Source organism: Halomonas sp. MMSF_3323 (assembly GCF_030733595.1).
Taxonomy (GTDB): Bacteria; Pseudomonadota; Gammaproteobacteria; order Pseudomonadales; family Halomonadaceae; genus Halomonas; species Halomonas litopenaei.
On sequence record NZ_JASHIT010000022.1, the window covers coordinates 1 to 56,688 of the forward strand.

At 61.0% G+C, this 56,688-nt stretch carries 50 protein-coding genes; 43 read left to right on the forward strand and 7 right to left on the reverse strand.

Features of this window, described 5'->3' with window-relative positions:
* The first annotated feature begins 477 nt into the window (after window positions 1-477).
* The 13 genes from RBB39_RS12300 (at window position 478) to RBB39_RS12360 (ending at window position 11,235) form a co-directional block, all read left to right on the forward strand.
* A complete protein-coding gene (locus tag RBB39_RS12300) occupies window positions 478-840 on the forward strand; it encodes a hypothetical protein (protein WP_306169119.1) in 363 nt (120 codons plus the stop codon).
* Entirely contained in the window at window positions 833-1,126 is a 294-nt protein-coding gene (locus RBB39_RS12305; RefSeq protein WP_162816346.1) for a hypothetical protein, read from the forward strand. Before RBB39_RS12300 ends, RBB39_RS12305 begins: the two co-directional genes overlap by 8 nt.
* Window positions 1,119-2,441, forward strand: coding sequence for a hypothetical protein (locus RBB39_RS12310; protein ID WP_306169120.1), 1,323 nt, complete (start codon window positions 1,119-1,121; stop codon window positions 2,439-2,441). Before RBB39_RS12305 ends, RBB39_RS12310 begins: the two co-directional genes overlap by 8 nt.
* The gene (locus RBB39_RS12315) at window positions 2,438-2,791 is read left to right on the forward strand and encodes a hypothetical protein (protein WP_306169121.1); all 354 of its coding nucleotides are present in this window, start codon (window positions 2,438-2,440) and stop codon (window positions 2,789-2,791) included. Before RBB39_RS12310 ends, RBB39_RS12315 begins: the two co-directional genes overlap by 4 nt.
* Window positions 2,792-2,795: 4 nt before the next feature.
* Window positions 2,796-3,167, forward strand: a complete 372-nt coding sequence (locus RBB39_RS12320; protein WP_108447633.1) for a hypothetical protein — start codon at window positions 2,796-2,798, stop codon at window positions 3,165-3,167.
* Window positions 3,168-3,177: 10 nt separating this feature from the next.
* Window positions 3,178-3,510 (forward strand): hypothetical protein, encoded by a 333-nt coding sequence (locus RBB39_RS12325; protein WP_306169122.1) that lies wholly within the window; start codon window positions 3,178-3,180, stop codon window positions 3,508-3,510.
* Window positions 3,511-3,537: 27 nt separating this feature from the next.
* On the forward strand, window positions 3,538-4,563 hold the full coding sequence (locus RBB39_RS12330) for a major capsid protein (RefSeq protein ID WP_108447635.1): 1,026 nt from the start codon (window positions 3,538-3,540) through the stop codon (window positions 4,561-4,563).
* Between the two features lie 64 nt (window positions 4,564-4,627).
* Window positions 4,628-6,154, forward strand: coding sequence for a terminase large subunit domain-containing protein (locus RBB39_RS12335; RefSeq protein WP_306169123.1), 1,527 nt, complete (start codon window positions 4,628-4,630; stop codon window positions 6,152-6,154).
* Window positions 6,155-6,164: 10 nt separating this feature from the next.
* On the forward strand, window positions 6,165-8,039 hold the full coding sequence (locus RBB39_RS12340) for a tape measure protein (protein ID WP_306169124.1): 1,875 nt from the start codon (window positions 6,165-6,167) through the stop codon (window positions 8,037-8,039).
* Between the two features lie 3 nt (window positions 8,040-8,042).
* On the forward strand, window positions 8,043-8,222 hold the full coding sequence (locus RBB39_RS12345; protein WP_306169125.1) for a hypothetical protein: 180 nt from the start codon (window positions 8,043-8,045) through the stop codon (window positions 8,220-8,222).
* A 559-nt stretch (window positions 8,223-8,781) separates the two neighbouring features.
* Entirely contained in the window at window positions 8,782-9,840 is a 1,059-nt protein-coding gene (locus RBB39_RS12350; protein WP_306169126.1) for a restriction endonuclease, read from the forward strand.
* A 629-nt stretch (window positions 9,841-10,469) separates the two neighbouring features.
* Window positions 10,470-10,772: a YcgL domain-containing protein gene (locus RBB39_RS12355; RefSeq protein WP_083970450.1), complete on the forward strand. Its 303-nt coding sequence runs from the start codon at window positions 10,470-10,472 to the stop codon at window positions 10,770-10,772.
* Between the two features lie 4 nt (window positions 10,773-10,776).
* The gene (locus tag RBB39_RS12360; protein ID WP_045993212.1) at window positions 10,777-11,235 is read left to right on the forward strand and encodes a YcgN family cysteine cluster protein; all 459 of its coding nucleotides are present in this window, start codon (window positions 10,777-10,779) and stop codon (window positions 11,233-11,235) included.
* A 95-nt stretch (window positions 11,236-11,330) separates the two neighbouring features.
* Here RBB39_RS12360 and RBB39_RS12365 read toward each other — a convergent pair whose 3' ends face one another.
* Window positions 11,331-12,239, reverse strand: a complete 909-nt coding sequence (locus RBB39_RS12365; protein WP_045993213.1) for a LysR substrate-binding domain-containing protein — start codon at window positions 12,237-12,239, stop codon at window positions 11,331-11,333.
* Window positions 12,240-12,371: 132 nt separating this feature from the next.
* Here RBB39_RS12365 and RBB39_RS12370 point away from each other — a divergent pair, with 132 nt between their 5' ends.
* From RBB39_RS12370 to RBB39_RS12395, 6 genes are all read left to right on the forward strand, one after another.
* Window positions 12,372-13,127: a 5-oxoprolinase subunit PxpA gene (locus tag RBB39_RS12370; RefSeq protein ID WP_045993214.1), complete on the forward strand. Its 756-nt coding sequence runs from the start codon at window positions 12,372-12,374 to the stop codon at window positions 13,125-13,127.
* Window positions 13,128-13,208: 81 nt separating this feature from the next.
* Complete coding sequence (locus tag RBB39_RS12375; RefSeq protein ID WP_045993215.1) at window positions 13,209-13,466, forward strand: acetyl-CoA carboxylase; 258 nt, start codon at window positions 13,209-13,211, stop codon at window positions 13,464-13,466.
* Window positions 13,463-14,851, forward strand: coding sequence for an acetyl-CoA carboxylase biotin carboxylase subunit (locus RBB39_RS12380; protein ID WP_045993216.1), 1,389 nt, complete (start codon window positions 13,463-13,465; stop codon window positions 14,849-14,851). The genes RBB39_RS12375 and RBB39_RS12380 overlap by 4 nt, the downstream gene beginning before the upstream one ends.
* Window positions 14,848-15,762 carry an allophanate hydrolase subunit 1 gene (locus RBB39_RS12385; protein ID WP_045993217.1) on the forward strand — a complete coding sequence of 305 codons (915 nt, stop codon included), beginning with the start codon at window positions 14,848-14,850 and terminating at the stop codon, window positions 15,760-15,762. Before RBB39_RS12380 ends, RBB39_RS12385 begins: the two co-directional genes overlap by 4 nt.
* Window positions 15,752-16,756, forward strand: coding sequence for a biotin-dependent carboxyltransferase family protein (locus tag RBB39_RS12390; protein WP_045993218.1), 1,005 nt, complete (start codon window positions 15,752-15,754; stop codon window positions 16,754-16,756). Before RBB39_RS12385 ends, RBB39_RS12390 begins: the two co-directional genes overlap by 11 nt.
* A 208-nt stretch (window positions 16,757-16,964) precedes the next feature.
* Window positions 16,965-18,299, forward strand: a complete 1,335-nt coding sequence (locus tag RBB39_RS12395) for a cytosine permease (protein WP_071211126.1) — start codon at window positions 16,965-16,967, stop codon at window positions 18,297-18,299.
* Window positions 18,300-18,386: 87 nt separating this feature from the next.
* Here RBB39_RS12395 and RBB39_RS12400 read toward each other — a convergent pair whose 3' ends face one another.
* On the reverse strand, window positions 18,387-19,265 hold the full coding sequence (locus RBB39_RS12400; protein ID WP_045993219.1) for a hypothetical protein: 879 nt from the start codon (window positions 19,263-19,265) through the stop codon (window positions 18,387-18,389).
* A gap of 57 nt (window positions 19,266-19,322) precedes the next feature.
* Window positions 19,323-21,506: a S9 family peptidase gene (locus RBB39_RS12405; protein ID WP_287164808.1), complete on the reverse strand. Its 2,184-nt coding sequence runs from the start codon at window positions 21,504-21,506 to the stop codon at window positions 19,323-19,325.
* 70 nt (window positions 21,507-21,576) lie between these two features.
* Between RBB39_RS12405 and RBB39_RS12410 the strand changes: the two genes are divergently transcribed.
* The 9 genes from RBB39_RS12410 (at window position 21,577) to RBB39_RS12450 (ending at window position 34,648) form a co-directional block, all read left to right on the forward strand.
* Window positions 21,577-22,029: a hypothetical protein gene (locus RBB39_RS12410; RefSeq protein ID WP_045993220.1), complete on the forward strand. Its 453-nt coding sequence runs from the start codon at window positions 21,577-21,579 to the stop codon at window positions 22,027-22,029.
* 141 nt (window positions 22,030-22,170) lie between these two features.
* Entirely contained in the window at window positions 22,171-24,024 is a 1,854-nt protein-coding gene (locus RBB39_RS12415) for a vWA domain-containing protein (RefSeq protein WP_083970445.1), read from the forward strand.
* Window positions 24,017-24,802 carry a class II glutamine amidotransferase gene (locus RBB39_RS12420; protein WP_045993222.1) on the forward strand — a complete coding sequence of 262 codons (786 nt, stop codon included), beginning with the start codon at window positions 24,017-24,019 and terminating at the stop codon, window positions 24,800-24,802. Before RBB39_RS12415 ends, RBB39_RS12420 begins: the two co-directional genes overlap by 8 nt.
* A gap of 125 nt (window positions 24,803-24,927) precedes the next feature.
* Complete coding sequence (locus RBB39_RS12425) at window positions 24,928-26,616, forward strand: AMP-binding protein (protein WP_045993223.1); 1,689 nt, start codon at window positions 24,928-24,930, stop codon at window positions 26,614-26,616.
* 156 nt (window positions 26,617-26,772) lie between these two features.
* Window positions 26,773-30,795 (forward strand): ATP-dependent RNA helicase HrpA, encoded by a 4,023-nt coding sequence (hrpA, locus tag RBB39_RS12430; protein ID WP_045993270.1) that lies wholly within the window; start codon window positions 26,773-26,775, stop codon window positions 30,793-30,795.
* A gap of 92 nt (window positions 30,796-30,887) precedes the next feature.
* Complete coding sequence (locus RBB39_RS12435) at window positions 30,888-32,015, forward strand: beta-ketoacyl-ACP synthase III (RefSeq protein ID WP_045993224.1); 1,128 nt, start codon at window positions 30,888-30,890, stop codon at window positions 32,013-32,015.
* Between the two features lie 160 nt (window positions 32,016-32,175).
* Window positions 32,176-32,946 carry a VacJ family lipoprotein gene (locus RBB39_RS12440; protein ID WP_045993225.1) on the forward strand — a complete coding sequence of 257 codons (771 nt, stop codon included), beginning with the start codon at window positions 32,176-32,178 and terminating at the stop codon, window positions 32,944-32,946.
* 12 nt (window positions 32,947-32,958) lie between these two features.
* A complete protein-coding gene (locus RBB39_RS12445; protein WP_045993226.1) occupies window positions 32,959-34,152 on the forward strand; it encodes a PP2C family protein-serine/threonine phosphatase in 1,194 nt (397 codons plus the stop codon).
* A complete protein-coding gene (locus RBB39_RS12450) occupies window positions 34,139-34,648 on the forward strand; it encodes an STAS domain-containing protein (protein WP_045993227.1) in 510 nt (169 codons plus the stop codon). Before RBB39_RS12445 ends, RBB39_RS12450 begins: the two co-directional genes overlap by 14 nt.
* Before the next feature lie 210 nt (window positions 34,649-34,858).
* Here RBB39_RS12450 and tal read toward each other — a convergent pair whose 3' ends face one another.
* A complete protein-coding gene (gene tal / locus RBB39_RS12455; RefSeq protein ID WP_045993228.1) occupies window positions 34,859-35,797 on the reverse strand; it encodes a transaldolase in 939 nt (312 codons plus the stop codon).
* A gap of 132 nt (window positions 35,798-35,929) precedes the next feature.
* Between tal and RBB39_RS12460 the strand changes: the two genes are divergently transcribed.
* From RBB39_RS12460 to pstB, 6 genes are all read left to right on the forward strand, one after another.
* Window positions 35,930-37,129 carry a Bcr/CflA family multidrug efflux MFS transporter gene (locus RBB39_RS12460; RefSeq protein WP_045993229.1) on the forward strand — a complete coding sequence of 400 codons (1,200 nt, stop codon included), beginning with the start codon at window positions 35,930-35,932 and terminating at the stop codon, window positions 37,127-37,129.
* Complete coding sequence (locus tag RBB39_RS12465; protein ID WP_308812435.1) at window positions 37,126-37,896, forward strand: sulfite exporter TauE/SafE family protein; 771 nt, start codon at window positions 37,126-37,128, stop codon at window positions 37,894-37,896. The genes RBB39_RS12460 and RBB39_RS12465 overlap by 4 nt, the downstream gene beginning before the upstream one ends.
* A 318-nt stretch (window positions 37,897-38,214) precedes the next feature.
* Window positions 38,215-39,228, forward strand: a complete 1,014-nt coding sequence (locus RBB39_RS12470; protein ID WP_108132630.1) for a substrate-binding domain-containing protein — start codon at window positions 38,215-38,217, stop codon at window positions 39,226-39,228.
* Between the two features lie 106 nt (window positions 39,229-39,334).
* The gene (gene pstC / locus RBB39_RS12475) at window positions 39,335-40,591 is read left to right on the forward strand and encodes a phosphate ABC transporter permease subunit PstC (RefSeq protein WP_045993231.1); all 1,257 of its coding nucleotides are present in this window, start codon (window positions 39,335-39,337) and stop codon (window positions 40,589-40,591) included.
* A gap of 18 nt (window positions 40,592-40,609) precedes the next feature.
* The gene (gene pstA, locus RBB39_RS12480) at window positions 40,610-41,776 is read left to right on the forward strand and encodes a phosphate ABC transporter permease PstA (RefSeq protein ID WP_108132632.1); all 1,167 of its coding nucleotides are present in this window, start codon (window positions 40,610-40,612) and stop codon (window positions 41,774-41,776) included.
* 33 nt (window positions 41,777-41,809) lie between these two features.
* Window positions 41,810-42,649, forward strand: a complete 840-nt coding sequence (gene pstB, locus RBB39_RS12485) for a phosphate ABC transporter ATP-binding protein PstB (RefSeq protein ID WP_108447959.1) — start codon at window positions 41,810-41,812, stop codon at window positions 42,647-42,649.
* A 176-nt stretch (window positions 42,650-42,825) separates the two neighbouring features.
* On the opposite strand, the gene RBB39_RS12490 is transcribed toward pstB, so the two are convergent.
* Together RBB39_RS12490 and RBB39_RS12495 are read right to left on the reverse strand one after the other, a co-directional pair.
* Complete coding sequence (locus tag RBB39_RS12490; protein ID WP_045993233.1) at window positions 42,826-44,016, reverse strand: nitrate/nitrite transporter; 1,191 nt, start codon at window positions 44,014-44,016, stop codon at window positions 42,826-42,828.
* A gap of 194 nt (window positions 44,017-44,210) precedes the next feature.
* Window positions 44,211-45,395: an acetyl-CoA C-acyltransferase gene (locus RBB39_RS12495; protein ID WP_045993234.1), complete on the reverse strand. Its 1,185-nt coding sequence runs from the start codon at window positions 45,393-45,395 to the stop codon at window positions 44,211-44,213.
* Between the two features lie 231 nt (window positions 45,396-45,626).
* On the opposite strand from RBB39_RS12495, the gene RBB39_RS12500 reads away from it, so the two are divergent.
* The 9 genes from RBB39_RS12500 (at window position 45,627) to RBB39_RS12540 (ending at window position 55,689) form a co-directional block, all read left to right on the forward strand.
* Complete coding sequence (locus RBB39_RS12500) at window positions 45,627-46,193, forward strand: TetR/AcrR family transcriptional regulator (RefSeq protein WP_045993235.1); 567 nt, start codon at window positions 45,627-45,629, stop codon at window positions 46,191-46,193.
* 380 nt (window positions 46,194-46,573) lie between these two features.
* Window positions 46,574-48,226, forward strand: coding sequence for an AMP-binding protein (locus RBB39_RS12505; RefSeq protein WP_045993236.1), 1,653 nt, complete (start codon window positions 46,574-46,576; stop codon window positions 48,224-48,226).
* Window positions 48,227-48,332: 106 nt separating this feature from the next.
* Complete coding sequence (locus tag RBB39_RS12510) at window positions 48,333-49,094, forward strand: SDR family NAD(P)-dependent oxidoreductase (protein WP_306169127.1); 762 nt, start codon at window positions 48,333-48,335, stop codon at window positions 49,092-49,094.
* Window positions 49,095-49,215: 121 nt separating this feature from the next.
* The gene (locus tag RBB39_RS12515) at window positions 49,216-51,027 is read left to right on the forward strand and encodes an acyl-CoA dehydrogenase C-terminal domain-containing protein (protein ID WP_306169128.1); all 1,812 of its coding nucleotides are present in this window, start codon (window positions 49,216-49,218) and stop codon (window positions 51,025-51,027) included.
* 259 nt (window positions 51,028-51,286) lie between these two features.
* Window positions 51,287-53,356: a biofilm regulation protein phosphatase SiaA gene (gene siaA / locus RBB39_RS12520; protein WP_306169129.1), complete on the forward strand. Its 2,070-nt coding sequence runs from the start codon at window positions 51,287-51,289 to the stop codon at window positions 53,354-53,356.
* Complete coding sequence (gene siaB, locus RBB39_RS12525) at window positions 53,344-53,874, forward strand: biofilm regulation protein kinase SiaB (protein WP_108132639.1); 531 nt, start codon at window positions 53,344-53,346, stop codon at window positions 53,872-53,874. The genes siaA and siaB overlap by 13 nt, the downstream gene beginning before the upstream one ends.
* A 15-nt stretch (window positions 53,875-53,889) precedes the next feature.
* Window positions 53,890-54,282, forward strand: a complete 393-nt coding sequence (siaC, locus tag RBB39_RS12530) for a biofilm regulation phosphoprotein SiaC (RefSeq protein WP_249742852.1) — start codon at window positions 53,890-53,892, stop codon at window positions 54,280-54,282.
* Window positions 54,283-54,416: 134 nt separating this feature from the next.
* Window positions 54,417-55,064 carry a diguanylate cyclase gene (locus RBB39_RS12535; protein WP_306169130.1) on the forward strand — a complete coding sequence of 216 codons (648 nt, stop codon included), beginning with the start codon at window positions 54,417-54,419 and terminating at the stop codon, window positions 55,062-55,064.
* 85 nt (window positions 55,065-55,149) lie between these two features.
* Window positions 55,150-55,689: a GNAT family N-acetyltransferase gene (locus RBB39_RS12540; protein ID WP_213228705.1), complete on the forward strand. Its 540-nt coding sequence runs from the start codon at window positions 55,150-55,152 to the stop codon at window positions 55,687-55,689.
* 11 nt (window positions 55,690-55,700) lie between these two features.
* Here the strand turns inward: RBB39_RS12540 and RBB39_RS12545 are convergent, their stop codons facing one another.
* Window positions 55,701-56,606, reverse strand: a complete 906-nt coding sequence (locus RBB39_RS12545) for a cation diffusion facilitator family transporter (RefSeq protein ID WP_213228704.1) — start codon at window positions 56,604-56,606, stop codon at window positions 55,701-55,703.
* Window positions 56,607-56,688: the final 82 nt, after the last annotated feature.

The window sequence follows — 56,688 nt, forward strand, 5'->3', positions numbered from 1 at the left end:
CAGATCCACGAACTCTTGCCGCAGCACTGGAAGCCGGCAGACTGATCACTGAAAGAGGGTGATGCCCGGGCGCTTACTCCTGTCCTATCAGGCTCTAAAGTCCTCCTGGCTTGGCTAGCTAGGGGGCATCCATTCGAGATTACCTAGATTGGTCATTTGCTGATTCAATCCTCCTGAGCACTTCTGGTGCATTTGGCAAGTCTCCCTATTTTATCCAGTGGTTGGATAGGGATGCTTGCCGCTTTTTAGTGAGTGCTAATCTAGGTGATCTTTAAAAGAAAGCCAATATAAATAATAATCCTACGGAGAAAAGCAAATGAACAAACAGAATATCTACATCTCACGTCAAGATGCCTTGCGACTTGGTTTTAAGTTCTATATCGGTGGTTATTGCAGGAACTGTCAGCAGAATAAGACAATCCGATATACCTGCAATAGCTGCTGCGTAAACTGCAATGGAAAGAAGAAGGGGGAAGAATGATGGATTACAACGCATTCGAAGGCATTCCAGATGCCATCATCTTTCTTTGTATGGTCTGTGATCAAAAGCCCCTTGAAGGTCTACCTGTAGGTGTTAAATGCCTTGGTAAGAAGCGCTATGCGCCTTTCTACGTCCTTCCTAGTGGTAAACACCATGTTGTTAAGAAGCCCCGTTGTAGGACTCCTGAAGAGGCTCATAAGTATTATCAGTGGCTCATCATCGATGCTGGGCAACGTTCGTTAGGTCAGTGGAAGGAAGAACCAACGTTCAATCTTCATCTCGCCAATTATATCTTGCACGGGATTCTTGAACCGCTTGCTAATGACTGGGAAGCGGGTAGGGAGACAGTATATGGCTAAGAGCGATTTTGAATTCACTCCCTGCGAAGAGTGCCCATATTCATCAGTTGAAGATATTGGTGCGCTAGTTTTTATGGATAAACATTTCTCAGTGCCTGCTACAAAGGGCACTTTTGATTTTCTATCGCATCTATTCAACCACCACCCCTACGATCTACATTTTTTGTATTTGAAATCTCAGGAATACTACATGATTGAGAATTCGCAAAAGCGTATGTCCTTTGAACGATACGTAGCAAAAGTTCGACGGGGTTTAGAACAATACCAAGAGGAGCATAATGGCTAATTTTAGAACACTATCAACAGAACAAACACGCGTAGCAGACCTTACCAATGAAGTTATTGAGCTATCGCGTAAAGAGCTATCTCTCGATAACGCTTTCAAGACATTCTTTGAGATGGAGCAGAGCGAGCCTGTTCTTAATGCAGCCTTGATGTACCTCAAGAGTCTGCTGAACCGTGACTTCGAACTTGTCCCACATAAAGATTCAACAAATTTTGAAAAGAAAGTGGTGCAGGAGATCAATGATAGCTTTGACAACCTAGAAAGCTATACCAAGCGAGAATTTGTCGGAAATATTTTATCGTTTCTATCATATGGATGTGCCTTGTTCGAGTGTACATACAAGCGAGAGGGTGGAATAACTTCAGTAAAGAATCTTACCCCTATTCGCGTACAGGACGTTGCTAAGTGGAGCTTCGACCAAGGTAAACTCGCCAAAGTAAAAGTAAACAATCCTTATGATGGTTCAGACATCATCGAATCTTTTAACTTTGAGCCCGTAGAAGTCAGAGGTGATAAGCTGGCATTCTTTAGGCTGTTCCCCTCTACAGACCGACCTTTGGGCTGCTCACTGCTCCAGTCTGCCTATGTTCCTTATAAGTCAAAGTCAGTGATTTCTCAGTATCAACTTATCGGAATTGCGAAATCATTCGGCAATACACTCTTGCTGAAGGCTCCTTCAGAGTATCTGAATAGTTATCTGACCAACGAAGGCGATGCAGATCAAGCCCAGTATATGCAATATCTGCTTGAGAGTATGGAGCTTCTTCATTCTGGTGCCCGTTCATACGCTGCTATGCCAAGTGACGTTAACCATGGTGGCCAATCAGAGTTTGATATTTCAACAATCTCAAAGATTCAAGCGAACGACTATACAGCAGACAGCACTATCGAGCGATTGAACAGCGAAATGTTGATGAGTTTGATGGCAAATATTCTAGAGCTTGGTAATGGTGCCTCAGGTAGTTATTCTCTAGCTGAAGAAAAATCAAATATCGTGGCGCTCTTCGTGAAAACAATTCAAGCAACAATCTCTGATCAGCTTCTTAAGGTGATTAAGAAGTGCTTTGAATTGAACAGTCTCGACTATAAGCATCTTCCAAAGATTAAGTTTGAGAATGTCGAAGACCCTGACTTTGAGACAGTTTCCAAGTACTTCAATCGTCTAGCCATGGCAGGTCTAATTACTCCTGATCAGAATATCGAATCTTATCTTCGTGAAGTCGGCAATGCTCCGATGGCAGATTATTCAAAGGCTCTCAATACAGAGAGTTCTGCTGATCCTGTTGAGCGGGCTGATGAGGAGAAGCAACTATGATTGATCCAACTTCAGACGTAGGGCGAATCAGACTTCTAACAGGTGATATTGACGAGCCTTACTACTTCGAGGATGACATTTACCTATATTACCTTAATGAGGGAATGTCAGAGCTTGAGGTTGCTATTGAGATAACCAATAACATCATTGCTTATCTAAGCCTTTCTCCAACACGCGAGAGAACGGGAAGTATTGAGGTATACCAACAGAACCTTACCTTCCTACAACAGCGTCTTAAGGACATGGAGAAAGATAACCAAGCGAAGAACAAAATCATTCCAGCGATTATCAACCCTGGACAAAAATCATGGTGTTGGCTTGATGAAATCTTTCAAAACAATAAGGAGTAAGGTTATGAGTATGATGGAATACATGCGTCAGTTTAGCGCATTCAAACAAGAGAAAGAACTTGAAGAAGCTACACAAGCTGCCGAAGAGGCAGATCGGGAGTTCCTACGAGACAAGCTTATCAAGTTCGTTTACAAAGATGAAATTGTCGATCAGGTACTTCCTGCTATGGAACTTCTTCATCAATATGAATTATCGGATTCAATTCTAGAGCTTCTTGCTTTCAAAGAATCTGAAATCCAGAAGCTTGTAGAACACAAAGAGTTCTTTGAGCAACAAACTTCCGAGGCTGACCATGAACTAGATGCGGAAGCTGAAGAAGAGCAGGATCTTGTTGATCTTGTTGACCAATATCTAAACGATAAATACAGCAATTGAGGTAATTAAAATGGCTAAAGTGGAAAGTAATATCGGTCGTAACGGTCCGAGTTTTATTATTGAAATGGGTGGTGAGCATGACGTAACTATGCGTCAGGTCGTCGTATCTGCTGACTTCAGTGAAGGCGACATTATCGAGAGCCCCAGTAGTGCTGTTTCTGCCACTTCAGACTCTGTTATGGGCATCGTCACCAAGGATTGTGTATCCGGCGACACCGTAGCTGTTCTCTCGAATGGACAGCCTACCACCGTGGATGGCTACAAGCTGGCGTATGGGGACGCCGATGAAGGCACCGTGAATGACCTCCTGCGAGCAATGCAGATTGTCGTCGTAAAGCTTTAATCACAAATATAAATAGGAATCAATATTATGAGTATTTTGAGTAACACTGAAGTAGTTGATCGCACAGCCAGCATCGCAAAGGTGAAATCTCTGCCCACCCTCATCGGTAGCTTGGGCGTCTTCGGCTCTACACAGCTTGTGGGTAGTGACAGTATTCAGTTTGACGTTCAACAGGACGGCTCTCTGTACGTACTCGAAGACCATCTAATGGGCGTGCAAGAGAAGAACAGCACCACTGATACCAAATACGACATCCATACTCTTCCACTGATGCATCAGAGCGTTTCCAAGGCGCTTACCCGTCAGATGCTGAGCGGTGTTCGTGCATTTGGACAGGAAGGTGAGGAACAGCTTTCACGGGCTATTGCTACCGAGCTTGAGAAGCAATCTAACCACCTGGACCTGACCAAAGAATATCTGATGGCTTCTGCCCTGATCAAGAATCAGGTCTCTTCAAACGTGCATGGGGTAGTGGACTTCTCTAGCGAGTTCTCCATCAGCCGTCCTACCGAAGACCTTACCGATGCAAACCTGCTTGGTGGTCTGCGTAGCGCTATGAAGAAGGCGCGCAGTGGCGTGAATGGTCGTGGCCTTGTGCAGGGCTATACGGCTCTGGTTTCTGAGCAGATGTGGGAGTTTCTAGTCACTTCTAACGCCCTTAGCGAGACCTATCAGAATGGTCAGGCGTTCCCGAATGGCAATCCTCTGCTGCTGAACATCCCCGAGCTTAACGGGCATAGCGTGTTCCGCTGGGGCAATATCGACTTCATCCTCTATGACCAGACCTTCCAAGATCGTGCTGGTAACGTCGATCAAGTCCTTGCCGATGATACTGGTGTGATGTTCCCGAAGGTCACTGGCGGCAGCTTGGGTAGTTTCTTCGCTGGTCCCTCTAGCCGTATCGACTTCCAGTCTGCACCTCTGGCAGAGCGCTATGCATACTCGCAGATGGGTGCCAAGCGTCAGCATGTAGATGTCGAAAGTGAGAGTAATTGGCTACCCCTGATCACTGCACCCGGAGCCGTGGTTGATCTGAGCTTTACTGCTGCTTGATCTTAAGCATCTAAAGAAAGGGGTGGGGCGCTTGCCTTGCCCCTTTTTTATTTGGAGGTATGTAATGGCTAATAACAAAAAGGAGCGTCCATATTCCCTAGCAATTGATCAGGACACTCTTTCAGATATTCCTTGTATTGCGCCACTAAGCGATAAACAAGAAAGATTTGTGAATTGCAAGAGTAATTTTGTCTTTTATGGTGGTGGACAGAACGCTGCAAAGACTTACTACAGTATAATGAATCTTCTAGTAGGCGCTGTTGACGATGAATATTTTACAGCAACGGTTATCCGTGATTCGTTGAGAAAGGTCAAGCAGAGTGGTGGTCTATGGGATATGTCTAAAAAGCTGTTCCCTAAGTTCTCTGCGACCTCTAATGGTATAGAGTATACGTTCAAATTCCCTATCGGTAGCTCTATTAAATATGGACATCTACAAGCCGGTAAAGCTGAAGAGCTACACCAGGGTTCTAACAATACAATGATTGTCGTTGATGAGATTTGTGATCCAGATATTACCGAAGATGACATCCTCTATCTGCTTAATCGTCTTCGTGGTTCATCTCGTCAAGCCAAGCAAATGAAGGCTACTGGGAATCCATCTTACCACTCATTTATGCGGGTATGGCTTGAGAAAGCTGGCTATGTTGACCCTGAGACAGGTTTTGAGATCCCCGAAAAGAACGGTAAGGAAGTCTTTTTTTCGGTAGTTAATGGTGAAGTGGTATTTGCTGATACCAAGAAAGAAATGAAAGAGCGCTTTGGCGAGGTCGCTGCTAAGAATGCGATGACCTTCACAGCGATACATGCTCGTATCTATGATAATCCTTTCGCTCTGAAATACGATCAGATGGCAGTCACTACTATGGAGAATTTCAAGCCCGATGAGCGCGACAGGCTTCTTCATGGCTGCTGGAAGAGTACTGATCATAAAGGCTACATCAAGAAAGAGATGTTTCACCTTATCGACCGTTCAGATGTACCTCTTACAGGTAACTTGGTAGAGGTTAGGGCTTGGGATTTCGCAGCCAGTCGTATTGGTGAGAATGGTGAAATGTCTCCTGATGCTACTGTGGGAATTAAAGGTAAGTACAGTCCTGACACTGGTGATATTTACATTACCGATATGGTTAGGATGTTCGAGTCTTTTGCAGTGGTTGAAGAAGTCATGCTTAGGACCGCTAGGGAAGATGGTAGACAGTGCGTTGTTAGTATTCCTGTAGATTCTGGTGCAGCAGGTAAACAGGTTGCGCTGCAAAGAAAAGCGAAGCTTCTCAAGTGCGGTAGCAAGACAGTACTCCAAAAGACAAGCAACTCTAAGATAAATCGTGCCATTCCCTTCATCCAAGCGGTACAGGAGGGCAGAGTACATGTTGTTCGTGGAGTCTTCGAAGATGACCAATGGCGAGAGCTTGAGTTATTCGATGGATCACGTTCAACAAGGTCAAGAAAAGATGATGTACCAGATAGCTGTGCGGACCTCGTTAACACCTTTCTCGATAAGCTAGTGATCCAAAGCAACGTCAAGATTGGTTCTGATCCTTCGGCACGTCAGAGGTTGAGCAGACTTGGCGGAAAAACACTACTTTGAGAGGTGAATTATGAGTAAGAAAATCGCATCGCTCTATGCTGATCTTAGCTATAGGGTTGACTATAAGGGGCTTCGACAGTTCCAAAAAAGCCTTGAAAGCGCGAATAAGAAAGTTAGGGAATACGAAAAGAAGCTTCATGACAATACCACCAAGCGTACAAAAGGCCAAATTGCAGGGTTGGTAGCTATTGAGAAGCGTCTGAACAGTCAACGTGGAAAGCTCTATCAGCTACGCCAAGACTACATGAAGATCAATCGTGAGTACCACGCTGGTAACGTCTCCCTGGAGCGTCGTAACAGGCTGCTTGGCGAGATGAATACACGAATGCGCAGCCTCAGAAAGGCCAGTGTTGAAGCGAATACAGCCTTTAATCATGTGCGTTCTGGTGGTGCTTCTAGCGTTGCTGCTGGTAGGTCAGGTATTGGGCACTCTAGGGCAGCTACTATGGGTGCGACCATGGGCAGCGCCGCGAGGATGATGTCAGGACCAGCTATGGCGGGTGCTGCTGCTGCTGTGGGGACAGGTATGGCAATGTACTCGTCTAACGAAGCCTACCAGCGTCTTGAGTCTGTCAGGGCATCATTCACCGCTCTAGAAGGCTCTGTACAGGGTGCTAACGAGCGACTTAAGGATTTGTACGGCGTTGCTCAGTACTTCGGGCAGAGCTTTATGGGAGTAGCCGAAGGGTATCGCTCATGGTCTAACGCCCTAAAAGGCTCTTCTGTAGAAGGGCAGGCTATGGAGATGTTCACGCAGATGACTGCATGGGCAACCAGCATGGGTCTCTCACAAGATCGTGTTGCTTCTGTGCAGCTCGCACTAGGGCAAATCGGTGCAAATAATTTTTTGCAAGCTCAGGAAGTCAATCAGCTCACCGAACATGGTGTTTCTCGCCAAATGCTTGCAGAGTCTATGGGAATGACTATCCCTGAGTTTATGAATCAAATGGAAGCAGGAGCGATAAGCGCCCAAAAGCTCTTGCCAAGTTTGATGAATTTGATGGTAAGTCGTGCCAACGTAGGTGGTGCGCTAGATAGCAGGCGTACCAGTACAGCGGCAGAGCAACAGCGAGCAGGAAACGTTGCTTTTCTCTCAAATGCTACCGTGAATAAGCATGGTCTTGATAGCGCTATGCGTTCAATCTACACCGGGATGCAAGAGTCTCTTGGTAACATGAATAAGTTCTTTGAAGAGCTTGGTGAACTGTTTGACTATCTTGGTCCTATTGCTCGTGATCGTCTAAATGCCTTTGGCAATCTTTTGAATAGTATCGGTAATCTTTCCGAATCATTTGACGGAATTGACTTCGAAAATCCGCTTATGAATACCGCGGATGTGATGAATGACATTTCAGTATGGGTGAATAGGGTAGCAGATATTATCGATACCATTAGGTCTGATACATCTTGGGAGAGCAAGGTCAGTGGCATCTCAGATATCCTTGTGGATCACCTACGCGACATCGCAGAAAGATTTATCAATGGTGTGATCAACAAGATCAACTATGTACTACCGTCAGCTATGGAGTTGAGTCATGTGAGATTTGGGCCATCATCAGGTTCACTGAGTGCGGATATGCTGATGCTTAGTCCCGACACTATCCAAGGTCTTTCTAACAATATGGACCGTGCTAGACAAGCTATCGCACCAATGCTTAATGCTCAAGGTGGTATCAGTGACCCTAATCAGGTTCCCTTCGGACCACCTATCGACCGTAATGGCAATCCTATGAATGGTACAACCAACGTCTATCACCAGACCATCTCACCAACTCTAGAGATCAATGGTGCACAAGATGTTGAAGCTATTAAATATGAGATTGGTCACTATCTTGATCAGGTTATTCGCACAACGTCAATGTCACAGCCCAAGACAGAGAGGTAATCAATGCATATCAAGATTCTCTATGCTCTTGTAGCAACACTGTTCCTAGTGATTGGTCATGGTGCTTACAGTGACCATAAAGATAATATCCTTCAACATGACTGGACAGATGGTGATGAAGTCTTCCAGAGTCAACAGCTTGAAGAGATTTTCGATAGGTTGACAGTGTTGGAGCATGAATAGCGTTTGTTACATTAAGTGGTAAGTAGCTTGTAAGGGTACTGGTTAGTGATTAACTATCATTGATCAATACCCTTTTTTAATACCTTGCATAGTCGTTACACGTAAGGGAAGAGTGGTTGTATAGGGTATAAATAATATATGTTGGGCTTGTCCCATAAAAGTTGCGCGATTTAATCGATAATAATTGCTATCCAGTGTTGATAAGTCTTGATGAGTTATTAACAGAGATATCCCCAGTTTTTGCCAGTACCTTCGGCAGTAGGGGAGAGGTGCTTACCAACTGTTCTAAGCATGTGAGCTTTCTTATTTAACATAACAATAATTTTGCGAATTGGTTTCGAGGTCTTTGCTACTACTTGAGAGAGTATGGCAAGCAATTTCTTTAGATTATTCTGTTACATTGCCAAGGGTTTTTAGATTCTTTGGTAAGGATGGCGTAGATTATGGAAATGGTTTCTAGAGGGGGTATTCGTGGGGGATTAACCCAAGTATAGGAATGGTTGAAAACTGCTCTCGCATACAATGCTATACTGCTTAGTGTATTTAGAGGAGGGTGGGGATGGAAATAGAGATTGATATTGATAGGGTTTCTGCAGCTCTATCACATAGTAAGGCTCTTAAAGACTTAGCTGTTAGGTATCATGAGCTATCGATTCGTGACGGCATTTTTCCATGGAATCTAGCATATGTTGCTCAGAAGTCTTCTTACGACCTTTTTTTCGATGACCCTACTGGTGCGTATATAGATTTTTTCCTTGATCGAAAAGCTTTTAATCTGGAAGTGTCTCGACACACCAAGATGTTTGGGCTTAGGAGCTATACAGTAAATGTAGAGAAGTACATCGATTTTATTTTGTTTGCTAAAATATTACAGTCTTATGCATTCGCTAGAGTTTGGAGTGATAGGGTTTTTAAAGATGCAGAAGTTCTTTTAAATGATAAGAGTAATCTCGTAGAAATAGATGAATTTGGTGATAAAAGTGAAGCTCGTTGGAAAAGGCGACTTTTAAAATATGCAAATTCTAAATATCGTGTACTTGTTGAAAAATATGTTTCAGATAATTTTTTCGAGGTTTTAGATTTCGGCAGGTCGGTAGTCGGTGAACGTTATGATTATTCTTTAAGTTGTTTTGATAAGGAGATGGCATATGATCCATTTTTTTCCTGCTGGATAGAATTTGTTTGCGAATGGATAGAATTAAAAAGGTGCGATGACGAAACATTACACGAAGATTTTCTCGCTAATCCACCTGAACACGAAAATATGCTAGATATTATGTCAGGCTGGGAGTTTGAAAAATACCTTGCTGCGCGTATTAATAATGAAACGACTATGCATGCCGAAGTGACTAAGGGTTCTGGTGATCAAGGTGCAGACTTGATAGTAAAGGGAATTGGCTTGTCAGCAGTTATTCAGGCGAAGCACTATAGTTCTAAAGTTGGTAACAAGGCGGTTCAAGAGGCTTTTTCAGCTAGACAGTATTATGGAACTGGTCTTGCAATTGTTGTTGCTAATGCTGGTTATACAAAATCAGCTTGGCAATTGGCAGAAAAGACAGGTGTTCTAGCCATGACAGAAGCGTCAATTCTCGATTTGCTCAAGGTTTTGTCGCGGTAGTGACCACGGCAGGGGCTGTACGAAGACTTGGGCAGCACCTCTACAGGTCTCTTGGTAGGGGGGGAGTGTTGGGGACTAACCGTCATATTCCGCTGAATAGACCCCCTGCAAGGGTAACCGACAGGGGGCTTTGTAGACTTCCTTATCAATCGCGGTAGGTCTCTACCACTACGCACTGAACATAGTCACCTACAACATCGTCAACAAGAACTACACAAGGATAAGTATCACCTCCATCATCGGGCTTTAATATCCAGTGATCAGAATCAATTGGCGATATATAACGGGCACCTACCTGTATATTGTTTGGGAATAAGCTCGTATGAATACTGGTTGTATCCCCTACATTGAGCCGTACAGAGGAATGAACACCGTTCTCGTCAATAGGCATCTGGAATATCCTTATTGCCATGCATGAACCTGTAAATTAGGCAATGAAGATCAATAGGGATAGGTAGACCTTGGTAGGTGCTGGGCAGCATCCCTCTACAGGTCTCTTGGTGATCCACTTTGGTGATCCACTTTGCGCAGGACGATAGGGAAGGTCATTCAAAAGGTGACATGGTAAAATGCCCTCATAGGATCGGTGTTATCCATACGAATCAACAGGTTAATCTTAGTAGACCGACATGACGACGATGCAGGGCAAGATGCTGTGCGAGATATTCAAGAGCTCGCGCAAGGACGAGATGTATCTCTACGTGGACAAGCGCGAGGGGCTCAAGCGGGTCCCCGAAGCGCTGATGGAGCGCTTCGGCACGCCGGTATCGGTGATGACCATGATCCTCACCGCCGACAAGGCGCTGGCGCGCGCCAGCGGCGCCGAGGTGATGGCGGCGATCGAGGAAAAGGGGTTCTATTTTCAGATGCCGCCGGCCAAGGACGAGTATCTGCTGGACCTGTATCGCACCCCCACCGAAGCCCGCTACTGACGTCATGGCCGAGCTGAGAGAACGTTTCTGGGAGCGCTACGCGCTCGATGAGCTGACCCAGCAGGAATGGGAGGCGCTGTGCGATGGCTGCGGCCAGTGCTGCCTGCGCAAGCTCGAGGACGAGGACACCGGCGATCTGGCGGTGCTGGGCCTGTCCTGCCGGCTGCTCGATACCCACAGCTGCCGCTGCAGCGACTATGACAATCGCCTCGCCAAGGTGCCGGACTGCACCCAACTGACGCCCGAGCTCGCCCACCAGTTCAAGTGGTTGCCGCACTCCTGCGCCTACCGACGGCTGGCCGAGGGACGAAAGCTCGCCGGCTGGCACCATCTGATCTGCGGTGATCCCGAGCGGGTCCACCGCAAGGGTATCAGCGTGCGCAGCTTCGCCATCCCCGAGACCGAGGTGGACGAGGCCGACCTCGAGGACCACATCATCGCAGTGATCCCGGTCGAGGGCTGAACGCCTCTTGTGGCAACGCCACCTGCAATCTCTGATAGCGACCTCCTTCGGGAGGTCGCTTGCGTTGTGGCATGCCCCTGGTACCTGGCGTGCCGTCAGCCCGCCGCCATGGCCTCGATCAGGGCGTCGCGAAACGCTTGGGCCGGCGGCGACAGTGCTCTCTTGCGGTCCCAGGCGAAGCCCACGTCCATGGTCGGGATGGGGTCGGCCAGGTCGATGTGCTCGATGCGTCGGCCCTCCAGCGACCAGGGCCGATAGACCATATCCGACAGGATGCTGACGCCCGAGCCGCTGGCGACAAGGGAGCGCACCGCTTCCACCGAGGATGTGCTGAACAGCGTCTGTGGACCGAGTCCCGATGGTGCCCAGTAGCGCAGTGCGGTCTGCTCGGCCTCGTCGACGTTGAGCATGATATAGGGCTCGCGGGCGACGTCGGCCAGGCCAACGTCGCGCCTGCCGTGAAGAGGGTGGTGGCTGGCGACCCACAGGCGGCGGGGCGATCGGATCAGCAGGTGCTGGGCCAGCGGGGCACCCGGTTCAAGGTTGGAGATCAACATGATGGCCAGATCGAAGCGCCCGCCGAGCAGGCCGGCCTGGATCGTCGGCCTCGAGGCCTCGTGCAGGCGTACCGTCACACCGGGATAGCGACGTTGAAACTGTGCCAGCAGCGGCGGAAGAAAGTAACCCGCCACGGTATAGCTCATGGCCAGATCGAGGCGTCCCTCCAGCGTCGGCGAGTGCACCCGGGTCGAGTCGAAGGCCTCGTCCACCGCCTGGAAGACGTGTCTGACCCGGTCGAGAAAACGCGTGCCTTCGCGGGTCAGCACCATGCCCTGGGCCTGTCGGTCGAACAGCTTGACGCCCAGCTCGTCCTCGATTTCCCGCACCCCGGTGGTGATCGACGACTGGGACACGTTCAGGTCCACCGCGGCCTGGGTCACCTTGCCGCTTTCCGCCACCGCCACGAAGTAGCGCAGCTTGCGAAGGGAAGGACTGCGCGCCATGTGAGATCTCCCTCAAGTTCTGTTGTTCGAACCTGTTATTCGGATTTTTTGATAATGCCAAACAAGAATTGGTATTTCCAATCAGTGGCGTCTCTCATATACAACGATGGAACACCCGCGAGGAGACCCACAATGACAACACTGGACCTCAATGCCGACATGGGGGAGGGATTCGGCGCCTGGCGCATCGGCGGAGACATCGACGATCGCATCATGGCCGGCATCAGTTCCGCCAATATCGCCACCGGCTTCCACGCCGGCGATCCCACCATCATGACCCATAGCCTGCAGCAGGCGGCGAAGCACGGTGTCGCGGTGGGGGCCCATCCCGGTTTCCGCGACCTGGTCGGCTTTGGTCGCCGGCATATTCACGCCGCCGCCGATGAACTGGTCAATGACGTCATCTATCAGCTCGGCGCCCTGCGCGAACTGGCCGCCCGGGAGGGCCTAGGCCTTCATCACCTGAAGCTTCACGGGGCCCTGTTCATGCACGCGGCCAGGGACGAGGGCTTCGCCACGGCGCTATGTCGCGCACTGATGACCATCGACGCCAATCTGCCGATCTACTGCCTGGCCGGGTCGGTGATCGATCGGGTCGCCGAGGCCGAGGGCATCCAGCGCGTCCACGAGTTCTACGCCGATCGTGACTACGACGATCAGGGTTCCATCGTCTTTGTCCGGCAGGTGCAGCGCCTCGACCCCGAAACGGTAGCCGAGAAGGTGCTGCTGGCGGCCCGCGAGGGCGTGGTCGAGACCGCCAGCGGCAAGCGTGTACCGGTCAGCTTTCAGTCGGTGTGTCTGCACAGCGATTCCCCCGGGGCGCTGGAGATGCTCGACGCCATCCGCCGCCGGCTGGCCGATGCCAGCATCGAGCTCAAGGCTCCCTGAGCCTGCGGCCGCCTGGCCACAGCCATCTTCACCTTGATCGTGTTCAGCGCAAACCAATTCCAATGACAAGCGAGAGACCTCATGTCCCAGCAAACACAGCAAGCCCCCTTTCCCGGCGTCTTCTATCGCCGTCCCTCGCCCGAGGCCGAGGCCTTCGTGTCCCCGGGTGATAGCGTCCAGGCCGGCGACACCATCGGCCTGCTCGAAGTGATGAAGCAGTTCTGCGAACTCAAGGCCGAGGTGACAGGCCAGATCGCGTCCATCGAGGTGGATGACGGCGATGTGCTGGAAGCCGGTCAGGACATCCTGGTCATCGACGTTTCGGAGGGCGAGGCATGAATGCGACCCGTCTGTTGATCGTCAATCGCGGTGAGATCGCCGTGCGGGTGGTGCGCGCCGCCCGCGAACTCGGCCTGACCAGCATCGTCACCCACAGTGAGGCCGACGCCGACAGCCTGGCGGTCAAACTGGCCGATGAGGCGGTATGTATCGGCCCGGCCCAGGCCGCCAAGAGCTATCTGAACATCGAGGCGATCCTGGCGGCAGCCCGGGAAGTCGGTGCCGAGGCGGTCCATCCCGGCTACGGCTTCCTGTCGGAGAGCGCCGACTTCGCGCGCCGTGTGGTCGAGGCCGGCATGATCTTCGTCGGCCCCGACGCCGAATTGATCGAGCGCATGGGCAACAAGGCCGAGGCCAGGCGCACCGCTCTGGTCGCAGGTGTTCCGGTGGTGCCGGGGTCGCCGTCGGCGGTGGCCGACGTGGAGGAGGCGGTGAAGGTCGCACTCGAGGTCGGCTATCCACTGCTGATCAAGGCCGCCGCCGGCGGTGGCGGGCGCGGCATTCGCACCGCTGCCGACGAGGCGGAACTCCGCGCCCAGCTACCGCTGGCCCAGAGCGAGGCGCGAGCCGCCTTCGGCGATGACAGCGTCTATCTCGAGCGTTTTATCGAGCGTGCACGACATATCGAGGTGCAGATCCTGGCCGACGGTGAGCGTGCCGTGCATCTGTACGAGCGGGAGTGCTCGCTGCAGCGACGGCGTCAGAAGGTGTTCGAGGAAAGCCCATCGCCGGCGCTGGACGAGGCCGCCCGCGAGCGCCTCTGCGCCTCAGCGGTGGCGCTCGCCGAGCACGTCGGCTACAAGGCCGCCGGGACGCTTGAGTACCTGTACGACGATGACAGCGGTGAGTTCTTCTTTATCGAGATGAATACCCGCATCCAGGTGGAGCATCCGGTCACCGAGATGATCACCGGTGTCGATCTGGTGCGGGCGATGCTCAGGGTATGCCTGGGTGAGCCGCTGGGGGTGGCCCAGGACGATATCGCGATACGTGGCTGGGCCGTGGAGATGCGTATCAACGCGGAAGACCCGGACAATGGCTTCTTTCCGTCGCTGGGGCAGGTCGAGCGACTGACCTGGCCCACCGGCCCGGGGGTGCGCGTCGACAGCGCCCTGTACGAGGGCTACAGGATGCCGCCGTTCTATGACTCGCTGGTGGCCAAGCTGGTCGTCTGGGACGAGGATCGCGCCTCGGCGCTGGTCCGTGCCGGCCGTGCCCTCGACGAATTCACGCTGGAAGGCTTCACCACCACGGCGGGGTTGCACCGTCGGCTGGTCGAGGACCAGGCGGTACGTCGCGGCGACTTCCATACCGGCACCCTGGAGCACTGGCTGGGCACAGCATCGGCGGCGTCAGCGCCATCAGTACAGGAGAAAGCGTCATGAAGCCATCCACCCAGCGTGACCCCGGGCAGGCCAAGCCCGCACGCTACAGCGCCGCCGGAGACGAGTTCCTGTTCGTCGAGCTGTCCGAGGCGATGAACCTGGAAGCCTTCTTTCGCGGGGTGTCGATCACCAGTCGGCTTGCCGAGCGCGAGATCCCCGGGGTGACCGAGATCTGTCCCGCCAACGCCTCCTATCAGGTGCGCTACGATCCCGACCGGCTGCCGCTGTCACGCTTGATCGAGACTCTGGAGCAGATCGATGCCGAGGTGCTCGGCCAGCAGGTTCAGCGCCTGGAGACCCGGGTGGTGGAGGTGCCGGTGCTCTACAACGACCCCTGGACCCACGAGACGCTGATGCGCTTTCGCGATCGCCACCAGGACCCGTCAGGCACCGACCTGGAGTACGCCGCCAGGATCAACGGCTTTGCCAGCGTCGATGGCTTTATCGAGGCCCACAGCGCCAGTCCCTGGTTCGTGTCCATGGTGGGCTTCGTCGCCGGCCTGCCGTTCATGTACCAGATGGTGCCCCGTGAGCGCCAGATCGAGGTGCCCAAGTACGTGCGGCCTCGTACCGATACGCCCAAGCAGACCGTCGGCTATGGCGGCTGCTTCAGCTGCATCTACTCGGTGCGCGGCGCCGGGGGCTATCAGATGTTCGGGGTGACCCCCATGCCGATCTACGATCCCAGCGGCAGCCAGCCCCACATCGACGACTCGATGATCTATTTCCGCCCCGGTGACATCGTCAAGCATCGGCCCGTCGATCGCAGCGAGTACGACGCCATGGTGGCCGCTGCCGAGGCCGGGCGCTTCCGCCCGAAAACCGCGCCATTCGTGTTCGACCTGGATGAATATCGCGAGGCCCCCGAAGCCGTGGCCCGTCGCGTCGAGGAGGTGCTCAATGAGCATTGAAGTGATCAAGCCGGGGCTTGCGACTTCGGTCCAGGATGCCGGACGCGCCGGTCATTACCACCTGGGCATTCCGCCCTCTGGCGCCATGGACCAGTTCGCCATGCGTTCGGCCAACCTGCTGCTGGGCAACGCCGAGGACGCCGCGGTACTCGAGTGCGCCCTGATGGGACCGGAGCTGCGCTTTACCCAGGCCTGCCGTATCGCCACCGGCGGCGCGGAAATGGTGCCGAAGATCGATGGCCAGCCCCATCCCAACTTCGAGGTGCTTGAGGTGCCCGCCGGCAGCGTGCTGAGTTTCGACTTTGTGCGCGCCGGGGCGCGGCTCTACCTGGCGGTGGAAGGCGGCATCGATGTGCCCGAGCGTCTGGGTAGCCGCAGCACCTACGCGCTCGGCGCCCTCGGTGGCTACGAGGGGCGTCCGCTCAAGGCTGGCGATGTGCTGCCCGTCGGTCAATCGAACGCCGCAACCCGCGCGGCAGTCGGTCGGCGTATTCCCGAGGCCTTTGTGCCGCGCTTTGCCAAGCACTATGAGTTGCGCGTTGTGCCCGGACTTTACGACCACCTGCTCGAGGAAGAGGCGAGGGAACGCTTCTATCAGGAGGACTGGAGCGTGGCATCGGAGGCCGATCGCATCGGCTATCGCTTCAAGGGCGGTACACCGCTTCGGTTCATCGAGCGAGAGCCGCCCTTCGGTGCCGGTGACGACCCGTCCAACATCGTCGATGCCTGCTATCCCATCGGTTCGATCCAGGTGCCCGCCGGCAGCGAGCCGATCATTCTCCACCGAGACGCCGTGTCCGGCGGTGGCTACGCCATGGTTGGCACGGTGATCAGCGCCGACATGGATCTGGTGGGCCAGATTCAGCCCCATCAGAAGGTGCGCTTCGTGGAGGTGTCCCTCGAACAGGCGCTGGAGGCGCGTAAGGCCTACGCCGAGCGCCTGGAGGCGCTGCGCATCGCCCTGGGCCAGGCCCAGGGTCAGGCGCTCGACTAGCCGGCTGAAAAGGATCGAAGGCAAGAGCCTGAGTGCTTCGATCCCGTCTCACTTATTCCCGCAATTGCCACTTTGCCCGGCGGAGCCAGATGTCTCCGCCCGGGCTCCCCTTGCCCGGAATGTCACTCGAGCCCTGTCACCGAGGTATGGGCTGGCTTTTCGGTCCAAGGGCTTCGTCCAACCACAACAACAGCACGAGGCAACAACCATGAACGACACGACATCCCGCGAGAAGGCTGGGCAAGGCGCCGGCGACTTCGCCGACCGCCCCATGCCCCTGGACCAACGCATGCCCAGGGGCAATCTGATGATGGCCTGGTGGGCGGTATGCAGCGCCATCTTCTACATGGTGGTGGCCGCCGCCATGGCCCGCAGTTACGGCACCACCAACGCGCTGATCGGGATCGCCCTGACGGTGGTCTGCTACGGCGTCATCAATGCGGTGATCAGCCGCTATGCGATACGTACCGGGCTGACCGTGGCGCTGTTTTCCCGGGTCCTGTTCGGCCATCTGGGAGCGATGATCGCGACCCTGATCTTTTTTGCCACGGCGCTCTACTACGCGGTATTCGAAGGCTATGTGATGGCGCTGGTGCTGTCCGAGTGGTCGCCCTCGCTCGGCATGGCCAGCGCTACCCTGATCGTGGTGGTGGTCGGAGTCTCGCTGATCTTCGGCAGCGTCCAGCACTGGCTCGACAAGTTCAACGGCGTGCTGCTGCCGGTGTACATCGTCGGCATGCTGATCGCCGTGGGCATGGCGATGGCCGAGTTCGGCTATCCCTCCGGCTGGCTCTCCCGGGTGCCCGAAGGAGGCGCCAGTCCCTTCGGCTGGCTGTCCACCTTTGCCTACTACATGGGGGTCTGGGTGCTGATGATGTTTACCTTCGACTACGCCCGCTTCGGTCGCGTCGAGGATAGCCGCTTCCATGCCCGCGTCACCTTCGGCATTCCCTTTTATCTGATGACCTTCGTGTTCAGCGGAGTGGTGGGGATCCTGCTCGACGCCTGCCTGCCTACCGACGGCCTGTCGGAGGCGTCCATCGTGTTGGGGCTGCTAGAGTTGATGGGGCTCGGCGGGCTGGCGCTGGTGTGGGTGACCCAGAGCCGCATCAATACCGCCAACTTCTACCTGGCGACGGTCAATCTCGAGGCCTTCGTCGGCAAGCTCACCGGCCTCAAACTCAACAAGATCCTGGCCGGCTGTCTGGTGGGCGGGCTTGCCTACCTGCTGATGCGGGCGGACGTGTTCAGCTACCTGCTGGCGGCCCTGGCCTATCAAGGCGTGTTCGTGGTGGCCTGGGTGGGGGTGGCACTGGCCCATATCCTGTCGCCGGATGGGCGTCTCGAGGTCGATCTGGACGCTGACATCAGCGCCTTCAACCCTGTGGGGCTGGCGGCCTGGGCCCTGGCGGCGATTGTCGGCATCGCGCTGATGCTGTCGCCGAGTCTGGCCGGAGCCTCGGCACCGCTGTCCTTTGTGGTGGCCTGGGGGATCTATGTCCTGGGGCGTGGTCTGGCCAGGCATGGAGCCACCGCCGCCTGACCGGCTAGATAGGGAAACGACAGCGCCGGGCCTCGTGAAGAGGCCCGGCGCCTTGTCGGCAAAGAGGGCTTCGCCGAGTGTTGGCGATCAATTGCCGCTGTGGCTAGCGTCCGTCTGCCGGTCGTCGCCGTCTTCTGTGCTTTCTCCTTCGTTGTCAGCCTGGGCGTCATCGCTACCTTGCGGTTCGGCGGCTGTAGCGGCGTCGCCGGGGTCGACCGCCGGCTCTGAGCGCTCGCTTTCCATCGCTTCTTCCATCTCGCCTTCCATGTCACCTTCGAGAGACCCCGACATGGCCCCCTCACCGGTGAACAGCGGACGGGCGTCATCGAGGCTGTTGAAGTCTTCGATCAGGACGGTGGCGTTCTCGGCCTCGCCTTCGTTGCCCTCGGCTTCGACGTAGCTGCTGCCGTCGAAGCGCAGGTGCAGGGCCTGTGCCGGCTGATCGGCGGCCAGGTGGCGCTTGACCACCAGGTCTCGCCAGCCCTCGTGAGATGCTTCGCCAAGCTGGATCGGAGGCTGGGTGGTGGGCTGGGCGCTGATGACGCGGTAGGCGTCGTCCTGGGCTTCGAGGATCAGGGTATCGCAACCACCGGTGCCGCAGACCATCGGGCCGACCACGTGGACCACGGCCTCGTCCTGACCATCGTCGTTCAGGTCACTCCAGCCGACCAGGTAGCGAATCTCGCCGAGCTGGGGATCAAAGTTGGCGCGCAGGGACTGCTCCAGTGCCTCGCGGCGATCCGCCGGGCTCATCTCCGAGATGTCGTCGCCTTGTTCGTCGCTGGTGTCGTCTTCACCGGCTGAGTCTGCGCTCTCGTTGCTGCCGCCACCATTACCGGAGGTGACGTTTTCGCTCTGCTGTGACGTGCCCTCGGACGTCTCGGACTCGTTGTCGTCGGAGCAGCCGACGAGGGAGGTGCCGAGCCATAGCGCAGCGGTGAGGGCGAGCATCGGTTTGGCGTTCATGAAATTCCTTATTCTGAAAGTGGCCGCTCAAGCGGCCAAGGGCGTCCAAAGGTGCGGTCAGGCCTGCGGGTTCTCGTCGGTGGAGCAGGGATGGGGCCTTGGTGATTCGACCGGAGGGTTGTCCATCAGGTCCGCATTCACCAGGTCTGCATCCAGCAAGTCCAGGGCCCAGAGCACGAAGGCATCCTGGCGTGCCCCTTCGCGCCAGGCTTTGAAACGACCCGAGGCGCCGCCGTGACCGGACGTCATGTCGGTCTTCAATAGGGTTGTCCGGTTGGACAGTGCCGCCTGCTCGGCGTTCGCCAGGCTTAAGCGTGCGTAGAGCTTGGCCGGCTCCCAGTAGGGCACACGGCTATCGTGCCAGCCACCCTGCAGGAATACCGGCGGCCAGGCCTCGGCATCGAGGTTGTCCAGCGGTGAATAGCTGCCGATGCGCCGGGCGTCGGCGGCGTGGCTGGGATTGCCCCATTCGGTGTACTCCGCCGTGGTCAGCGGCAGGTCCGGGTTTTCCATGGTACGCAGGACGTCCACAAAGGGCACGTCGAGTACCGCCGCGCAGAATGCCTGTGGCGCGCGATTGAGGCTGGCGCCCACCAGCAGACCGCCGGCGCTGGCCCCGTAGGCGACGATACGCTGGGGATTCGATACACCCGCGTCGACCAGGGCGTCACGTGCGGCCAGGAAGTCCTCGAAGCTGTTGGGCTTGTGCTCGAGCTTGCCGGCCAGGTACCAGGGTTCGCCGCGCTCACCGCCGCCTCGCACGTGGGCCACCGCGAAGGCCGCGCCACGCCGGAGCAGTTCCAGGCGGGATACCGAGAACCATGGGTCCAGCGCCTCGCCGTAGGCGCCGTAGCCATACAGCAGCGTCGGCAGTGGCTGGTTCGCCAGGTCCTTGCGGCAGACCACGGACACCGGTACCCGCTCGCCGTCGTGGGACTCGGCCCACAGCCGTTGGCAGTGCAGGTCTTCCGGTGCCAGATCGCCGTGCAGAGGCTGCCGCTTGAGCAGTCGGCGCTCGCCGCTATCAAGATCCAGCGACCACCAGCTTGGCGGGGTGCAGAAGGATTCCTCGCGCAGGCGCAGTACCCGGTCGTCGAAGTGTGGGCTGTCGCCGAGCCCCAGGCTAAGCGGTGCGGGCGAGCAGGGCAGGGGGGCGTCGAGGGTGACGCTGTGGTCGCTGTCGAACTCGAGGCGACGCAGGCGCACCTGGGCCTCGAGGTGGTCGCGTTCGGCGATCACCAGGCCCCAGGCGTAGGCATCGACACCCTCCAGGGTGGTCTCCTGGCGATGGGGCACCAGTACTCGCCGCTGACCGGAGCGGTCCTCGTTCTCCACTTCCAGCTGAAAGTGCACCAGCCCTTCGTTGTGCAACACATAGAAGTGACCGGGACGATGATCGAGGGCGTACTCAACGCCCGGGCGACGGGGCTGAAAGCAGTGCGGGGGAGTCGCTGGCGCGTGGGCCGGAACCAGATGGGTCTCGCTGGTGTCCTTGGAGGCCGACTCGATGGTCAGCCAGGCCCGCGATCGGGTCTTGCCCAGACCGATCCAGAACTCGGCGTCGTCCTCGCGCAGGACCAGCTCGTCGGTCTCGACCCTGGCGTCTGCGCTGGCCGCATCCAGCGACAGGCTGAGCCGCCAGGCGCTGTCGGGTCGCTGGGTGGCGTCGTAGCGGGTGAACAGCAGGGTCTGGCCGTCCTCGGCCCAGCACAGCTCAGGGCCGATGTCGTCCAGCAGTCGATGCTCGGCGCCATCGGGCAGGCGCTTGATGAACAGGCGATAGGTCTCGTCACCCTGGGTGTCCTCGGTCCAGGCCAGCCACTGCTCGTCCGGGGACAGCGCCATGTCACCGAGTTCGAGGAAGGTGTGCTCCTGCGCTCTGGCCTCGAGGTCGAAGAACACCTCGCGCGACTGCGGGGCATCGTTGGGGTGGCGCCACCAGACCGGATAGTCGGCGTCGGCGGCGGTCTCGCTCCACAGGGTGAAGTGGTCCAGGCGACTGGGCAGCCCCTTGACGGCCAGCTCTCGCCGCGCCAGGTGGCCCTGGTAGAGTCGCTCGATCAAGGATTCCAGAGGGGCAAACCAGGTGTCGGCCTGGCGGTTGGCGGCCTCGAGAAAGTCACTCACGGCGGGATCGTCGCGATTCTCGAGCCAGTGCCAGGCGTTATCGTCCTGACGCGTGAAGTCCAGGGCGGGGCCCCGAGTTGCTGCGGCCGGTGCATTTGGCGGCTGTGCTTTCATGGTGCGAGATGTACCATACTCAAGAGAAATTTCATCTGTGCGCGGCGCGCACGTCAGGTTGGAGCATGCAATGTTGATTTCGGATTCCATGTCCACGCTGTGGTTGATCTATGGCGCATTGTCGCTGGTCGTACTGTTGGCTGGCTACCTTGGACTGGCTTTTTTACCGCGCCTGCCACGCCTGGTGCTGACCTGGGCAGTGGCCGGCGTGATGTGGATGCCGTCGATGTTCGAACTGCCGTTGATCGAGGAAGGCCAGGTCTACAGCGGTCAGGCGCCGGCCATCATGGTGGCAGCGGTCGCCTTCATGGACGGCAACAATGGCGTGCTGGTGCCGGCGGCCACGCGCGTCATCGTCGGCGCGGCGATCGGTGCGCTGTTTGGACTGGCACTGTGGTGGAGTGGCCGTCGTCGCCGTCTGCGCAAGGCCGAGGCCGCTGCAGCGGCGCGTGACCAGGACGCAGAGGCTCATGGGACGTCGCGTGAAGAAGGGCGGGAGCGTCAGGAGCCGGTGCTCGGCTAGAAACTGCTCGGCTAGAAACTGCTGGCGAGGTCGCTCTGGCCACCGTGAACGGTGAACCATCGATAAACACGTCGAAGGGGGATGTAAAAGACGTCCACCGCCCACGGCCTGGAGATTCCGGGCAAGTTCCAAGGAGGACACATGGCCAAGCGGGGCCAGCAACGCTGCGGGAAAGGGGTAATGATGGCGACAATCGTGGCGTTGTGCCTGTCGCCGCTGACGGCGCTTGCCCAGTCGGTGACTGGGCAAGCGGGCTCGGATGAGCCACCGGACGTTCGCGTCGTGGTGGACGTGTCCGGCAGCATGAAGACCAATGACCCCAATCGCCTGGCAGGCAGTGCGCTGGACATGCTGGTGGCGCTGTTGCCGAGTGGTGTCAGCGCCGGCATCTGGACCTTCGGCGAGTCGATCGACAATCCGTTGCCTCTGGGGCAGGTCGACGCCCAGTGGCGCGAGCGGGCCTTGGCGCTGCCGCCGGCGCTGGAACAGTATCAGCAGCATACCGATATCGAGGCGGCGCTGCGCACCGCGGCAGCAGCCGAGGGTGACGGCTGGCGCCACCTGGTGTTGCTGACCGACGGGGTGATCGACCTGTCGCCGGGCAGGGGTGCCAAGCCCGACGTGGACCTTGCCTCTCGCCAACGCCTGGTCGAGGCGATGGTGCCGGACCTGGCCAACCAGGGGGTGGCCATCCACGCCATCGCCTTTTCGCCAGGCGCCGACGTTGCCTTGGTCGAGCGACTGGCGCAGCGCACCGGGGGACTGGCGGCGGTGGTCGAGACACCGGACGCCCTGTTGGGCGCCTTTCTCGATATCGTCGAGCGCATCTTCCCGGTGGATCAGGTGCCGCTTGAGGACCGCCGTTTCACCGTCGATGCCGGCGTCGACGATTTTTCCGCGTTGATCTTCCATGACCCCGGCCAGGGAGAGGTGACCCTGGTGGCGCCGGACGGCACCCGTTACACCCGCGACACCGCACCCGCAGAGGTGCGCTGGCAGCGGGAACCACGCTTCGACCTGATCCGCGTACCCGACCCCGCCCAGGGGGAGTGGCGGATCGAGGGTCCTCTGGCGGCGGACTCGCGGATTACCGTCAACAGCGATCGCCACCTGGTGACGGAGGCGCTGCCCGCGACGCTGTATTCCGGCTTCGAGGTGCCGTTGGCGGTGCGTGTCGAAAGTGACGGCGAGGTGACGGTGCCCGAGGGGCTCAAGGTGACGGCGGAGCTGTCCGGCGAGGCGGTGGACGGCCTGCAGATCCTGGCGCTTGGCAACGATGATGGCGTGTTTCGCGGGCGGCTGCCGTCGCCGTCGGGCACCGGCGCGGCTGAGCTGGTGATCACCGCCGAGGGCGAGGACTTCCATCGCCGACGGGTGCAGGCGGTCAATGTGCTGCCGGCCGTCGGCGCGGCACTGGACGAATCCGGGCGTCGGGTGACGCTGGTGGCCGAACATCCGCGCCTTGGCCACGACAACACCCGCTTCGAGGCCGATCTGCTGGGCCAGTCGCTGGAGGTGGCCCCGGCAGACGCCAGGCGCTGGAGCCTGGAAATTCCGCCCCAGGAGGATGAGGTCAGCCGTCCGCTGCGGATCTCGGCGGTGGCGACGATCGACGGCAACGAGACCCGCTGGAACCTGCCGCCGCTGTGGATCAATCGCGATGGCGAGGTGGCCCTGGATCGGGCGCTGGCAGGCCCCACCCTGTCCGGTGAACGCTTCGCCGAAGCCAGTGAGCGACAGGCCGAGGAGGAGGCTGGCGAGGCGCTGGCCGACCAGTTTGTGGCGTTGGTGAATGAAGGCCCCGAGCGGCTGGTGCAGTGGTGGCGCGAGGGAAGGCCTGGTCTTGAGCCCGCCCTCGAGCGTGCTCGACATGATCCGCGCAGCTGGCTGGTAGCCGCTATCCTGGCGGTGGTGGTGATCGCCTGGCTGTTGTGGCGTCGCCGGCGCACTCGCCTGGCTGCGGCCGGGTCAACAAGAGAGGAACCCCATGTGTGAGCTTCTGGGCATGAGTGCCAATGTGCCCACGGATATCTGTTTCAGCTTTACCGGCTTTCTGCATCGTGGCGGCGGCACCGGCCCCCACCGTGACGGCTGGGGCATCGCTTTTTACGAAGAGGGGGGCTATCGCGAATTTCGCGACCCTCATCCTTCGGTGCACTCGCGAATCGCCCGGCTGATCTGCGAATACCCGATCAAGTCGAATATCGTCATCAGCCATATCCGCCAGGCCAATGTGGGTGGAGTGAAACTGGCCAATACCCATCCGTTCGTGCGCGAGATGTGGGGGCAGCCCTGGTGCTATGCCCACAACGGCCAGTTGTCCGGCTGGGAGACGCTGGAACTCGCCAGCTATCGACCGGTGGGGTCCACCGACAGCGAGCACGCCTTCTGCCACCTGCTGGGTGAGCTCCGGCGGCGCTATCCAGACCCGCCGGAGGATCGTCGCGGTCTGTGGTCTTCGCTGCACGAGCTGTGCGAGAAGCTCAGAGGTCTGGGGGTCTTCAACCTGCTGCTGGCCGACGGCGAGTACCTGTACACCTATTGTTCCACCAAGCTCGCCCATATCACCCGCCGCGCGCCCTTTGGCGAGGCCAACCTGTCGGACGCCGAGATGGTGGTCAACTTTGTCGAGCACACCACCCCCGACGATGTGGTCTCGGTGCTGGCCACCGAACCGCTCACCGACAACGAAGAGTGGGTGCGCATGCAGCCGGGTGAGCTGCTGGTGTGGCGGGAAGGCGAGATCGTGGCCCGTTATCTAAGCGATGAATAGCGGGTTTTAAACGAAAGTTTGAATCAAGCGTATTACAGTCGCTGCGGGACTGGGCTATGGTAGCCAGTGTCGACACCACAATTTGATAATAAGAGGGGACCTGGTCCCCCGAATGGAGAACGCCCATGAGTGAGAACGCCGCTGCATCGATCGTTCGGGGGGAGGCCCTGGAAGGGCTCGATGACTATCATTCGGTGATGGATATCTTCCACCGCTCCGTCAAGCGCTACGACGAAAAGGTGGCCTTCTCGTGCATGGGCAAGTCCCTGACCTACGCCGAGCTTGACCGGCTGTCCGGTGATTTCGCCGCCTGGCTGCAGCACGAGACCAACCTTGAGCCCGGTGATCGGGTGGCGATCCAGTTGCCGAACCTGCTGCAGTTCCCGGTAGCGGTGTTCGGCGCCATTCGCGCCGGCATGGTGGTGGTCAACACCAATCCGCTGTACACCGAGCGCGAGATGACCCACCAGTTCAAGGATTCCGGCGCCAAGGCGATCCTGATCCTGGCCAACATGGCAGACAAGCTCGAGCGGGTGCTGGACAAGACCGACATCGAGCATGTGGTGATCACCGAGATCGGTGATCTGCACGACTTCCCCAAACGACCGCTGATCAACTTTGTGGTCAAGTACGTCAAGAAGATGGTGCCGCGCTACTCGATCCCCAAGGCGGTCAGGTTGCGTCAGGTGCTCAAGCAAGGCGCCTCCCTCGAGCACCGTGAGGTAGAACGCGAGCTCGACGATATCGCCGCGCTGCAGTACACCGGGGGGACCACCGGGCTTGCCAAGGGCACCATGCTGACCCACCGCAATCTGGTGGCCAACATGCTGCAGGCCAAGCAGATCATCGGGGGTGGCTTGAGCGAGGGTAGCGAGGTGGTCGTCGCGCCGCTGCCGGTCTATCACATCTATACCTTTACGGTGAACTGCCTGTTCATGCTGGAAGGCGGCAACCATTCGCTGCTGATCACCAATCCGCGGGACCTCGATACCTTTATCAAGGAGCTCTCGAAGACGCGTTTCACCGGCTTCGTCGGACTCAATACGCTGTTCAATGCGCTATGCAATCGTGACGACTTCAAGGCGCTGGACTTCTCCCACCTGCACCTGACCATCTCCGGCGGCATGGCGCTGACCAAGGCCGCGGCCAAGCGTTGGGAAGAGGTGACGGGCTGCCCCATCGCCGAGGGTTACGGCCTGACCGAGACCTCGCCGATCGTCAGCTTCAACCCGGTGGAGGCGATACAGCTGGGCACCATCGGCCGCCCCGTCGCCGGCACCGAGCTCAAGCTGTGCAACCCTGACGGTGGCGACCCCGAGCCGGGCGAGCCGGGCGAGCTGTGCGTGCGCGGCCCCCAGGTGATGAAGGGATACTGGAACCGCGATGACGAGACGGCCAAGGTCATCGATGCCGATGGCTTCTTCCACACCGGTGACATCGCGGTCATCCAGGACGATGGCTACGTGCGTATCGTCGATCGCAAGAAGGACATGATTCTGGTGTCCGGCTTCAACGTCTATCCCAACGAGATCGAGGACGTGGTCGCGGCCCACCCCAAGGTGGTCGAGTCCTGCGCCGTCGGGGTGCCCGACGATACCAGCGGCGAAGTCATCAAGCTGTTCGTGGTGGCCAAGGACAGCTCCTTGACCAGTGACGAGCTGCGCGCCTGGTGCAAGCAGGAGTTGGCCGGCTACAAGGTGCCCAAGCTGGTGGAGTTTCGTGACGAACTGCCCAAGACCAACGTCGGCAAGGTGCTCCGGCGCCAGTTGCGTGACGAAGGCAGCACCGAAACCGGGACCGGCACCGACGGCTGACGCCCGCCGACAAGGTCCGGGGAAGGGCAGGGGCCGGCGATTGGCCCTTGCCTTGGCTGCGGCGTTACAATAGCGCCCTTTGCGTTGCGGGAGCCTTCCCGCCCCGCGTCCGTGCGACGCGGCGCCCATGATCCACCCGGAGCCTTCGACCCCAACGTGAGTAGTTCTACGCCCACCGCCCAGCAAAACGCCGACGACGCCTCTCGCCTGAAGTCTCTGACCGAAGGACTGGAACAGGTGATGCTTCGCGATCGCCCGACGCTGGCCAAGCGTCTGGCCGGTCTCGAGCGTCGTCGACGCGACGGCAAGCCCATCGACCGGGGACTCAAGGAGGTCGAGCACCACTGGCAGCGCTCTCGTCAGACCCTGGCCTCGCGCCAGGCGCGCCCGGTCACGCTCGACTATCCCGAGCAGCTCCCGGTGGCGGCGCGGCGAGCCGATATCCTCAAGGCACTGGAGTCCCATCAGGTGGTGGTGGTGGCCGGCGAAACCGGCTCCGGCAAGACCACCCAGCTGCCCAAGCTGTGTCTGGAGCTGGGGCTTGGCCGTCGCGGGCTGATCGGCCACACCCAGCCGCGGCGCCTGGCGGCGCGCTCGGTGGCGACCCGTCTGGCAGAAGAACTGCAGGTGCCGCTGGGCGAGCAGGTGGGTTATCAGGTCCGCTTCACCGACCAGACCAACGACGACACCCTGGTCAAGCTGATGACCGACGGCATCCTGCTGGCGGAGACCCGCCAGGATCCGGACCTGCGCCGCTATGACACCCTGATCATCGACGAGGCCCACGAACGCAGCCTCAATATCGATTTCCTGCTCGGTTACCTCAAGCGCCTGCTCGACCGCCGCCCCGACCTCAAGGTCATCATCACCTCCGCCACCATCGATGTGGAGCGCTTCAGTCAGCACTTTGCCAGCCGAGACCAGGACGGCGTCGTGCGTCCTGCTCCGGTGGTGGAGGTCTCGGGTCGTACCTACCCGGTGGAGGTGCGTTATCGTCCGCTGATCCGCGACGAAGATGACGAGGAAGACCGCACCCTCAGCGAGGGTATCCTTCACGCGGTGGAGGAAATCGAGACCATCGAGCGCGAAAAGCGCTGGTTCCATGGTCCCCGCGATATCCTGGTGTTTCTGCCCGGTGAGCGTGAGATCCGCGAGACCGCCGACGTGCTCCGGCGCGCCGATCTCAAGAGCACCGAGATACTGCCGCTCTACGCCAGGCTTTCTAACGCCGAGCAGAACCGCGTGTTTGCTCCCCACAGTGGGCGGCGCATCGTGCTCGCCACCAACGTGGCCGAGACCTCGCTGACGGTGCCGGGTATCCGCTACGTGATCGACCCGGGGCTGGTGCGCATCAGTCGCTACAGCTATCGCGCCAAGATTCAGCGCCTGCCGGTGGAGGCGGTGAGCCAGGCCAGCGCCAATCAGCGCAAGGGCCGCTGCGGCCGGGTGGCGGAAGGCGTGTGTATCCGTCTGTACGACGAAGACGACTTCCTGGCGCGCCCTGAGTTTACCGATCCGGAGATCCGGCGCACCAACCTGGCCTCGGTGATCCTGTCGATGCTGTCGCTGAAACTGGGCGACATCCAGGACTTCCCCTTCGTCGATCCACCTGACTCGCGCTTCGTCACCGATGGCTTCAAGTTGCTCTATGAGCTGGGTGCGGTCGACGACAACAGCCGCCTGACGACATTGGGGCGACGGCTGGCGCGGCTACCCATCGATCCGCGCCTGGCCCGCATGGTGCTGGCCGGGGTCGAGCAGCAGAGCCTGCGCGAGGTGCTGATCGTGGTCTCGGCGCTGGCGGTGCAGGACCCGCGTGATCGACCCTCCGACAAGCGCGAAGCCGCCGATCAGGCCCACCGCCGCTGGCAGGATCCGGATTCCGACTTCGTGGCGCTGCTCAATCTGTGGCACGGCTTCGAAGCCGCCCGAGAGGAACTCTCGGGCAACCGGCTGCGTCGCTGGTGTCGCGATAATTTCCTGAATTACCTGCGCCTGCGCGAGTGGCACGATACCTTCCGCCAGTTGCGTCAGCTGCTCAAGGACATGGATATCCAGGTGCCGTCGGCCAGGCCCGCCATCGCCGCCGAAGGTGAAGATGACGACGGTCAGGCCAAGGAGCGCCAGCGTCAGCAGACGGTAGCCATGCACAAGGCGCTGTTGACCGGCCTGCTGAGTCATCTGGGCACCCTGACCGAGAACCGCGAGTACCTGGGGGCGCGCAATCGCAAGTTCATGATTCATCCGGCATCGGGGCTTTCGAAGAAGTCTCCGAAGTGGGTGATGGCGATGGAGCTGGTCGAGACCTCGAAGCTGTTCGCGCGCAGCGTGGCCAAGGTCGAGCCTCAGTGGATCGAGCCTCTGGCGGGCCATTTGGTCAAGCGCAGCTACAGCGAGCCCCATTGGGAGATGAAGCGGGCCCAGGTGGTGGCCTTCGAGCAGGTCACCCTGTTCGGGCTGCCGATCGTGGCCCGGCGCAAGGTCCACTATGGTCCCATCGCCCCGGTCGAAAGCCGTGAGCTGTTCATCCGCCGGGCGCTGGTGGAAGGCGAGTTTCGCACCAAGGGCGAGTTCTTTGCCCACAACCGGGCGCTGATCGACGAGGTCGAGGACCTCGAGGATCGCGCACGGCGGCGCGACATTCTGGTGGACGAGGAGCAGCTGTTCGACTTCTACGACGCTCGCCTGCCTGAGGATATCGTCAACGGCGAGGGCTTCGAAGCCTGGCGACGCAAGGCCGAGCGCAGTGACCCTGAGCTTCTCAAGTTCGACCGTCAGGCGCTGCTGGCACGGGAGGCGGATGACGTCACCGGTGACGCCTATCCTGACGAGCTGTCGATCGACGGTGTGCGCTATCCGCTGGCCTATCACTTCGCGCCGGGGGCCGAGGATGACGGTGTGACCATGACGGTGCCGGCGGCGATGCTGTCTCAGCTGTCGTCGTCTCGTCTCGAGTGGCTGGTGCCGGGATTGCTCCGGGACAAGTGCATCGCCCTGTTGAAGTCGCTGCCCAAGTCGATACGCCGACAGGTGGTGCCGATCCCCGACTGGGTCGACGCAGCGCTGGAGGCACTGGTGCCCGGGGACGGTAGCCTGACCGAGGCGCTCGGTGAATTTCTGCGGGTCAAGACCGGGTTGCGCCTGTCGCCGGACGACTGGCGCCTCGATCAGCTCGAGCCCCATCTGGTGATGAACCTCAAGGTGGTCGACCACAGCGGCAAGGTGCTGGGCCAGGGCCGTGACCTGCGGGCGCTGGAGCGGCGTTTCGAGGCTGCCGCCAGTCAGGGTGCCCGGGCGCTGGCCAAGAGCGTGGAGAGCCAGTCCGAGCTGTCGGGCTTCCCCGAGCAGGCATTGCCGGAGTCGCGGGTGACCTCCCAGGCCGGGATTCGCGTCGAGGCATTCCCGGCGCTGGTGCCTTCGTCGAGCGGGCTCACTCTCGAGCTGTTTGATCATCCGGCCAAGGCCCATGAAGCGCATCGCCGCGGGGTGGTCAAGGCGGCGATGGAACGCCTGCCAGATCAAGTGAAGGCCATCGAGCGTACCCAGGGACTGTCGACCTGTGCTCTATTGTTCGCCAAGGTAGGCAGCAAGCGTGCACTGACCGAAGATGTGGTGACGGCCGTCTTCCGGCAGGTCGTGGCGGTGGACCCGCTGCCGCGAAGTGCCGAGGCCCTGGAACAACGCATTCAGGCGGTTCGCCAGGATATCGTTCCCCATGCCGACAAGCTGGTGGCGGTGCTCAAGCCGGCACTGGAGGGACATCTGGCGGTGACAAAGGCGTTGAAGGGTAACCTGAGCCTGTCGCTGGCGCTGGTATACAGTGACCTCAAGGCACAGATGCAGCGGCTGGTGTACCCGGGGTTCGTGACCGACGCCGGTGCCTGGCTCGAGGCTTATCCGCGCTACATGGAGGCCGCCCAGGTGCGCCTGGAGAAGGCCCCGCGCGAGCGCATGCGCGACCAGATGCTGATGCAGACGGTGCAGGACTTCGAGACGCGCCTCGAGACGCGTCGACAGGCCGAGCACCGAGGCGGCGTCGAAGATCCATCGCTGGTGGAGTTTCGCTGGTGGATCGAGGAGTTGCGGGTATCGCTGTTTGCGCAGCAGCTGGGTACCGCCATGCCGGTATCGGAGAAGCGCCTGGAGAAACGCTGGGCGGAATTGACCGGGCGGGGGTAAGGCCCCCGCGCCAAAGATGACGAAAGTGAGTGGCCGCCCCGGGCGGTCGCGATCGACCGGCGGCACCGAGGTGCCGCATGAAGGAGAAGGGCATGACCCCAGCGAAGGTGCTTATTACCGGCAGCGGCCTGTATACCCCGGCCAACGCCATCGACAACGACGCCCTGGTGGCGTCGTACAACGCCTGGGTGGATGCCGAGAATGCCCGCCACCGCGAGGCGATCGAGGCCGGGGAACGTGACGCCCTGGCGCATTCCAGCAGTGAATTCATCGTCAAGGCCTCGGGTATCCACAGCCGCTACGTGCTGGACGCCGAGGGTATCCTTGATCCTGAGCGCATGCGCCCGAAGCTCGACGAGCGCGACAACGACAGCCCCGGCATCCAGTGCGAGATGGCGCTGGCCGCCTCGCACGAGGCGCTGGCCGCAGCCGGGGTCGAGGCCGCCGACATCGACCTGGTGATCGTGGCCTGCTCGAACCTGGAGCGCCCCTATCCGGCGGTGGCGGTGGAGTTGCAGCGTGCGCTGGGCACCGGGGGCTACGCCTTCGACATGAACGTGGCCTGTTCCTCGGCCACCTTCGCCATCGACAACGCCGCCAATGCCATCCGCTCTGGCGGCGTGCGCCGCGCCCTGGTGGTCAACCCCGAGGTGTGTTCGGCACACCTGAACTTCCGCGACCGTGACAGCCACTTCATCTTTGGCGACGCCTGTACCGCCCTGGTGCTGGAAAGCGACCAGGTGGCGACAGCCGAGACACGGTTCGAGGTGCTCGGGACCCGACTGGTGACGCAGTTTTCCAACGCCATTCGCAATAATGCGGGCTTTCTCAACCGCGTCACCGACGCCGACCCCCAGGCAGCCGACAAGCTGTTCGTGCAGGAAGGCCGCAGGGTCTTCAAGGAAGTCTGCCCGATGGTGGCACAGTTGATCCGTGACCACCTGGAGAGCCTGGATATCGCGCCTGGTACGCTGTCGCGGTTATGGCTGCATCAGGCCAATCGACACATGAACGATCTTATCGCACGACGGGTGCTGGGCCAGGAGCCTGCTCCGGATCAAGCGCCGATTATTCTTGACCGTTACGCTAATACAAGTTCTGCCGGTTCGATCATCGCGTTCCATCTGCATCATCAAGACCTGGAACCGGGCGCTACCGGGGTGGTGTGTTCCTTCGGCGCGGGCTACAGTGCGGGCTGCGTGGTGATTCGCAGGGACTGAGGCCGACCCTCCGGGGAACCGACCGCTGACTCGTCGGCGGAACCAGACGACTGCCGTACGCAGAGGCGTCGTCGCTGACGCTACCCGGAGTCCAACCCCGGACAACAGCGCCGATAGATTGACGATCGTGACAAGGACAGGCAAGGGAGGCAGTCGAACGATGAACGCGAACTACAGCGGTGCCCTGGGCAAGGGCATGCAGAGGGGTGTCCTGGTCATGGCCGTCGCCCTGGCGGCAAGTGGCTGCGCCAGCAGCGGCGTATCCAGCGAGCCCAATCCAGCGGACCCCTGGGAGGGCTTCAATCGCAGGGTCTTCGCCTTCAACGATGTGCTGGATCGCTATGCACTCAAGCCTGCCGCCCAGGGTTATCGCTACGTGACCCCGGACCCGCTCGAGCGCGGCGTCAGCAACTTCTTCGACAACCTCGGCGAAGTGCGCACGGTGTTCAACAGCCTGTTGCAAGGCAAGGGTGCCAATGCGGGCAACTCGAGCATGCGCTTTTTGATGAACACCACCTTCGGTCTGGGTGGTCTTCTGGATCCGGCGACCCATGCCGGCTTTATCGCCGACGAGGAAGACTTTGGCCAGACCCTGGCTGCCTGGGGTGTGGGCGAGGGGCCCTTCGTGGTGCTGCCGTTCCTCGGCCCCAGCACAGTGCGTGACACCAGCGCCTTGCCGGTCGACTGGTACACCTACCCGCTGACCTACGTCGAGGACGACACCGTGCGCTACTCGCTGCGTGGTCTCGAGCTGCTCGACGCGCGTGCCAGCCTTCTCGATCAGGAGGATCTGATTCGCGGTGATCGCTACAGCTTCATTCGTGACGCCTGGCTACAGCGTCGTCGTTTCGAGGTCACCGATGGTGAGCTTGGTGACGACAGCTTTATCGACGATGGCTTTGACTACGACGAAGATGCCTTCGCCGAGTAAGGTGGCATCTGCATGCAAGCAGCCAAACCTCTGATCGGGGTAATCGACCACCCGGGCGAGCACCGCGACGCCCTGGTGGACGCGATTGCTCGCGACGGACTTGCGGTCTTTGCCGCCGCCAGCGCCGATGAGCTTCCCGGCTCCACGGCGCTGGTGGTAGCACACTCGCTGGCGGTACCGAGTCGCGAGTGGATGGTGCTGGCCGAGCGCTGGCCCACCCTGGTGGTCAGCGAGGACCGGCGAGACGACGATCTGCTCAAGGCCGTTGACGCGGGCCTTGTCGACTACGTGATCGACCCCTTGCGCCATGCCCATCTGCTCAGGCGGATGATCCGGCGTGTGGTGGACGTCAATCGTCTGGCCCGGGAGCGTGAAGAGGATCGAGCGCGACTGGAAGAGCTCAACGAGAGCCTGGAGACCCACCTGGCGATGCTCCGGCTCGACCAGCAGGCCGGCGGTCAGATCCAGCGTCGCATGCTGCCGCCGAGGCCGCAGCAACTGGGGGCGATCGGCTGTGACTACTGGCTTGCGCCCTCGTTGTATCTGTCAGGCGACTTTCTCGATATCCAGGCGTACAATGAGCGCTATACATTATTCTATTTCGCTGATGTGTCGGGCCACGGAGCCTCGTCCGCCTTCGTGACGGTGCTGCTCAAGTATCTGTTCAATCGCTGGCAAGGCGAGTGGGACGGTGAGGCACCCGAGGCATTGCCGCCGCGCTGGCTGTCCCAGTTGAACCGGGAACTGCTGGACACGGGGATCGGCAAGCACGCCACCCTGTTCGTCGGCGTGATCGACCAGCAGAAGCGCTATCTGCACTATTCTCTCGGCGCGCAGCTGCCGATGCCGCTATTGAAGTCCGACGAGGGCGTCACCACGCTGGCGGGAGAGGGCATGCCGGTAGGCTTGTTTCCGGAGGTCAGTTATCCGGCATTGGGATGTGACTTGCCCGATGACTTTTCGCTCTGGCTCTGCTCCGATGGGGTGCTGGAGTGCTTGCCGGGGGACAGTCTCGAGGCGCGCCTTGACGATCTCAGGCAGCGGGTCGAAGACAGTGATTCCCTGGATACGATGCGTCGGGGGCTGGCCCTGGGGGCGCTCTCCAGCGATGAAGAAGCGCTGGAGGATCCCACCTCGGGGCGCGAAGAGCTGCCCGACGACTTGACGATCATGTTGGTGAGCGGGTTTGGCGATGAAAGTGCATGAAGGTCGACTGAAGGCGGCATTCGAGGCCGGTGTGTTCGTCCTGAAGCTATGTGGCGACGTGCGCCTGACCCTGTGTGCCACCCTGGATCTCCAGGCCCAGCAACTGGCCGACACGCCGGGACTCAAGGCGGTGATGATCGACCTGCGCGAGGCCAGCAACGTCGATTCCACGGCGCTTGGCTTCCTGGCCAAGGTGGCCATGGCGCTGCGCGGCAAGCTCGAGCAGGCGCCGACCATCGTGGCCGACAATCCCGACGTCAAGCGGATGCTCGAGGTGATGGGCTTTGGCGCTTTCTTTACCTTGCTGGAGCGTCCCATCGCCGAGGTCGACGACTTCGAGGAGCTCCCCGAAGTGCCCGCCGATGAAGAGGGGCTGCGGGAGCGCATCCTCGAAGCGCATCGTATCCTGATGCGCATGAACGAGCATAACCACGAACAGTTCCAGCCGCTGGTCGAGATGCTCGAGGCCCAGAACGACGCTTCGCACAAGGCCTGATCCTGCCCTTGCCGGGCCTGACGTCGACGCGCCGAAGGCGTGTTCAGCAGAAGGCGCCGAAGGCGTAGAAAATGGCGAACTCCGAAAGCGGAAAGCGGTGTCAGATCGCCGCAAGCTGGCAACCGCATAATGCAAGAGGGCGATCCATGGATCGCCCTCTTGATCATCTGCAGCCAGGCCCAGCAAGGCTTGCCGGTGGTGCGCTCGTTATCATCCCTGGCGCAGTTCGGTCAGCAGGGTTTCCAGCTTGCGCTGATCGGCCATGAACTTGCGGATGCCTTCGGCCAGTTTTTCGGTGGCCATGGCGTCTTCGTTCATGGCCCAGCGGAAGTCGTCTTCGGTCTGGGGCTCCGGTGCGCTGGTCTCGGCGTCGCTGCGCACGAGGCGGCGTTCGAGAGCGCCTTGCTGACCGTGCAATTCCTCGAGCAGTGCCGGCGAGATGGTCAGACGGTCGCAGCCGGCCAGCGCCTTGACCTCGTCGGTGTTGCGGAAGCTCGCGCCCATCACGATGGTCGAGTAGCCGTGGCCCTTGTAGTGGTCGTAGATGCGCTTGACCGATTGCACGCCGGGATCGTTGTCGCCGCTGAAGTCGGCCTCCGGCTGCTGGGCCTTGTGCCAGTCGAGGATGCGGCCGACGAAGGGCGAGATCAGCGTGACCCCGGCATCGGCGCAGGCCTGGGCCTGGGCGAAGCTGAACAGCAGCGTCAGATTGGTGCGGATGCCTTCTCGCTCCAGCGTCTTGGCGGCACGAATGCCTTCCCAGGTGGACGCCACCTTGATCAGGATGCGCTCGGCGCCGACGCCTTTGCGGGCATAGCGCTCGATCAGTGAATGGGCGCGGGCCAGGGTACCTTCGGTATCGAACGATAGCCGTGCGCTGACCTCGGTCGACACATAGCCAGGCACCAGCTCGCTGATCTCGCTGCCGATGTCCACCGCCACGGCATCGAGGGCGTCATCGATGTCGTTGGCCTCCTTGGCAATGGCGGCCAGGCGGGCGCGACGATCGGCGTGGCTGGCGGCCTGCAGGATCAGCGACGGGTTGGTGGTGGCGTCGGTGGGCTGGAAGCGACGAATGGCGTCCAGGTCGCCGGTGTCGGCGACCACCGTGGTCATCGCCTTCAGTTGGGTCAGCAGATCGTCTGCCATGTGGCAATCTCCGTAGTTGGGCGGTGGTGAGCTGGACCTACTGTACCAAGGCGTCGATGTGGACAACAGCCGCAGCGGCGTCACGATCAACCCGATGACAATTTTTCAAACCTTGTTCTTCATGGAGCGCCTGTGTCCCTGAATGCCCGGCGTGTCGCCCTGCTGGTGGCCGCCAATACCGCCCTTGCCCCCTTTGCCATCGACGCCTATCTGCCGGCCATGCCGGCGCTGGCCGAGTCGGTGGGGGCCAGTGTTCATCACACCGAGCTTTCACTCAGCGTGTTCATGGTCGGCTTTGCCGTGGGCCAGCTCACTTGCGGGCCGCTTTCCGACCGCATCGGACGCAAGCCGGTGCTGCTGGCCGGACAGATCCTGTTCTTGATCGCCAGCCTGGTGATCGTCAGCGTCGATTCGTTGACGGAGCTTCTGGTCTGGCGCTTTGTCCAGGCGCTGGGCGGCGGCGCCTGCGTGGTCAATTCCGCAGCCATCGTGCGCGACTGTTTCAGTGGCCGCGAGGCGGCCAAGGTCATGTCGACCATGGCGATGATCCTGATGCTGGCGCCGCTGGTGGCGCCGATGGTCGGCAGCCTGCTGCTGTACCTGGCCGACTGGTGGCTGATCTTCGTCTTCCTGGCGGTCTATGCCGCCTTCCTGATGTGGCTGCTCGGGGCCTTTCTGCCGGAGACCCGGCCAGCAGGGGCACCGGTGGCCTCGCCCCGTCAGGTGCTGCGCAACTACGCAAGTGTGCTGACCGACCGTCAGGCCATGGGCTACATCCTGGCGGTGGCGGCGTCCTTCGCCGGCATCTTTGCCTTCGTCACCTCGTCGCCGTTTCTCTACATGCAGCACTACGGGCTGTCGCCGGCGGCCTATCCCTTTGTCTTTGGTGCCAATGTGGTGGTGATGGCGCTGTCCAACCGGGTCAATATTCGCCTGCTGCGTCGGCGTACACCCCAGCAGAACCTGCGCCTTGGTCTCGCCATTCAGCTGGTCGCCGCCGGCGGCCTGCTGGTGGTAGTGGCCACGGGGACGGACTCGCTGTTCACGGTGGTGCCTCTGGTGATGGCGTTTCTGGGCGTGGTGGGTCTGATCTCGCCCAACGCCATTTCGTCGCTGCTGGAGCGTTTCAGTCATATGAGCGCTACCGCCACGGCGCTGCTCGGCAGTATCCAGTTCAGCAGTGCAGCACTGTCCGGTGCCCTGGTCACCGCCTTTGAAATCGACTCTGCCTGGCCCATGGTGATCGCCATGGTCACGGTGGCGTTGATCGGCAACGTCGGCCTGCGCGTGCTCGCCGGACGTCCGCCTCGGGTCGAGGAGGCGGCGTCATGATGGCGTCGTTGCTGGCCGCAGTGCAGGACTGCGCAAGGGAGTGGTGGGTGCTCAGCGAGCTGACCCTCGGCTCGTGGCTGTGGGTGGGGGCAGTACTGGCGTTGGGGACCTTCGTCCAGCGTACCACCGGCTTCGGCATGGCGGTGGTGGGGGCGCCACTGATCCTGTTGAAGGCGCCGTCCCTGGTGCCGGTGGTGCTGGTGGTCTACGGCTTTCTGGTGTCCTGTCTGGTGGTACGCCGCTATCGCCGGGAAGTCGCCATGACCGATATCTCCATGGCGTTGGTGGGCAAGGTGCCGGGAACCCTGCTTGGGGTCTGGCTGTTGCTGGTGGCACCCATGGCGACGCTGGAGGTGATGATCGCCAGCATCGTGCTGTTTGCGGTGGTGGTGACGCTGTTCAAGCTGCGTCTGCCGGTCAACCGCTCGTCACTGTTTGGTGCTGGTTTTCTGTCGGGAGTGTTCGGTGCCGTGGCGGCGATCGGCGGACCGCCCATCGTGCTGCTGATGCACGGCATGCCGATGGACCGCCTGCGGGGCAACCTGGCGGCGTTCTTTCTTATCTCGTCGTTGATGACCCTGGCGAGCCTGGCCGCCGTGGGCAGGGTGCCGCTGTGGCTGTTGGGCGTGAGCCTCAGTTTCATGCCCATGGTGGTGGCGGGCCACGCCCTGGGGGCGGTGCTGGCGCCGAAGTTGCCTCGGCGACTGTTGCAGGCGGCGTCCTTGACCCTGTGCGCCGCGGCGGCATTGGGGCTATTGATCAGCTGACCCCGTTGTTTCATGTCGTCGCTATCGCAGCGACACCAGATGGGCCGTCCGGCGCAAAGCCGGGCGGCCTTTTTTTGCGGCACCTTCTTTTGTGTCCGCTCAGGTTGCCGTCGGCTGTAAAAGCGTGGCATTGACCGGGGTCGCGGTGACAGAGCCGTGACGCCGTCATGACATGGCCGGGCAGGAGGAGGGGCAGGGGGGAAGCGTAAGAGGTATCGGGAAGGCGTCAACCGGAGTGCACTGTCATGAAGCTGTCATTTTTCTGCGGCATTGTGTGTTTCGCGAAGGTTGACCATCTCATCATCAGGAGCTTTCTCCATGAACCGCATCCTCAAGACCACCGCTATCGCCGCCGCCGTCATGGGCGTGGTGGGTGTCGCTCAAGCCCGCGATCAAGTCCGTATCGTTGGTTCCAGCACCGTCTACCCGTTCTCGAGCTACGTGGCCGAAGAGTTCGGTGCCACCACCGACTTCCCGACGCCGGTCATCGAGTCCACCGGCTCCGGTGGCGGCATGAAGCTGTTCTGCTCCGGTCTGGGTGACGATACCCCGGACATCACCAACGCCTCGCGTCGCATGAAGACTTCCGAGTTCGAGACCTGTGAAGCCAACGGCGTGACCGACATCACCGAAGCCTTCATCGGCTATGACGGCATCGCCTTCGCCCAGTCCGGCGACAACGAGGCCATGGACGTCACCCGCGAGCAGATCTTCCTGGCGCTGGCCGCCAAGGTGCCGGTCGATGGTGAGCTGGTCGACAACCCCTACACCAAGTGGAGCGACATCGATTCCTCGCTGCCGGATCGCGAGATCGCCGTCTATGGACCGCCCACCACCTCCGGTACCCGTGATGCCTTCGCTGAGCTCGTGATGGAAGCCGTTTCCGAGGACATGGAGGCCTACGGCGGTGAAGGTTACACCGACGTGCGCGCCGACGGTGCCTTCATCGACGCCGGCGAGAACGACAACCTGATCGTTCAGCGTCTGGCCGAGAACACCGATGCCTTCGGCATCTTCGGCTACTCCTTCCTGGAAGAGAATTCCGACACCCTGATCGGCTCCAGCATCGACGGCGTCGAGCCGACTCCGGACGCCATCGGCAGCGGTGAGTACCCGGTGTCTCGCTCCATGTTCTTCTACGTGAAGAACCAGCACGCCGAAGACGTACCGGCCATGTACGAGTACGCCAACATGTTCATGAGCGAGCAGATGGTCGGTGACCTCGGCTACCTCAAGGGCATCGGCCTGATCCCGGCGCCGGAAGACGAGCGCGCCGAGGCTCGCAGTGCCGTCGAGAACCACGAGACCCTCGAGCTGGCCGACCTGAAGTAAGGGACACGGTCCTGATCACGCCGGCCGGCATCCTGCAACGGGTGTCGGCCGGTACACGTTCCGGCAAGCCTATGCTTGCTTGAGCACAGAACCCCGAGAGACACCCATGCAGACCAATCAACTCCTGGCGATGTTCAGCGGCTCGCTGCTTCTGCTCGGTCTGATCGCCTTCTTCCTGGCCCGCGGCAAGGCCGCCAGAGTCCGAGCCTCCGGCACCTCCATGTACGCCCAGCCCGATCAGTACGGCTGGTTCACCGTCATGTCAACGGCGGGTCCGGCACTGGTGGTCGGTGCCGTGGGTGGCTTCATCATGCTGCTCGTGGGTGCCGAGATTCCGCCGCTGCTGCTGCTGGCCAGTTGCCTGGTCATCGCCTGCATCGGCCTGGTGCTGGGCGTGGCGATGGTGCGCCCCGACTTCCACGCGCGTCAGGCGATCGAGCGGGTCATCCGCTTCTTTCTTGCCGGCGCGGCTCTGATCTCCATCTTCACCACCCTGGGGATCCTGCTGTCCATCGTCTTCGAGGCGATTCGTTTCTTCCAGATGCAGAGCTTCTGGGACTTTATCACCGGCACCACCTGGAACCCGGGTGCCAGCTTCCTCGAGGCCGCCGGTCGCGCCGAGGAAGGGGCCAGTGCCGCCAAGTTCGGTTCGGTGCCGCTGTTCGCCGGTACCTTCATGATCACCTTCATCGCCATGCTGGTGGCGATTCCGATCGGTCTGCTGGCGGCCATCTACATGGCCGAGTTCGCGCCGCCCAAGGTGCGCACCATCGCCAAGCCGGTACTCGAGGTGCTGGCCGGCATTCCGACCGTGGTCTACGGCTTCTTCGCCGCCATCACGGTGGCGCCGATCATCGTTGCCGTGGCCGGGTTCTTCGGTCTCGAGGCCTCGTTCAACAACGCCCTGGCCCCGGGCATCGTCATGGGCATCATGATCATTCCGTTCATCTCCTCGCTGTCCGATGACGTCATCAACTCGGTGCCCAACAGCATGCGCGAAGGCTCGCTGGCGCTGGGCCTGACCAAGGGCGAGATGATTCGCGACATCGTGGTGCCGGCAGCCCTGCCGGGCATCATCTCGGCCTCGCTGCTGGCGGTATCCCGGGCGCTGGGCGAGACCATGATCGTTGTGATGGCGGCAGGCATGCGCCCCAACCTGACCTTCAATCCGCTGGAAGACATGACCACCGTGACCGTGCGCATCGTCGCCGCGCTGACCGGTGACCAGGAATTCGCCAGTGCCGAGACGCTGTCGGCGTTCGCACTCGGACTGATGCTGTTCGTGGTGACCCTGAGCCTGAATCTGGTGTCGGTGATCATGATCCGTCGCTTCCGCGAAAAGTATCGCGTCAACAACCTGTAAGCCGTGGAGCCAAAGCCAATGAGACAATCCTTCGATGACATCAGCGCCCAGCTCCGCGCTCGCCACCGCAGGTCGGCCCGACTGAAGTGGGCGTCCATGGGAGCGCTCGGTCTTGCCGGCCTGTTCCTGGTGCTGTTCTTTGCCGACATGCTGGTCAAGGGGCTGCCGGCCTTCCAGCAGGCCCAGATCCAGGTCGAGGTGGACTACTCCGAGCAGGCCAGCCAGATTCCCCTGGCGGCGGTTCAGGAAGACGTCCGCCCGCTGGTCAGTCGCGGCTATCTGCGCCTGATTCCGGGTCGCATGGAAGACAACCCGGACCTGCTCGGTACCTCCCGCATGGAGTGGGTGCTGGCCGACGGCCAGGTGGACCAGTACCTCAAGGGCCACCACGCCAAGCTCAGCAACAAGGAAATGGCGGTGGTCGATCGGCTGAAAGAGGATGGGCGGGCCGAGCTGCGTTTCAACTCGACCTTCTTCTCCAGCGGTGACTCCAAGATGCCCGAGCTCGCCGGTATCGCTTCGGCGGCCATGGGCACCGTGCTGACCCTGCTGGTGACCCTGGCGGTAGCCTTTCCCATCGGCGTGATGACGGCGGTCTACCTGGAGGAGTTCGCGCCGGACAACCGCTTTACCCAGTTGATCGAGATCAACATCAACAACCTGGCGGCGATTCCCTCGATCCTGTTCGGTCTGCTGGGCCTGGCGATCTTCATCAACTTCTTCGGCGTGCCGCGCTCCTCCCCGGTGGTCGGTGGCCTGACCCTGGCGCTGATGACCCTGCCGGTGATCATCATCGCCACCCGGACCGCGCTTCGCAGCGTGCCGGACTCCATCCGTCATGCCGCCTTCGGCGTCGGCTGCTCACGCTGGCAGATGGTGCGTGATCACGTCCTGCCGGTGGCGCTGCCGGGTATCATGACCGGTTCGATCATCGGCCTGGCTCAGGCCATGGGCGAGACCGCTCCGTTGATCATCGTCGGCATGGTGGCCTTCATCCCCGATGTGACCAACTCCTTTACCGAGGCGGCCACCGTGCTGCCGGCACAGATATTCACCTGGGCGGGCGAGCCTGACCGGGCCTTCATCGAGAAGACGTCGGGCGGCATTCTGGTGCTGCTGTCGATCCTTATCACGCTCAACGCCACCGCGGTGGTGCTGCGCAAGAAATTCGAGCGGCGCTGGTAAACCGGCCCCCAAACAGGATACGTTGCCATGAACATGAAAGTTGCCCAGCGCGGAGAAAGCGTGATGAAGCAGGACCAGCCCGGCCAGCCGGTCACTCGCAACGAGGATGCCAACCACGAGTTGAGCATTCGAGTGAACGACCTGAATCTGTGGTACGGAGACTTCCACGCGCTGAAGTCGATCGACATGGATCTGTACCAGAAGAACGTGACCGCCCTGATCGGCCCGTCCGGTTGCGGCAAGTCGACCTTCCTGCGTTGCCTGAATCGCATGAACGATCTGATCCCGAGCGTACGCGTCAAGGGCCTGATCGAGATGGACGGCCGCGACGTCTACGAGCCCAAGATGGACGAGGTCGCGCTGCGGCGTCGGGTCGGCATGGTGTTCCAGAAGCCGAACCCCTTCCCCAAGTCGATCTACGACAACATCGTCTATGCCCCGAAGATGCATGACCTGGTCAGCCGCAAGGCCGACCAGGACGAACTGGTCGAGCGCGCCCTGCGTGACGCCGGCCTGTGGGAAGAGGTCAAGGACAAGCTGCACCAGCCCGGCACCTCGCTGTCCGGTGGCCAGCAGCAGCGTCTATGCATCGCCCGTGCCATCGCGGTCCAGCCGGACGTGATCCTGATGGATGAGCCGACCTCGGCGCTGGACCCGATCTCCACCGCCACCATCGAAGACCTGATGGACAAGCTCAAGCAGCAGTACACCATCATCACGGTGACGCACAATATGCAGCAGGCGGCTCGTGTCGCCGACTACACGGCGTTCTTCCACCTGGGAGAGGTCATCGAGTACAACGACACCAAGACCATGTTCTCGACCCCGCATACCAAGAAGGCCGAGGACTACATCACCGGTCGTTACGGCTAAGCCGAGAGGCGTGCGTGGTAGCGTTCACCGCGGTAGCAAAGGGAGGCCTTCGGGCCTCCCTTTTTACTACCTGTGAACCGGGGACAGTAGCCGTGGTGGCCCGCTCTGGTGGCAGGATTGGTGTCTGCATCTGATGTCAGGGTCTGGTGCAGGGGTCTGGTGTCAGGGGGCTGGCATCAGGAACTGGCGGGCTGGCGGCGGACGTAGGCGGCGACACCACGCATCGACCACAGTCCCAGCACCGGTCCGGGCAACAGTAGCCACAGCACGCTCAGTTCGTGCTCCTGCCACAGGCTGGCACCGAGCCAGATACCGGGCAGGGTAAGGGTGAAGCCGGTGGCGTTCATCACTGCCAGGGTCGCGCCGATGTGTGCCCTGGGGGCGGTGGCCGAGGCCAGTGACGAGAACTGGGCCGAGTCGGCGATGACGCTGAAGCCCCAGAGGTACAGCAGGCCCAGCAGCAGCAGGGGGCTGGCCTGACCAAGCCAGGGGTAGATCAGGCACAGGGCGCCGGAGGTGGCGAGCGCCAGGTTGGCCGCACTGGCGCTGCCGTGGCGTCGGCTGAGGGCGCCGGCCAGGATGCAGCCCAGTGCCCCCACGGCGATGACCGAAAAGCTCAGCCAGGGCGCCCAGTCGGCTGGCGCCTGAAGGCGCGTGACCTCACGGCCGACCAGGAAGGGCACCAGCAGCCAGAAGGCGTAGAGTTCCCAGCAGTGGCCGAAGTAGCCGCCGGCGACGCTGAGAAAGTGGCGATCACGAAAGGCGGCAAGGCCATCCTTCAGTCTGGCGCGAGACGCGTTTGCTGGCAGGTGCGGGCCGTCGCCCAATAGCGCCACGGCGATGCCACCGGCCACCGCCAGGGCCGAGGACAGGATCAGGGTCCAGGCCCAGGGGAGGTCCAGGGTGGCGCCGCGCAGCAGATGGGGCATGGCCGTGCCGAGTGTCAGCATGCCCACCAGCCAGGCCAGGGCGGCCCCGGTGTGACGCGGGGTCCAGCCGATCACCAGCTTCATGCCCAGCGGGTAAATGCCGGCCAGGCAGAGCCCGGTGGCGAAGCGCAGCAGCAGGGCGAGGGCGTGCTGCTCGGCAACGGTGATAAAGGCGAGGTTGACCAGAGCGCCTGCCAGGCTAGCGCTCAGAAAGATGCGACTGGCGCGGTAGCGATCGGCGAGACCGCTGGCGGCGATCGTCAGGGTGCCGACGATAAAGCCGAGTTGCACTGCCAGGGTCAGGTGACCGATTTCGGCCTCGCGAATGCCGAGGTCGCTTCCCAGCGAGGCGGCAACGCCGTTGATGCTGAACCACAGCGATGTACCGCACCACTGTGCCAGCACGATCAGCGGCAGGGCCAGGCGAGAGCGCTCCATGCGTGAGTCCTGTTGTGGATCCAGACCTGAGGTCAAAAAAATGGCCGGGAGCGCCTGTGAGCGCCCCCGGCCATGCTGACCGCTTATCGGCGTGGAAGGCAAGCGTCGCGCCTGCCTTTCAGACTACGACGTTGGCTAACCAGGTCTCGACGTCAGTCGATCAGCTCTCGGCCTCATTCGATCAATGGCCGGCCTCAGTCGATCAGTTCCACCGCCACGGCGGTGGCTTCACCGCCGCCGATGCACAGACTGGCGATCCCTCGTTTTCCGCCCTTGGTGCGCAGGGCGTGGATCAGGGTGGCGATGATCCGTGAGCCAGTGGAGCCGACCGGGTGACCCTGGGCGCAGGCGCCGCCGAAGACGTTGACCTTGTCGTGGGGCAGTCCCAGATCGTCCATGGCCATCAGGGTGACCACGGCGAAGGCCTCGTTGATCTCGAACAGATCCACATCATCCACCGACCAGTCGAGCTTCTTCATCAGTGACTCGATGGCGCCCACCGGGGCAATGGTGAACTCGCTGGGGTGGCGCGAGTGGGTGCTGTGGCCGAGCATGCGGGCCAGCGGGGTGGCGCCGAGGCGATCCGCCGCTGCCTGGGTGGACAGGATCAGGGCAGAGGCGCCATCGGAGATGGAGCTGGCATTGGCCGCCGTGATGGTCCCGTCCTTGGCAAAGGCCGGCCTCAGGGTGCGAATCTTGTCCAGACGAGCCTGGAAGGGTTGCTCGTCATGCTCGACAAGGGTGTCGCCCTGACGGCTGGAGACCGTGACGGGGGCCATCTCGGCGGCCAGGTGGCCGGCCTCGGTGGCCTGCATCGCCCGCTCCAGCGAAGCGATGGCGAAGTCGTCCATGCGCTCGCGTTCGTAGCCGCGCTCGCTGGCGACTTCCTGGGCGAAGCCACCCATCAGCTTGCCGGTCTCGGCGTCCTCCAGGCCATCGAGGAACATATGGTCCTTGAGTTCGCCATGGCCCAGGCGGTAGCCGCCACGGGCCTTGGTCAACACATGGGGGGCGTTGGACATGGACTCCATGCCGCCGGCCAGCATGACCTCGGCGGTGCCGGCCCTGATCAGGTCGTGGGCCAGCATGGTGGCCTTCATGCCCGAGCCACAGAGCTTGTTGATGGTGGTGGCGCCGCGGTGGTCGGGAATGCCGGCCTGGCGCATGGCCTGACGGGCCGGCCCTTGCTTGACCCCGGCCGGCAGCACGCAGCCGAAGATCCCTTCTTCGATGGCGTCTGCCGGAATCCTGGCACGCTCGATGGCGGCGCGAATGGCGCAGGCGGCCAGCTCGGGGGCGGTCTGACTGGACAGGGAGCCCAGCATGCCGCCCATGGGGGTGCGGGCAGCGGCAAGAAAGACGATATCGGACTGACTCATGGCGTGACTCCTGAAACCGTTGCATGTCGATTCTGCGATCGAGCGGCAAGGTGTTGTGTTTGTGTGGGCCGTGGACACGGCGCTGTGATGTCAGTGTGGTTCAGTCCCCGGGGTTTCGCTCGCGACGCGAATCGCGTACGACAAGGTCAGCAAACGACGTTGACCCCGAGGGTGGGCTATGCTTTTCTCAACGAAACCAAGCAAGCGCTAGTGTAACTGTCGATGAATGTAATGAATGACTCGCCCCGTCGCAAGGAGCTGACCCGGCTCGCCGCTCAGCTGTTTGTCCAGGAAGGCTTCGATCGCACCACCGTGCGCATGCTGGCACAGGAAATGGGGATCAAGTCAGGAAGCCTCTTTCACCACTTTCGTGACAAGCAGGAGATTCTTGCTGCGGTCATCGAAGAGGGCACCCAGAACGCCTTGACGTTGGCTCGAGCCGCGCTCAAGGACAGTGCGCCCGACCCCTTGTCCAGGCTGCATGCCATGGCGCGGGCCCATCTGGATACGCTGTTGACCGACCGCAACGCCCACGTGGTAGCGCTGTATGAGTGGCGGCGCCTCGACGATGGCGCTCGGGACCACCTGACCCACCTGCGTGACGCCTACGAGGCGCTGTGGAACGAGGTGCTGGATGACGCCATCGCAGCGGATCTGGTCACCGGCGATCGCGCCCTGGTTTCGCGCTTTGTGCTGGGCGCCCTGAACTGGACGGTGCGCTGGTACGACCCGGACGGGCCGCGTGACCCCGAACAGCTGGCCCACGAACTGGTCGTGATGATCACCCGCCGTCCTTGATCTGCCAAGGGCAGAGTAGCGGGCCGCCCCCTGTGATGGACAGCTGGGGCGCGCCGTGTGCCTGGTAGTCGGTTCTGCTCGTCTTTTCTCTTTCTCTTTTCTCTTTTGCTCCTGTTCTCCTTTTCCCATTCCCGCGTTGTCGTTGCCTCGATGAGGTTCATTCTTTCGCCGAGTGCGCGGGCACGTCCGTCGTGCTCGGTCGGTGCGGTACTTCGAGGTATTCCTAGACGATGGTCTAGCGCACTCTTGCTTGTGTCATGACGTTGAAGCCTCTAGCTTCAACCCTAGCGCTTACTAGGTTGACGCTTACGTCAACGGAATATTGCTGCCGGGGTCACCCTGGAGAGCTTCATCAACAATCACAACGCAAGAGGCCCGTCATGAGCCACGTCACGCCCGTCGATGCCGAGAGCTATCGCGAGACCTTCGACATCCAGCAGGTGATCGATCGTCTGGACGACCACCAGGATGGATATCTCAACGCCTATCATGCCTGCTGTGGTCGACATCTAGGGCAGGGCAGGGGCGACGTCCTGGCGCTGGTGCATGAGGACACCGCCGGTCAGGTGAGCCGGTTGACCTATCGTGAGCTCGACCAGCAAAGCGCGCGTCTGGCGGGCTGGATGGCGGCTCGGGGGCTGGGTGTCGGTGACCGTATCGCCTGCATGCTGCCGCGTTCGCCGCAACTGCTGGTCGCCGTGGTGGCGACCTGGCGTCTGGGTGCGGTGTACCAGCCGCTGTTTACCGCCTTCGGGCCGGATGCGGTGGACTATCGCCTGGGACGCGCCGACACCCGCCTGGTCATCACCGACGCGGCCAATCGTCACAAGTTCGACGGCCTGGAAAGCTGTCCCCCGGTGCTGGCGCTGGGTGGGGCCAGCGAGACGCATCCGCAGGACCTGTCCTGGGATGAGGCCTTGGCCAGCGAAGCGCTTCAGGACTCGCCGCCGCGGCTGTCGCCAGACGCCCCCTTTCTGCAGATGTTCACCTCCGGCACCGTCGGCAAGCCCAAGGGGGTGGCGGTGCCGCTGTCGGCCATGCCGGCCTTTGCGCTGTACATGGAGCTGGCCGTGGACCTGCGGCCAGAAGACCGCTTCTGGAACATGGCCGATCCAGGCTGGGCCTATGGCCTCTACTACGCCATCGCCGGGCCGCTGCTGCTGGGCGTCACCACCCACTTCTGCGAGGCGGGCTTCAGCGCCGAGGGAGCGCTTGCCTTCATGCAGCGCCATGACATCACCAATTTTGCCGCGGCGCCCACCGCCTATCGACTGATGAAGGCCTCGGGTCTGTTCGACAATGCCCATGAGACGCTGTCGCTGCGCGCGGCGAGTTCAGCGGGCGAGCCGCTCAATACAGAAGTGGTGAGCTGGGTGGAGTCGGCGCTGGGCTGTCCGGTGATGGATCACTACGGCCAGACCGAGACCGGCATGACCTGCAACAACCACCACCGGCTCGAGCACCCGAAGCACATCGGCGGCATGGGCGTACCCATGCCCGGCTACCGCCTGGTGATCCTCGATGCCGAGTACCAGGAGTTGCCCCCCGGTGAGCCCGGCGTGCTGGCGGTGGATATCGAGCGCTCGCCGGCGCACTTCTTCCCGGGCTATACCTGGCAGGAGAAGCATCCCTTCGCCGAGGGTTACTACCTGACCGGAGACGTGGTGGTGCGCAACGAAGACGGCAGCTTCCAGTTCGCCGGGCGCGACGACGACATCATCACCACCGCCGGCTATCGGGTCGGCCCCACCGACGTGGAAAACTCGGTACTGACCCACCCCGCGGTGGCGGAATCCGCGGCAGTGGGGCAGCCGGACGAGATTCGCGGCGAGATCATCAAGTCCTATGTGGTGCTGCGTGACGGCTTCGAGGCCAGCGATGCCCTGGCCGATGAAATTCGTCAGCAGGTGCGAGAGCGCCTGTCGACCCACGCCTTCCCTCGGGTGATCGAGTTTGTCGATGAGTTGCCGAAGACCCCGAGCGGCAAGATTCAGCGCTTCAAGCTGCGAGCCGATGCCGCCGAAAAGGCCTGAGCGAGCCGTCGGTATGGTGTCGGGCCAGGCATCCAGATAGACGTTTTTACCTTACGCCCCGAGCGAGTGCTCGGGGCTTGTTGCATGATTGATCAGGAGAATTCGCATGCGTATCGAGAACGCGACCTTTGTCATCACCGGTGCCGGCTCCGGCCTTGGCTCCGCCTGTGCTGAACGCCTGGTGGCCGCCGGTGGTCGAGTCGTGCTGTGCGACTTGAGCGAGGGCGTGCAGGACCAGGCCTGTCGTCTGGGCGACGCTGCCATCGCGGTGCAGGGCGATGTCACCTCGGCAGATGACATCCAGGCGGTGATCGACGCGGCCCAGGCCCACGGTGACGGCCTTGCCGGAGTGATCCACTGCGCCGGTGTGGTCAGTGTGGCCAAGCTGGTGGATCGCCACGGCAACCCGGCCGACCTCGACGCCTATGCACGCACCGTGCAGATCAACCTGGTCGGGACCTTCAACGTCATGCGCCTGGCGGCGGCGGCCATGAGCCAGAACCCGCCGGGAGACGACGGTGAGCGTGGTGTCATCATCAATACCGCCTCGGTCGCCGCCTTCGATGGCCAGGTGGGGCAGTGCGCCTACAGCGCCTCCAAGGCGGGTGTGGTAGGCATGAGCCTGCCGGCCGCCAGGGAACTGTCGCGTCACGGCATCCGGGTGATGGCGATCGCGCCGGGCGTGTTCGAGACGCCGATGATGGCGGACATCCCCGAGGATGCCGTCGCCGCGCTGTCCCAGGCGGTGCCTTTCCCCAAGCGGCTGGGCAAGCCCGATGAATTTGCCCGCCTGGCGGAGCAGATCATCACCAACAGCATGCTCAATGGCGAAGTCATTCGCCTGGATGGCGGTATTCGCATGCAGTGAATCCTGCCCTGAAACGAACGCTTGACTTAGAAGGCGGTCGTCGCTACTTTCAAACACATGTTTGAAAGTGCGTCCTGGCGAGGTCCATCGCAGGCGCAGCCACCGAATCCAGGAGTGCCCCATGCCCGACTATCAGGCCCCGCTGCGCGACATGCGCTTCGTGATGGACGAACTGTTCGACTACCCGAGCCATTATGCTCGTCTTCCTGCGGGGGATGATGTCTCGCCCGACGTGGTGGCGGCGATCCTCGAGGAGGGCGCGCGCTTCGCCCGCGAGGTGCTGCTGCCCCTCAACCAGAGCGGTGATCGCGAGGGCTGTCGTCTCGAAGGTGGCGAGGTCAAGGCGCCGAGCGGTTTTCGCGAGGCCTATCGCCAGTATGTGGAGGGTGGCTGGCCGAGCCTTGCCGCAGAGCCCGAGCACGGCGGCCAGGGCCTGCCGCCGTCACTGTCGATGCTGCTGTCGGAGATGATCTGTGGCTCGAACCTGGCCTGGGGCATGTATCCGGGTCTGTCCCACGGGGCGGCAGACGCGCTGCGTCACCACGGCACCGAAGAGCAGCAGCGCGTCTACCTGACCAAGCTGGTGGAGGGGAGCTGGACCGGCACCATGTGCCTGACGGAGCCCCACTGCGGTACCGATCTCGGGCTGATCAAGACCCGCGCGCTGCCCCAGGATGACGGCAGCTATAGCATCAGCGGGACCAAGATCTTCATCTCTGCCGGTGAGCACGATCTGGCCGACAACATCCTCCACCTGGTGCTCGCCAAGCTGCCGGATGCACCCGAGGGATCCAAGGGCATCTCGCTGTTTCTGGTGCCGAAATTTCTGCCTGATGGCCAGGGCGAAGCGGGTGAGCGCAACGGCGTGGTGTGCGGCTCCCTCGAACACAAGATGGGCATCCACGGTAACGCTACCTGCGTGATGAACTTCGACGGCGCCACCGGCTACCTGATCGGTGCGCCGAACAAGGGGCTGGCGTGCATGTTCACCATGATGAACGCCGCGCGTATCGGGGTCGGTATCCAGGGCCTGGGGCTCGCCGAGGCGAGCTTCCAGAACGCCCTGGCCTACGCCCGGGATCGACTGCAGATGCGCGCGCTGTCGGGCCCCAAGGCACCCGAAAAAGCCGCGGACCCGATCATCGTTCATCCGGACGTGCGGCGCATGCTGCTGACCCAGAAGGCCATCGCCGAAGGCGGCCGGATGCTGGTGCTGTATACCGCTCAGTTGGTGGACGTGGTCGAGCAGTGTTCGGCCGGCGAGGAGCGCGAGCGGGCCGAGACCCTGCTGGGCCTGTTGACCCCTGTCGTCAAGGCGTTCCTGACCGAGCTTGGTTTCGAGGCCACCAATGAAGGGGTACAGGTGTTCGGCGGCCACGGCTTTATCCAGGAATGGGGCATGGAGCAGATGGTGCGTGATGCACGCATCACACGGCTGTACGAAGGCACCACCGGGATCCAGGCGCTGGACCTGCTGGGACGCAAGGTGCTGATGAACCAGGGCGAGAGCCTGAAGGTCTTCACAAAGGAAATCCACAAGTTCTGTCAGGCCAACGCCGACGACGAGGCCATGGCGCCCTTTGTTGGCCCGCTGGCCAAGCTCAACAGTCAATGGGGCGAGCTGACCATGGGCATCGGCATGAAGGCCATGAGCGATCGTGAAGAGGTGGGGGCAGTCTCGGTGGACTACCTGATGTACTCGGGCTACGTGACCCTGGCCTATCTGTTCGCCCGGTCGGTCAAGTGCGCCCGGGAAGCGCTGGCGGACTCGCCCAGCGACGCCAGCTTCTACCAGGCCAAGATCCACACCGCGCGCTTCTACTTCGAACGGCTGTTGCCGCGCACCCGTACCCACGCCGCCCAGATGCAGGCAGGGGCCGAGGGCCTGATGGCGATGGACGCGGAAAGTTTCGGCCTTGGATTCGAGGTGTAGACGGGACTGCCTGTCGACACGATGTTTTGCTGAGCTCTCTCGATCGGGTGACTGATCGTTGATGGGCGGCGAGCCTGGCTCGCCGCCCTTTTTTTATCGTGGCGAAGCGAGTCCGGGGAGGCGTCTGTCGGAGCAGAAGACTGAGACACTTCATTAGCCGCCATACGGGTTTCATGGCATGATGCGTCGATACGCATATTCTTATAGTGAAGGTGATGCAAGACTCTCTACACCTGTCGATTCTCGCCAAGGAGGCATCATGAGCCGCCACCTGGGATTGGGGGTCAAGTCGTTACTTATCCCGTTGTTGTCCTTTCTGGTCGCACTGGTGCCGGTGCTGTGGATCGGCAGCCACGCGCTTCAGGACGTCGAGCGCCACTTCGGACAACGCTTCGCCGAGCAGTACAGCCAACTGCATACCCAGCGCATGCTGACGCCGCTTTCCACCGAGCTGGCCCTGGCCAGGCGCTTCGGCGATCTGACGGTCACCCGCGACTGGCTCTCGGATATCGACAACGAGGAACGCAAGGCCCGTTTCTTCGCCGAGTCCGAGGGATTTCGCCAGCAGTTCGACGGTGACGACTACTTTGTGGTGCATCACGACAGCCGCCAGTTCTACTTCAACGACGGCAAGATGAGTCCAAGCCGTGCCCCCCGCAACCAGCTGTCACGCAGTGACAGTGAAGACAGCTGGTACTTCCGCATGATGGACAGCGGGGCGCCTACCCGGGTTCAGGTCGCCTATAGTCCGGCGCTGGACATCACCCGGGTGTGGATCAATGTTCGCGTCGACGGCGAGAACGGGCCCCTTGGCATGGTCGGTGGCGGCCTCAATTTCAACCGCCTTCTGGCCAGCAGCTTCGACGATCAGCCGTTGGGTGTGGCTTCCTTCCTGCTCGGTCGCGAGGGTCGGGTGCTGGCGATGGCAGAGGACGGAGAGCTCCAGGCGACCGACTTGAGCCAGGTCGATGAAGGCGGCGGCGTGCTCGATGCGGCGGTCGGGGATCCCGAGGCCCTCGCCGAGATGCTGGCATCGGCCCGGGAGAGCGGCGGAGAGGTAGAGACCCGCACCCTCGAGTGGTCCGGTGAGGAGCGAGTGGTGGCGGTCAGCTACATGCCGGAGCTCGACTGGTGGTTGGTGTCGGCGGTCGATCCCTACGCCGCCACCTTGCTGGAAAAGCGTTGGTTGTGGCCGCTGATGTTCGCCCTGGTGGCCAGCCTCGGGGTGGTGCTGGTGGTGGTGGTGATTGCCCTGCGGCGGCTGATCGTCAACCCGATGCGTCGCCTCAGTCAATCCGCCCAGGCGCTGGCCCAGGGCCGTTATGACACCAGGCTCGACAGTGACCGCGGTGACGAGATCGGCGATCTGTCACGGGATTTCCAGCGCATGGCCGATCAGGTTCAGGCCCATACCGAGGAGCTCGAGGAACGCATCCGTCAGCGCACCATGGATCTCACCCTGGCCAACCGGCAGATGAGCGAGGCCAAGCGTCAGATCGATGATTCCCTCGACTGCGCTCGGGTATTGCAGCAGGCGATCCTGCCCAGCCGCGACATGCAACGCTGCGCCGGGCTAAGGCACGGCGTGCTGTGGAGTCCCAAGGATACGGTCGGCGGCGACATCTTCGTGTTTCGGGACTTCGGTCATGACCGCGGCTATCTGCTGGGGGTCATCGACTGCGCGGGACACGGCGTGCCCGGCGCCCTGATGACCATGCTCGCCCGTGCGGCCTTCGACAACTCGGTCAACCAGGTGGGGCCCGAGAATCCGGCGGGTATCCTCGAGGAGATGGACCGGCGCATTCGCCGCACGCTCGAGGCCGACAGCGAGGCTCACGGCGTGACGCCGCACATGGATGCGGGGCTGGTGTGGGTCGGCGCCGACCAGCAGCAATTGACCTTCTCCGGCGCCAAGCTGGATCTCTATGCCACCGATGGCCAGCGCCTGGAGGTACTGGCCGGTGGCCGACGCGCCCTGGCGTTCAAGCGTCGTGGGGAGTTCACCAATCAAACGTTGGCACTGGTACCTGGCTGGTCCTGTACGCTGTGCAGTGACGGCTTCCTGGATCAGGCAGGCGGCGAGCACGGGTTCGGCTTCGGCAGGCGGCGTTTCGAGGCCATGCTGCTGGAGCACGCCGGGCTCGATCCCAGGGCACAGGTTGCGGCCTTCCTGGATGCGCTGGCGCGTTTCCAGGGCGAGGCGCACCAGCGTGACGATATCACCCTGCTGTGCTTCCAGCCGGCCGTCGAGGACGAGCAGGACGGCACCGCGTCCGCGATGTCCAATATTCACCACGGTCACGATGAGGAAATTCCATGGACCTCTTGACGCTGCGCGACCAATTCGAGAAACAGCGCGTGCTGCTAAGCTTCAATGGCCCGATTTCCCATAGCCTGATCGAAGAGATCGGCAAGGCCATTCGCAACTACCTCAACAGCGAATCTGCGGCACCATCGGCGGCGATGGACGTGTTCTCGACCTACATCGAAATGACCCAGAACATCAGCCATTACGCCACCGCCATGGGCTATGACGAACAGCGCGCCACCGCCACCGTTGCGGTGGCGCGGGGCGAGCAGGGTCACTATCTGGTGTCGGCGGGCAACGTGGTCGAGCATGCCGATGGCCAGCGTCTGATGGCGACCGTCGAGGAACTCGGCGAGATGGACGCGGTCGAGCTCAAGCGATGCTACAAGCAGCAACTCAGAAAGCCGCGTGAAGACGGCTCCCGGGGAGCAGGGCTGGGATTGATCGACATGGCGCGCAAGTCCTGCCAGCCGCTTCAGTCGAACCTGACGCCGCTCTCCGATCAACAGAGCTTTTTCTGCATCACCGCCACTATCTGACGGAAAGTCGAGAAAATGATCAACGACATTGCGATTGACGGGACCCAGTCGACCCCTGACATTCGTTCTGACTGGGACGCCGGAACGCTGACCATGCGTGGCGATTCCTATCCCGAAAACACCTTCGAGCTCTACAGTGGCGTGCTGAACTGGGTAGATCACTACCTGCGAGACGGCGAGAGCCCCCTCGAGGTGTGCCTGGAACTGGTCTACCTCAACACCAGCTCGGTCAAGGCGATGATGGACATCTTCGACCTGATGGAGGAGGCCCACCTGGAAGGCAAGGCCTGCAGCGTGGATTGGCGCTACGATGTCAGAAACGAACGCATCGCCGAGCTGGCCGAGGAGTTCAAGGAAGACTGCAGTTTTCCGTTTGCGATCACCCCCGTCGAGGATACCAGTTCATGACCGAAAGGGATCGTCAGCTGCTGCGGGACATCGAGGCACTGCTGGCCTCGTCCGAGCATTAGGACAATCCACTGAAGGCACCGCTCGAAGCGCTCTACCGGCGGCATACCGAGCAGCTTGAGCGGCTGGACCGCATGGCTGCCATTTCCGATGGCTTTCAGCGCAACGTCAAGAGCGACCTGTCCACCGCCGAACGCCGGCTGGAGCGACAGCAGCGTCGCCAGCACAAGCTGTCACGCATCGCCGATGGTTATCAGGAGCTGCTGTTCGAGCGCAAGCAGACGCTGGAAAGCGAGGTCATGCTCGATCCATTGACCAAGATCCCCAATCGTCGTGGCCTGCACACCGAGCTGCGTCGACTGATGGCCGCCTCCAGCCGACAGCAACGCCCTTTTACCCTGGCGATGGTGGACATCGACCACTTCAAGCGCTTCAACGACGAGCATGGGCATGATGTCGGCGATCAGGCGCTGCTGGTAGTGGCCAAGGTCCTCGACGACACCCTGCGCGGTGGCGATATCGTCGGTCGCTGGGGTGGGGAAGAGTTTCTGATCGCCTTGCCCGGCGCTTCGCTGTGGGCGGCTGAACCCCTGTTCGAGCGGCTCCAGGCCAAGCTGCGTACCACCCAGGTGGTGAGCGACGACTCCCTGACGCTGACCGTCAGCATCGGCGCGGCGGAGCACCGCCATGACGAGACCTACGAGCAGACCATGAATCGCGCCGACCAGGCGCTGTATCAGGCCAAGCGCAATGGGCGAGATCGCTGGGAGGCCGCCGAGTGACGGGCGTTCTGACTCAGCATCAGATGGTGTGTCGGCGCTGGAGGTTGCGCGGGTCCGGACCTGGCAGGCAGGAGGTACCGGCAGCATGCTGAGGGTGTCCGAGCGGCTGTGGCTTGCGTCGATCGGCAAGGAACACTGTGACGCTCTGTGGCACGCCATCGACGCCAGCCGGGAGTCGTTGAGGCCCTGGCTGCCGTGGGTCGATGCGACCCGCGAGCAGGGAGATTGCGAGGTCTTCGTCACCGCTGCCATGGCCGAGCGGCGTCTGGGCACCGCTCGACACTTTGCCTTGCTCGAGGACGACGAGCTGATCGGCGTCGTCGGCTTCAACCGCATCGTCGAACGTCACCGCTGGGCGTCGCTGGGCTATTGGCTGCGCAGCGACCGCCAGGGCGGGGGCCGGATGTCGCAGTCCGTGGCAACCCTGGTGGAATGGGGTTTCGACGAACTCGAGCTTCATCGACTCGAGATTCGTTGTGCCGAAGGCAATAGCCGTAGTCGCGCTATCCCCGAGCGACTCGGCTTTCGCCAGGAAGGCGTGCTGCGCGAGTGCGAATGGGTCGGCGGACGGGCGCTGTCCCATGTGGTCTATTCGCGTCTTGCCGGTGACCCCGCGCCGGGCTGACGGCCTCGCCTTCAGGCCCAGCGTTCCTCGGCGGTAAAGGCGACGGTAAACCAGCGGCGCTCGGGGGGAATGCTCAGTCGTGAGGATATCTCCTCGCGGATCTCGTCCATCTCTACCATGCCGCGCCCGGCAGCGAAGTTCGGCGCGGTCACGATATGGATCTCGATAAAGTGGCCCCGGCCACTCTTGGCCACATGACTGTAGTAGTGGCTGAGACCCTCCCTTTGCATGATCTCCTTCATCGCCGCGTGTACCTCACGATCGATGGCGCTGGGTGCCATCAGCAGGATGTCCTTGGCGGCTCGCCGAATGATGTTGATGGGCACCGGCATGAACACCAGGGTCAGCACCACCAGCAGCGCCGAATCGACGTAGGGCGTCCAGTGGTCGAGCGCGGTACCTTCCAGCATAAGGGCGATCACGAAGGCCACCAGCAGCGCGCCGGTGATCAGCGCCGCCATCAGCCAGTTCTTCTGATCGATTCGCAGAAACTCGGAGTTGGCCCTGCGATTGATCTTCTTCAGATACACCGCCATGGCGCTGCAGATCACCAGCACCACGGCGGCGTAGAGGGTGGCCGCGCCGAAGGAGAGGGCGTGGCCGCCGCCCAGCAATTCCCGCAGCGCGTTGAGAAAGGCGTAGAAGCACAAGAGCAGCAGAATGCCACCGTTGAGCGCCGCCACCATCGGCTCGAAGTGCCAGAAGCCATGCTGGAAGCGCGAGGTCGCCTCGCGCACGACCAGCCGCGATACCGCCAGCGCAAGCCCCGACATGGCGGCGTCAATGGTGGAAAAGACGCCATCGAAGAGGATCGACTGGGAGCCGGCCAGCAGGCCGAAACTGACCCCGAGCAGGGCGACGCCCAGGGTGGTGATGATCGAGAGCGACAGGGCCCGTTGTTCGAGTCGTGAATCCATGATCCGATGCAGTGTCGAGGAAAGCTCGACTATAGGGGCTGGCGTCGTTTGGCACCAGCCGGGGCGTTCGCGTCGGCTATCA

What these genes read in the sequence shown, in the direction of transcription:
- RBB39_RS12300 (WP_306169119.1), top strand. Translation starts at nt 478, where the DNA reads ATGATGGATTACAACGCATTCGAAGGCATTCCAGATGCCATCATCTTT.
- RBB39_RS12305 (WP_162816346.1), top strand. Translation starts at nt 833, where the DNA reads ATGGCTAAGAGCGATTTTGAATTCACTCCCTGCGAAGAGTGCCCATAT.
- RBB39_RS12310 (WP_306169120.1), top strand. Translation starts at nt 1,119, where the DNA reads ATGGCTAATTTTAGAACACTATCAACAGAACAAACACGCGTAGCAGAC.
- RBB39_RS12315 (WP_306169121.1), top strand. Translation starts at nt 2,438, where the DNA reads ATGATTGATCCAACTTCAGACGTAGGGCGAATCAGACTTCTAACAGGT.
- RBB39_RS12320 (WP_108447633.1), top strand. Translation starts at nt 2,796, where the DNA reads ATGAGTATGATGGAATACATGCGTCAGTTTAGCGCATTCAAACAAGAG.
- RBB39_RS12325 (WP_306169122.1), top strand. Translation starts at nt 3,178, where the DNA reads ATGGCTAAAGTGGAAAGTAATATCGGTCGTAACGGTCCGAGTTTTATT.
- RBB39_RS12330 (WP_108447635.1), top strand. Translation starts at nt 3,538, where the DNA reads ATGAGTATTTTGAGTAACACTGAAGTAGTTGATCGCACAGCCAGCATC.
- RBB39_RS12335 (WP_306169123.1), top strand. Translation starts at nt 4,628, where the DNA reads ATGGCTAATAACAAAAAGGAGCGTCCATATTCCCTAGCAATTGATCAG.
- RBB39_RS12340 (WP_306169124.1), top strand. Translation starts at nt 6,165, where the DNA reads ATGAGTAAGAAAATCGCATCGCTCTATGCTGATCTTAGCTATAGGGTT.
- RBB39_RS12345 (WP_306169125.1), top strand. Translation starts at nt 8,043, where the DNA reads ATGCATATCAAGATTCTCTATGCTCTTGTAGCAACACTGTTCCTAGTG.
- RBB39_RS12350 (WP_306169126.1), top strand. Translation starts at nt 8,782, where the DNA reads ATGGAAATAGAGATTGATATTGATAGGGTTTCTGCAGCTCTATCACAT.
- RBB39_RS12355 (WP_083970450.1), top strand. Translation starts at nt 10,470, where the DNA reads ATGACGACGATGCAGGGCAAGATGCTGTGCGAGATATTCAAGAGCTCG.
- RBB39_RS12360 (WP_045993212.1), top strand. Translation starts at nt 10,777, where the DNA reads ATGGCCGAGCTGAGAGAACGTTTCTGGGAGCGCTACGCGCTCGATGAG.
- RBB39_RS12365 (WP_045993213.1), bottom strand. Translation starts at nt 12,239, where the DNA reads ATGGCGCGCAGTCCTTCCCTTCGCAAGCTGCGCTACTTCGTGGCGGTG.
- RBB39_RS12370 (WP_045993214.1), top strand. Translation starts at nt 12,372, where the DNA reads ATGACAACACTGGACCTCAATGCCGACATGGGGGAGGGATTCGGCGCC.
- RBB39_RS12375 (WP_045993215.1), top strand. Translation starts at nt 13,209, where the DNA reads ATGTCCCAGCAAACACAGCAAGCCCCCTTTCCCGGCGTCTTCTATCGC.
- RBB39_RS12380 (WP_045993216.1), top strand. Translation starts at nt 13,463, where the DNA reads ATGAATGCGACCCGTCTGTTGATCGTCAATCGCGGTGAGATCGCCGTG.
- RBB39_RS12385 (WP_045993217.1), top strand. Translation starts at nt 14,848, where the DNA reads ATGAAGCCATCCACCCAGCGTGACCCCGGGCAGGCCAAGCCCGCACGC.
- RBB39_RS12390 (WP_045993218.1), top strand. Translation starts at nt 15,752, where the DNA reads ATGAGCATTGAAGTGATCAAGCCGGGGCTTGCGACTTCGGTCCAGGAT.
- RBB39_RS12395 (WP_071211126.1), top strand. Translation starts at nt 16,965, where the DNA reads ATGAACGACACGACATCCCGCGAGAAGGCTGGGCAAGGCGCCGGCGAC.
- RBB39_RS12400 (WP_045993219.1), bottom strand. Translation starts at nt 19,265, where the DNA reads ATGAACGCCAAACCGATGCTCGCCCTCACCGCTGCGCTATGGCTCGGC.
- RBB39_RS12405 (WP_287164808.1), bottom strand. Translation starts at nt 21,506, where the DNA reads ATGAAAGCACAGCCGCCAAATGCACCGGCCGCAGCAACTCGGGGCCCC.
- RBB39_RS12410 (WP_045993220.1), top strand. Translation starts at nt 21,577, where the DNA reads ATGTTGATTTCGGATTCCATGTCCACGCTGTGGTTGATCTATGGCGCA.
- RBB39_RS12415 (WP_083970445.1), top strand. Translation starts at nt 22,171, where the DNA reads ATGGCCAAGCGGGGCCAGCAACGCTGCGGGAAAGGGGTAATGATGGCG.
- RBB39_RS12420 (WP_045993222.1), top strand. Translation starts at nt 24,017, where the DNA reads ATGTGTGAGCTTCTGGGCATGAGTGCCAATGTGCCCACGGATATCTGT.
- RBB39_RS12425 (WP_045993223.1), top strand. Translation starts at nt 24,928, where the DNA reads ATGAGTGAGAACGCCGCTGCATCGATCGTTCGGGGGGAGGCCCTGGAA.
- RBB39_RS12435 (WP_045993224.1), top strand. Translation starts at nt 30,888, where the DNA reads ATGACCCCAGCGAAGGTGCTTATTACCGGCAGCGGCCTGTATACCCCG.
- RBB39_RS12440 (WP_045993225.1), top strand. Translation starts at nt 32,176, where the DNA reads ATGAACGCGAACTACAGCGGTGCCCTGGGCAAGGGCATGCAGAGGGGT.
- RBB39_RS12445 (WP_045993226.1), top strand. Translation starts at nt 32,959, where the DNA reads ATGCAAGCAGCCAAACCTCTGATCGGGGTAATCGACCACCCGGGCGAG.
- RBB39_RS12450 (WP_045993227.1), top strand. Translation starts at nt 34,139, where the DNA reads ATGAAAGTGCATGAAGGTCGACTGAAGGCGGCATTCGAGGCCGGTGTG.
- tal (WP_045993228.1), bottom strand. Translation starts at nt 35,797, where the DNA reads ATGGCAGACGATCTGCTGACCCAACTGAAGGCGATGACCACGGTGGTC.
- RBB39_RS12465 (WP_308812435.1), top strand. Translation starts at nt 37,126, where the DNA reads ATGATGGCGTCGTTGCTGGCCGCAGTGCAGGACTGCGCAAGGGAGTGG.
- RBB39_RS12470 (WP_108132630.1), top strand. Translation starts at nt 38,215, where the DNA reads ATGAACCGCATCCTCAAGACCACCGCTATCGCCGCCGCCGTCATGGGC.
- pstC (WP_045993231.1), top strand. Translation starts at nt 39,335, where the DNA reads ATGCAGACCAATCAACTCCTGGCGATGTTCAGCGGCTCGCTGCTTCTG.
- pstA (WP_108132632.1), top strand. Translation starts at nt 40,610, where the DNA reads ATGAGACAATCCTTCGATGACATCAGCGCCCAGCTCCGCGCTCGCCAC.
- pstB (WP_108447959.1), top strand. Translation starts at nt 41,810, where the DNA reads ATGAAAGTTGCCCAGCGCGGAGAAAGCGTGATGAAGCAGGACCAGCCC.
- RBB39_RS12490 (WP_045993233.1), bottom strand. Translation starts at nt 44,016, where the DNA reads ATGGAGCGCTCTCGCCTGGCCCTGCCGCTGATCGTGCTGGCACAGTGG.
- RBB39_RS12495 (WP_045993234.1), bottom strand. Translation starts at nt 45,395, where the DNA reads ATGAGTCAGTCCGATATCGTCTTTCTTGCCGCTGCCCGCACCCCCATG.
- RBB39_RS12500 (WP_045993235.1), top strand. Translation starts at nt 45,627, where the DNA reads ATGAATGACTCGCCCCGTCGCAAGGAGCTGACCCGGCTCGCCGCTCAG.
- RBB39_RS12505 (WP_045993236.1), top strand. Translation starts at nt 46,574, where the DNA reads ATGAGCCACGTCACGCCCGTCGATGCCGAGAGCTATCGCGAGACCTTC.
- RBB39_RS12510 (WP_306169127.1), top strand. Translation starts at nt 48,333, where the DNA reads ATGCGTATCGAGAACGCGACCTTTGTCATCACCGGTGCCGGCTCCGGC.
- RBB39_RS12515 (WP_306169128.1), top strand. Translation starts at nt 49,216, where the DNA reads ATGCCCGACTATCAGGCCCCGCTGCGCGACATGCGCTTCGTGATGGAC.
- siaA (WP_306169129.1), top strand. Translation starts at nt 51,287, where the DNA reads ATGAGCCGCCACCTGGGATTGGGGGTCAAGTCGTTACTTATCCCGTTG.
- siaB (WP_108132639.1), top strand. Translation starts at nt 53,344, where the DNA reads ATGGACCTCTTGACGCTGCGCGACCAATTCGAGAAACAGCGCGTGCTG.
- siaC (WP_249742852.1), top strand. Translation starts at nt 53,890, where the DNA reads ATGATCAACGACATTGCGATTGACGGGACCCAGTCGACCCCTGACATT.
- RBB39_RS12535 (WP_306169130.1), top strand. Translation starts at nt 54,417, where the DNA reads ATGGCTGCCATTTCCGATGGCTTTCAGCGCAACGTCAAGAGCGACCTG.
- RBB39_RS12540 (WP_213228705.1), top strand. Translation starts at nt 55,150, where the DNA reads ATGCTGAGGGTGTCCGAGCGGCTGTGGCTTGCGTCGATCGGCAAGGAA.
- RBB39_RS12545 (WP_213228704.1), bottom strand. Translation starts at nt 56,606, where the DNA reads ATGGATTCACGACTCGAACAACGGGCCCTGTCGCTCTCGATCATCACC.